This is a genomic window from Blastococcus sp. SYSU D00813, from assembly GCF_054050735.1.
On the sequence record NZ_JBJGZX010000010.1, the window covers coordinates 1 to 55,987 of the forward strand.

At 75.6% G+C, this 55,987-nt stretch carries 53 protein-coding genes (1 of these 53 cut by a window edge); 18 read left to right on the top strand and 35 right to left on the bottom strand.

The genetic code is table 11. The annotated features are described in order from the left end of the window. Positions 1–392: 392 nt before the first annotated feature. Genes ACI8AX_RS09005 through ACI8AX_RS09015 form a run of 3 tightly spaced genes read left to right on the top strand, consistent with a single transcriptional unit; the run spans position 393 to position 3,260 of the window. Complete coding sequence (locus ACI8AX_RS09005) at positions 393–716, top strand: TraR/DksA family transcriptional regulator (RefSeq protein WP_456549464.1); 324 nt, start codon at positions 393–395, stop codon at positions 714–716. 38 nt (positions 717–754) lie between these two features. Continuing rightward, the gene (locus ACI8AX_RS09010; protein ID WP_456549465.1) at positions 755–2,017 is read left to right on the top strand and encodes an NAD(P)/FAD-dependent oxidoreductase; all 1,263 of its coding nucleotides are present in this window, start codon (positions 755–757) and stop codon (positions 2,015–2,017) included. Between the two features lie 49 nt (positions 2,018–2,066). After that, the gene (locus ACI8AX_RS09015; RefSeq protein WP_456549466.1) at positions 2,067–3,260 is read left to right on the top strand and encodes a PucR family transcriptional regulator; all 1,194 of its coding nucleotides are present in this window, start codon (positions 2,067–2,069) and stop codon (positions 3,258–3,260) included. 110 nt (positions 3,261–3,370) lie between these two features. On the opposite strand, the gene ACI8AX_RS09020 is transcribed toward ACI8AX_RS09015, so the two are convergent. From ACI8AX_RS09020 to ACI8AX_RS09035, 4 genes are all read right to left on the bottom strand, one after another. Further along, positions 3,371–4,393, bottom strand: a complete 1,023-nt coding sequence (locus ACI8AX_RS09020) for a glycosyltransferase (protein ID WP_456549467.1) — start codon at positions 4,391–4,393, stop codon at positions 3,371–3,373. 128 nt (positions 4,394–4,521) lie between these two features. Next, a complete protein-coding gene (locus ACI8AX_RS09025) occupies positions 4,522–6,216 on the bottom strand; it encodes an NAD(P)/FAD-dependent oxidoreductase (RefSeq protein ID WP_456549468.1) in 1,695 nt (564 codons plus the stop codon). Next, positions 6,213–7,103: a hypothetical protein gene (locus ACI8AX_RS09030; RefSeq protein ID WP_456549469.1), complete on the bottom strand. Its 891-nt coding sequence runs from the start codon at positions 7,101–7,103 to the stop codon at positions 6,213–6,215. Before ACI8AX_RS09030 ends, ACI8AX_RS09025 begins: the two co-directional genes overlap by 4 nt. Before the next feature lie 103 nt (positions 7,104–7,206). After that, complete coding sequence (locus ACI8AX_RS09035) at positions 7,207–7,917, bottom strand: phosphodiesterase (protein WP_456549470.1); 711 nt, start codon at positions 7,915–7,917, stop codon at positions 7,207–7,209. A 197-nt stretch (positions 7,918–8,114) separates the two neighbouring features. Here ACI8AX_RS09035 and ACI8AX_RS09040 point away from each other — a divergent pair, with 197 nt between their 5' ends. Beyond that, positions 8,115–8,321 (top strand): hypothetical protein, encoded by a 207-nt coding sequence (locus ACI8AX_RS09040; protein WP_456549471.1) that lies wholly within the window; start codon positions 8,115–8,117, stop codon positions 8,319–8,321. A 171-nt stretch (positions 8,322–8,492) separates the two neighbouring features. Further along, positions 8,493–10,568, top strand: coding sequence for a transglycosylase domain-containing protein (locus ACI8AX_RS09045; protein ID WP_456549472.1), 2,076 nt, complete (start codon positions 8,493–8,495; stop codon positions 10,566–10,568). Between the two features lie 3 nt (positions 10,569–10,571). On the opposite strand, the gene mftG is transcribed toward ACI8AX_RS09045, so the two are convergent. From mftG to ACI8AX_RS09060, 3 genes are read right to left on the bottom strand one after another with little or no spacing between them, the layout of a single operon-like run. After that, positions 10,572–12,089 (bottom strand): mycofactocin dehydrogenase MftG, encoded by a 1,518-nt coding sequence (mftG, locus tag ACI8AX_RS09050; RefSeq protein ID WP_456549473.1) that lies wholly within the window; start codon positions 12,087–12,089, stop codon positions 10,572–10,574. Next, positions 12,082–13,410 (bottom strand): class I adenylate-forming enzyme family protein, encoded by a 1,329-nt coding sequence (locus ACI8AX_RS09055; RefSeq protein WP_456549474.1) that lies wholly within the window; start codon positions 13,408–13,410, stop codon positions 12,082–12,084. The genes mftG and ACI8AX_RS09055 overlap by 8 nt, the downstream gene beginning before the upstream one ends. Next, complete coding sequence (locus ACI8AX_RS09060; RefSeq protein WP_456549475.1) at positions 13,407–14,273, bottom strand: MBL fold metallo-hydrolase; 867 nt, start codon at positions 14,271–14,273, stop codon at positions 13,407–13,409. The genes ACI8AX_RS09055 and ACI8AX_RS09060 overlap by 4 nt, the downstream gene beginning before the upstream one ends. Before the next feature lie 60 nt (positions 14,274–14,333). On the opposite strand from ACI8AX_RS09060, the gene ACI8AX_RS09065 reads away from it, so the two are divergent. Continuing rightward, positions 14,334–14,852, top strand: a complete 519-nt coding sequence (locus ACI8AX_RS09065) for a hypothetical protein (protein WP_456549476.1) — start codon at positions 14,334–14,336, stop codon at positions 14,850–14,852. 74 nt (positions 14,853–14,926) lie between these two features. On the opposite strand, the gene ACI8AX_RS09070 is transcribed toward ACI8AX_RS09065, so the two are convergent. Further along, positions 14,927–16,261: a M23 family metallopeptidase gene (locus ACI8AX_RS09070; RefSeq protein WP_456549477.1), complete on the bottom strand. Its 1,335-nt coding sequence runs from the start codon at positions 16,259–16,261 to the stop codon at positions 14,927–14,929. Positions 16,262–16,509: 248 nt separating this feature from the next. On the opposite strand from ACI8AX_RS09070, the gene ACI8AX_RS09075 reads away from it, so the two are divergent. Beyond that, the gene (locus ACI8AX_RS09075) at positions 16,510–17,574 is read left to right on the top strand and encodes a Glu/Leu/Phe/Val family dehydrogenase (protein WP_456549478.1); all 1,065 of its coding nucleotides are present in this window, start codon (positions 16,510–16,512) and stop codon (positions 17,572–17,574) included. Positions 17,575–17,759: 185 nt separating this feature from the next. Then, entirely contained in the window at positions 17,760–17,978 is a 219-nt protein-coding gene (locus tag ACI8AX_RS09080; protein ID WP_456549479.1) for a DUF3073 domain-containing protein, read from the top strand. Positions 17,979–18,156: 178 nt separating this feature from the next. Here the strand turns inward: ACI8AX_RS09080 and purM are convergent, their stop codons facing one another. The 6 genes from purM to ACI8AX_RS09110 form a co-directional block, all read right to left on the bottom strand. Beyond that, on the bottom strand, positions 18,157–19,233 hold the full coding sequence (purM, locus tag ACI8AX_RS09085) for a phosphoribosylformylglycinamidine cyclo-ligase (protein WP_456549480.1): 1,077 nt from the start codon (positions 19,231–19,233) through the stop codon (positions 18,157–18,159). Next, positions 19,230–20,795, bottom strand: coding sequence for an amidophosphoribosyltransferase (gene purF / locus ACI8AX_RS09090; protein ID WP_456549481.1), 1,566 nt, complete (start codon positions 20,793–20,795; stop codon positions 19,230–19,232). Before purF ends, purM begins: the two co-directional genes overlap by 4 nt. A 105-nt stretch (positions 20,796–20,900) precedes the next feature. After that, positions 20,901–21,398: a hypothetical protein gene (locus tag ACI8AX_RS09095; protein ID WP_456549482.1), complete on the bottom strand. Its 498-nt coding sequence runs from the start codon at positions 21,396–21,398 to the stop codon at positions 20,901–20,903. Between the two features lie 173 nt (positions 21,399–21,571). After that, the gene (locus ACI8AX_RS09100) at positions 21,572–22,192 is read right to left on the bottom strand and encodes an MBL fold metallo-hydrolase (RefSeq protein WP_456549483.1); all 621 of its coding nucleotides are present in this window, start codon (positions 22,190–22,192) and stop codon (positions 21,572–21,574) included. Continuing rightward, the gene (locus ACI8AX_RS09105) at positions 22,192–23,277 is read right to left on the bottom strand and encodes an S-(hydroxymethyl)mycothiol dehydrogenase (RefSeq protein WP_456549484.1); all 1,086 of its coding nucleotides are present in this window, start codon (positions 23,275–23,277) and stop codon (positions 22,192–22,194) included. Before ACI8AX_RS09105 ends, ACI8AX_RS09100 begins: the two co-directional genes overlap by 1 nt. Positions 23,278–23,320: 43 nt before the next feature. Then, positions 23,321–24,103: an acyl-CoA thioesterase domain-containing protein gene (locus ACI8AX_RS09110; RefSeq protein ID WP_456549485.1), complete on the bottom strand. Its 783-nt coding sequence runs from the start codon at positions 24,101–24,103 to the stop codon at positions 23,321–23,323. Between the two features lie 167 nt (positions 24,104–24,270). Between ACI8AX_RS09110 and ACI8AX_RS09115 the strand changes: the two genes are divergently transcribed. Next, positions 24,271–25,689 (top strand): L-lactate MFS transporter, encoded by a 1,419-nt coding sequence (locus ACI8AX_RS09115; RefSeq protein ID WP_456549486.1) that lies wholly within the window; start codon positions 24,271–24,273, stop codon positions 25,687–25,689. Then, positions 25,686–25,835, top strand: a complete 150-nt coding sequence (locus ACI8AX_RS09120; protein WP_456549487.1) for an MFS transporter small subunit — start codon at positions 25,686–25,688, stop codon at positions 25,833–25,835. Before ACI8AX_RS09115 ends, ACI8AX_RS09120 begins: the two co-directional genes overlap by 4 nt. 14 nt (positions 25,836–25,849) lie before the next feature. Here the strand turns inward: ACI8AX_RS09120 and ACI8AX_RS09125 are convergent, their stop codons facing one another. The 7 genes from ACI8AX_RS09125 to purB all read right to left on the bottom strand — a co-directional run bounded on the left by ACI8AX_RS09125 (position 25,850) and on the right by purB (position 32,781). After that, positions 25,850–26,230, bottom strand: a complete 381-nt coding sequence (locus ACI8AX_RS09125) for a sterol carrier family protein (RefSeq protein WP_456549488.1) — start codon at positions 26,228–26,230, stop codon at positions 25,850–25,852. Continuing rightward, positions 26,230–28,575, bottom strand: coding sequence for a phosphoribosylformylglycinamidine synthase subunit PurL (purL, locus tag ACI8AX_RS09130; protein ID WP_456549489.1), 2,346 nt, complete (start codon positions 28,573–28,575; stop codon positions 26,230–26,232). The genes ACI8AX_RS09125 and purL overlap by 1 nt, the downstream gene beginning before the upstream one ends. Next, positions 28,572–29,243 (bottom strand): phosphoribosylformylglycinamidine synthase subunit PurQ, encoded by a 672-nt coding sequence (purQ, locus tag ACI8AX_RS09135; RefSeq protein WP_456549490.1) that lies wholly within the window; start codon positions 29,241–29,243, stop codon positions 28,572–28,574. The genes purL and purQ overlap by 4 nt, the downstream gene beginning before the upstream one ends. Positions 29,244–29,253: 10 nt before the next feature. After that, entirely contained in the window at positions 29,254–29,493 is a 240-nt protein-coding gene (gene purS, locus ACI8AX_RS09140) for a phosphoribosylformylglycinamidine synthase subunit PurS (protein WP_409328527.1), read from the bottom strand. A gap of 124 nt (positions 29,494–29,617) precedes the next feature. Then, positions 29,618–30,475: a DUF559 domain-containing protein gene (locus tag ACI8AX_RS09145; RefSeq protein WP_456549491.1), complete on the bottom strand. Its 858-nt coding sequence runs from the start codon at positions 30,473–30,475 to the stop codon at positions 29,618–29,620. Positions 30,476–30,613: 138 nt separating this feature from the next. Continuing rightward, the gene (locus ACI8AX_RS09150; RefSeq protein WP_456549492.1) at positions 30,614–31,474 is read right to left on the bottom strand and encodes a phosphoribosylaminoimidazolesuccinocarboxamide synthase; all 861 of its coding nucleotides are present in this window, start codon (positions 31,472–31,474) and stop codon (positions 30,614–30,616) included. Continuing rightward, on the bottom strand, positions 31,474–32,781 hold the full coding sequence (gene purB / locus ACI8AX_RS09155; protein ID WP_456549493.1) for an adenylosuccinate lyase: 1,308 nt from the start codon (positions 32,779–32,781) through the stop codon (positions 31,474–31,476). The genes ACI8AX_RS09150 and purB overlap by 1 nt, the downstream gene beginning before the upstream one ends. A 106-nt stretch (positions 32,782–32,887) precedes the next feature. Here purB and ACI8AX_RS09160 point away from each other — a divergent pair, with 106 nt between their 5' ends. Then, entirely contained in the window at positions 32,888–34,297 is a 1,410-nt protein-coding gene (locus ACI8AX_RS09160; protein ID WP_456549494.1) for an AI-2E family transporter, read from the top strand. Between the two features lie 7 nt (positions 34,298–34,304). Here ACI8AX_RS09160 and purD read toward each other — a convergent pair whose 3' ends face one another. Beyond that, positions 34,305–35,588, bottom strand: a complete 1,284-nt coding sequence (gene purD, locus ACI8AX_RS09165; protein ID WP_456549495.1) for a phosphoribosylamine--glycine ligase — start codon at positions 35,586–35,588, stop codon at positions 34,305–34,307. A gap of 75 nt (positions 35,589–35,663) precedes the next feature. Then, on the bottom strand, positions 35,664–36,698 hold the full coding sequence (gene rsgA / locus ACI8AX_RS09170) for a ribosome small subunit-dependent GTPase A (RefSeq protein WP_456549496.1): 1,035 nt from the start codon (positions 36,696–36,698) through the stop codon (positions 35,664–35,666). Between the two features lie 264 nt (positions 36,699–36,962). Between rsgA and ACI8AX_RS09175 the strand changes: the two genes are divergently transcribed. Next, complete coding sequence (locus ACI8AX_RS09175) at positions 36,963–37,961, top strand: glycerophosphodiester phosphodiesterase family protein (RefSeq protein ID WP_456549497.1); 999 nt, start codon at positions 36,963–36,965, stop codon at positions 37,959–37,961. A gap of 63 nt (positions 37,962–38,024) precedes the next feature. Here ACI8AX_RS09175 and ACI8AX_RS09180 read toward each other — a convergent pair whose 3' ends face one another. Then, positions 38,025–39,314, bottom strand: coding sequence for an adenylosuccinate synthase (locus tag ACI8AX_RS09180; protein ID WP_456549498.1), 1,290 nt, complete (start codon positions 39,312–39,314; stop codon positions 38,025–38,027). A 66-nt stretch (positions 39,315–39,380) separates the two neighbouring features. Between ACI8AX_RS09180 and ACI8AX_RS09185 the strand changes: the two genes are divergently transcribed. From ACI8AX_RS09185 to ACI8AX_RS09200, 4 genes are all read left to right on the top strand, one after another. Further along, a complete protein-coding gene (locus ACI8AX_RS09185; RefSeq protein WP_456549499.1) occupies positions 39,381–40,016 on the top strand; it encodes a hypothetical protein in 636 nt (211 codons plus the stop codon). 150 nt (positions 40,017–40,166) lie between these two features. Next, positions 40,167–41,189, top strand: a complete 1,023-nt coding sequence (locus ACI8AX_RS09190) for an ABC transporter permease (RefSeq protein ID WP_456549500.1) — start codon at positions 40,167–40,169, stop codon at positions 41,187–41,189. Continuing rightward, complete coding sequence (locus tag ACI8AX_RS09195; protein ID WP_456549501.1) at positions 41,186–42,013, top strand: ATP-binding cassette domain-containing protein; 828 nt, start codon at positions 41,186–41,188, stop codon at positions 42,011–42,013. Before ACI8AX_RS09190 ends, ACI8AX_RS09195 begins: the two co-directional genes overlap by 4 nt. A 172-nt stretch (positions 42,014–42,185) precedes the next feature. After that, positions 42,186–42,827: a maleylpyruvate isomerase family mycothiol-dependent enzyme gene (locus tag ACI8AX_RS09200; RefSeq protein ID WP_456549502.1), complete on the top strand. Its 642-nt coding sequence runs from the start codon at positions 42,186–42,188 to the stop codon at positions 42,825–42,827. 143 nt (positions 42,828–42,970) lie between these two features. Here ACI8AX_RS09200 and ACI8AX_RS09205 read toward each other — a convergent pair whose 3' ends face one another. The 10 genes from ACI8AX_RS09205 to clpB form a co-directional block, all read right to left on the bottom strand. Beyond that, positions 42,971–43,117, bottom strand: coding sequence for a GPGG-motif small membrane protein (locus ACI8AX_RS09205; protein WP_456544138.1), 147 nt, complete (start codon positions 43,115–43,117; stop codon positions 42,971–42,973). Between the two features lie 100 nt (positions 43,118–43,217). Next, positions 43,218–43,625 (bottom strand): DUF3151 domain-containing protein, encoded by a 408-nt coding sequence (locus ACI8AX_RS09210; protein ID WP_456549503.1) that lies wholly within the window; start codon positions 43,623–43,625, stop codon positions 43,218–43,220. Then, positions 43,622–44,656, bottom strand: coding sequence for a class II fructose-bisphosphate aldolase (gene fbaA / locus ACI8AX_RS09215; RefSeq protein ID WP_456549504.1), 1,035 nt, complete (start codon positions 44,654–44,656; stop codon positions 43,622–43,624). The genes ACI8AX_RS09210 and fbaA overlap by 4 nt, the downstream gene beginning before the upstream one ends. Positions 44,657–44,774: 118 nt before the next feature. Continuing rightward, positions 44,775–46,121, bottom strand: a complete 1,347-nt coding sequence (locus tag ACI8AX_RS09220) for an FAD-dependent oxidoreductase (RefSeq protein ID WP_456549505.1) — start codon at positions 46,119–46,121, stop codon at positions 44,775–44,777. 5 nt (positions 46,122–46,126) lie between these two features. Then, positions 46,127–47,524: an FAD-binding oxidoreductase gene (locus ACI8AX_RS09225; protein ID WP_456549506.1), complete on the bottom strand. Its 1,398-nt coding sequence runs from the start codon at positions 47,522–47,524 to the stop codon at positions 46,127–46,129. A 92-nt stretch (positions 47,525–47,616) separates the two neighbouring features. Continuing rightward, positions 47,617–48,171 carry an orotate phosphoribosyltransferase gene (gene pyrE / locus ACI8AX_RS09230; RefSeq protein WP_456549507.1) on the bottom strand — a complete coding sequence of 185 codons (555 nt, stop codon included), beginning with the start codon at positions 48,169–48,171 and terminating at the stop codon, positions 47,617–47,619. 63 nt (positions 48,172–48,234) lie between these two features. Further along, the gene (locus tag ACI8AX_RS09235; protein WP_456549508.1) at positions 48,235–48,909 is read right to left on the bottom strand and encodes a fasciclin domain-containing protein; all 675 of its coding nucleotides are present in this window, start codon (positions 48,907–48,909) and stop codon (positions 48,235–48,237) included. A gap of 149 nt (positions 48,910–49,058) precedes the next feature. Then, a complete protein-coding gene (locus ACI8AX_RS09240; protein WP_456549509.1) occupies positions 49,059–50,759 on the bottom strand; it encodes a molybdopterin-dependent oxidoreductase in 1,701 nt (566 codons plus the stop codon). Between the two features lie 81 nt (positions 50,760–50,840). After that, positions 50,841–51,458: a hypothetical protein gene (locus ACI8AX_RS09245; protein WP_456549510.1), complete on the bottom strand. Its 618-nt coding sequence runs from the start codon at positions 51,456–51,458 to the stop codon at positions 50,841–50,843. Positions 51,459–51,554: 96 nt separating this feature from the next. Continuing rightward, positions 51,555–54,143: an ATP-dependent chaperone ClpB gene (clpB, locus tag ACI8AX_RS09250; RefSeq protein WP_456549511.1), complete on the bottom strand. Its 2,589-nt coding sequence runs from the start codon at positions 54,141–54,143 to the stop codon at positions 51,555–51,557. Between the two features lie 215 nt (positions 54,144–54,358). On the opposite strand from clpB, the gene ACI8AX_RS09255 reads away from it, so the two are divergent. Together ACI8AX_RS09255 and ACI8AX_RS09260 are read left to right on the top strand one after the other, a co-directional pair. Continuing rightward, positions 54,359–54,817, top strand: coding sequence for a MarR family winged helix-turn-helix transcriptional regulator (locus ACI8AX_RS09255; RefSeq protein WP_456549512.1), 459 nt, complete (start codon positions 54,359–54,361; stop codon positions 54,815–54,817). A gap of 83 nt (positions 54,818–54,900) precedes the next feature. After that, positions 54,901–55,338 (top strand): OsmC family peroxiredoxin, encoded by a 438-nt coding sequence (locus ACI8AX_RS09260; RefSeq protein ID WP_456549513.1) that lies wholly within the window; start codon positions 54,901–54,903, stop codon positions 55,336–55,338. 67 nt (positions 55,339–55,405) lie between these two features. Here the strand turns inward: ACI8AX_RS09260 and ACI8AX_RS09265 are convergent, their stop codons facing one another. Then, positions 55,406–55,987 carry the 3' portion of an MFS transporter gene (locus ACI8AX_RS09265; protein WP_456549514.1) on the bottom strand. The gene runs 1,014 nt beyond the window's last position, so only the last 582 of its 1,596 coding nucleotides appear in the window; the start codon falls outside the window, past its right edge; the stop codon is at positions 55,406–55,408.

Sequence of the window (55,987 nt, forward strand, 5' to 3'; positions counted from 1 at the left end):
CGACACCTCCCCGGGCGACCGGCCCGCCGCCGGGCACGCCCCCTCGTCCTGCCTGCACGGACCTCGTTGCCGGTCACCGGCAACCACGGACGGGCCGAAGTCGCCGGTCGTTGCCGTTCCCCCACCCCTCCGGTCGCCCCCATGCTGGAGACGCGCCCTCCGGTCCCGGAGGGCGCGCCAGTCGTTCCGGCGGGAGGAGGGGACATGACGAGCACGGCTCCGCCGTCCCCCGCCCGCCACCGTCCGCCGGGCAGCTGAGCGCCGGGCCCACGCCCCGCTCCCCCGCAGCACCCCCGAGGCGCCGCCGGGTCCCGCGCGTCCGTGCCTCCCCCGAGGCGTCTGGCGTCGCACCCGTCCCGGTCCACCGGGGCCCGTCACACCAGGAGGAACCCATGACCGCGGTCACCACCCCCACCTCGACCGGCTCGGACCGGTGGGCCCCGTTCCGGGCGGTCCTGGAGACCCAGCGCGCCGACTGCGTCCGGCAGCGGGAGGCGGCGCTGGCCGAGACCGTCGCCTCGCTGCCCGACCCGGTGGCCGTCACGCGCAGTGCGACCCTCCTGCGGACCATCGAGGAGATCGACGCGGCCCTGGAGCGGATCGCCGCCGGCACCTACGGCGTCTGCGTGCAGTGCGGCACGGCGGTCCCCGAGGCGCGGCTGGAGTTCCGGCCGTTCGCCGCCACCTGCGTCTCCTGCCAGACGCCCGCCCGCTGACGGCGACGCCCACACCCCCACCCGCCCCGGGAGGAAGAGTGCCCGCCACGTCCGCAGCCCGCCCGCCGCGGCAGGTCGCCGTGGTCGGCGCCGGCATGGTCGGCCTGGCCACGGCCTGGTTCCTGCAGGAGGGCGGGGCCCAGGTCACCGTCTACGAGCGCGACCACGTGGCCGCCGGCGCCTCGTGGGGCAACGCCGGGTGGCTCACCCCCGGCCTGACGGCGCCGCTGCCCGAGCCCGCGGTGCTGCGGTACGGCCTGCGGGCGGTGCTCAGCCCGCGGTCGCCGGTCTACGTCCCGCTGCGCGCCGACCCGGCCCTGCTGCGCTTCCTCGGCTCCTTCGTGCGGCACAGCACCGGCCGCAGCTGGCGGCGGGGCCTGGCTGCCCTCACTCCGCTCAGCGGGCGGGCCCTGGACGCCTTCGACGCCCTCGCCGCCGGCGGGGTGGCCACCCCGACCCGGGAGGCTGCGCCGTTGCTGGCGTGCTTCCGGCACGAGCGGGAGGCCGGCGGCCTGCTCGCCGAGCTCGAACACGTCCGCGACGCCGGCCTGGACACCGCGTTCGGGCCGGTGACGGGGTGGCGGGCGCGCGCGGTCGAGCGCTCGCTGACCGCCGAGGTCGGTGCGGCCGTCGAGGTCCGCGGCCAGCGCTACCTGGACCCACCCGCCTACCTGCGGGCGCTGGCCGACGCGGTTCGGGCCCGTGGCGGCGAGCTGGTCGAGGGGGTCGCGGTCGACGACGTGGTCGAGCGGCCCGGGAGCGCCGTCGTCGTCACCGCCGCCGGGGAGCGGCAGCGGCACGACGCCGTCGTCCTCGCCACGGGCGCCTGGCTGGGCGCGCTGGCGGGCCGGTTCGGCGTCCGGCAGCCGGTGCAGGCCGGCCGGGGGTACAGCTTCAGCGTCCCGGTCGAGCGGATGCCCCGCGGCCCGCTGTACTTCCCGCGGCAGCGGGTCGCCTGCACGCCGCTGGGCGACCGGCTGCGGGTGGCCGGGATGATGGAGTTCCGCCGTCCCGACGAGCCACCGGACCCGCGCCGGGTGCGCGCGATCGCCGACGCCGTCCGCCCCTTCCTGCAGGGCGTCGACCTCGACGACCGGCGCGACGAGTGGGTCGGCTCCCGGCCGTGCACCCCCGACGGGCTGCCGCTGCTGGGCCCGACCTCCGCCGAGCGGGTGGTCGTGGCCGGCGGCCACGGGATGTGGGGCATCGCCCTCGGCCCGGTCACCGGCATGCTGGTGGCCCAGACGGTGCTCAAGGGGGAGGCCCCGCCGGAGCTGGCCCCCTTCGACCCGCTCCGCTGACCGGCCCTCGCCCCGGGCCGGCCGGCGCCGGAGCGGCACGGGAGGGGACATGACCGACAGCGGGACGCCGGACCCGCCGGAGGACTGGCTGACCGCCGTGGGCACGTCGGCGGCCGCCTCCTGCCGGGTGCCGGCCGAGCTGCTGGGCGGGTACCTGCCGATGCTGGCCGAGGCCGCCATCACCGGCCGCCGCCCGCTGCCCCAGGACCTGGAGGCGGTCCGGGAGCTGGGCCGGCAGGCCGCCGCGCGGGGCGTCGCCGCCGGCGCCGCGGTCGACCTCTACCTGTCCGCCGCCTGGCGGCTGTGGCGGCAGCTGCCCGCGGTCGCCCGTTCCGCCGACCCGGAGAAGGTGCGGACGGCGGCGGAGGCGGTGCTCCGGGTGCTCGACGACGCCGTCGGGGTGCTCGTCGACGGCCACCAGGCCGAGCGGCGGGCGCTCATCCGCCACGAGGAGTCGCTGCGGCGCGAGTTCGTCGACGACCTGCTGCGCGGAGACGCCGACGTCTCGCGCATGGTGCAGCGGGCGGAGCCGTTCGGCATCGACCTCGGCGCGCCGCACCACGTGGCCCTCGCCCAGCCCGGGGACGGCGACGTCGCCGTCGACCGCGCGGCGATCGCCCTCGAGCGGCGGGTCGTCGACCGCTTCGGCGACCGCGACGTGCTCGTCGCCACCAAGGACGGGCGGGTGGTCGTCGTCGTCCCGGGCGCGCCCGGCGGACCGTCGTCCGGCTCCGGCCTCGCCCTCGGGGTCGCGCTGCACGAGGAGCTGGGCCGCACCCGTCGTTTCTGGCGGGTGGCGGCCGGCCGGGCGTTCCCCGGGGCGTACGGCGTCGCCCGGTCCTACGAGGAGGCGCGCGAGGCGCTGGCGCTGGCCGACCGGCTGGACCTCGACACCGAGGTGGTGGACCCGCGCGACCTGCTGGTGCACCGGGTCCTCGGCCGCGACCAGGCGGCGATGGTCGACCTGGTCCGCGACGTCCTCGGCCCGCTGGAGCGCGCCCGCGGGGGCGCCGCGCCGCTCCTGGAGACCCTGCTGGCCTACTTCGCCGCCGGGGACGTCGCCACCGAAGCCGCCCGGCGGCTGCACGTCTCCGTCCGCACGGTGACCTACCGGCTCGCGCGGGTCGCCGAGCTGACCGGGCACGGCGTCGCCGACCCCGACCAGCGGTTCGCCCTCCACACGGCGGCGATGGGAGCGCGGCTGCTCGACTGGCCGGCGCGGCCGCTGCCCGCCGAGCCCTGAGGGTGCGCGGCGGAGGCCGGTGGGTGCGAGGCCGGTGGGTGCGAGGCCGGTGGGTGCGAGGCCGGTGGGTGCGACGCCGGTGGGTGCGACGCCCACGGGTCCCGCCGCGGTCAGCCCGGGACGCGGTCCCCGACGACCTGGGCGTACACCTGCGCGTGGACGTCGCGCACCGCCGCCCGCTGCTGCTCCCGCCACGCCCGGTCGGCCGGACGCGGCGCCGGACGGGTGAGCGCCGCGGCGACGGCGCCGTTCAGCGACACCGGGTCGAAGCCGCGCTCCTCGTCGTTGCCGTAGGTCACGACGTCCGACCACTGGTCGGCGAACCAGCCGCAGCTGGGCGCGACCACGCGGGTGCCCACGTCGCGGCAGACCTCCAGCTCCGAGGAGTGCGTGCCGCAGCACTCCGGCAGCACCGCGACGTGCAGCTCCTGGAGCTGGGCCGGCCAGCGGTCCTCGTCGAGCACGACCAGTTCCAGGGCCGCGCTGTCGGCCAGGTTCCCCAGGTCGGGCAGCCGGTACCCGGGCTCGACGAACACCCGCAGCCGCCCGCCGCCGTTGAGGGCCCCGTGCAGGGCGGCGCGGACGACGCCGGCGGGGTCGGGCACGGAGGCGCCCGAGCGCAGGGCCAGCCCCACCAGGCCGCGCTCGCCGCCGACCCCGGGGTCGGGCGCGGCGAGGGACGGGTGCGCCACGACGATCGCCGTCCGCCCGTAGCGCTCGGCGATCTCGTCGGCGGCACCGGGGGTCAGCGTGAAGACGACCTCCGCGGTGTCCAGGAGGGCGCGCAGGTGCGCCTCGTGCCGCGCCGGCCGCGTCTGGGCGGGGTCGCGCAGCTGGTGCACGGTGACCACCAGCGGGACGCCGGTGCGGCGGACCGCCTCGGTGAAGCAGACGACCTCGTCCTCGGGCAGGTGCCCGAACCCGGTGTGCACGTGCACCACGTCGACCTCGCCGGCGTGCGCCGTCAGGTACGCGGGGTCCAGCCAGGGGCTCGGCCGGTGGTCGGGGCCGACGCGGACGACGCCGTCGGGCAGCACGGCGTCCACGTACGGGTCGCGGTGCGGGACCGAGGCCACCCGGATCGCGGGCAGCCCGGTCGTGCCTGCTGCCCGCGGTGGTCGTTCGGGGTCCACTCGGACGGCACTCCTCCTGACGCCGAGCACGCGACGGCAGGGGCGGTGCTCTCGATGGGACTTCGGTCCCTGTCCGGCTACCCAGCATCCACCCCGGCAACCGCCCGTGGTCACCCGGGTGGCCTGCGTCACCCCAAGGGGGGAGCGGCGGCCGCGCGCAGCCCGGCCAGGTGAGCGTGGATCTGCGTCACGACCAGAGCGCCCTCCCCCACTGCCGACGCGCACCGCTTGACCGACCCGGACCGCACGTCCCCGGCGGCGAACACCCCCGGGACGCTCGTCTCGAGCAGGGCCGGCGGCCGGTCGAGGGGCCAGGAGTCCCGGTCCAGCGCGGGCCCGGTGAGCACGAAGCCCCAGCGGTCGCGGGCGACGGTCCCCTCCAGCCAGCCGGTGTGCGGCTCGCTGCCGATGAGCAGGAACAGGGCGCCGGAGTCCACGGTCTCCTCGCCGGTGTCGAGGTCACGCAGGACGATCGTCTCCAGGAAGGCGGAGCCGGTCCCACCGACGACCTGGGCGCGGCCGCGGACGATGACGTTGGGCAGCGCCTCGAGCTCCTTGAGCAGGTAGTCCGACATCGTCTCGGCGAGGCCCGGGCGCCGCACGACCACGGTGACCCGCTCGGCGTAGCGGGACAGGTGCACCGCCGCCTGGCCGGCCGAGTTGCCGCCGCCGACGACGAAGACCGACCGCCCGCGCATCGCCGGCGCCTCGCTCACCGCCGCGCCGTAGAAGACGCCGCGCCCGACGAGCGCCTCGAGCTCCGGCACGCCGAGCCGCCGCCAGCTGGCCCCGGTGGCCAGGACGACCGTCCGCGCCGCCACGGAGGTGCCGTCGGAGAGGTCGAGGTGGTGCAGCCCCTCGTCGCCGCGGAGGCCGACGGCCCCGCGCATGAAGTGGAACGTGCTGCCGAACGACCAGGCCTGCTGGTAGGCGTTGAAGGCCAGCCGGCTGCCGCTGACGCCCATCGGGAAGCCGGCGTAGTTGCGGATCAGCGAGCTGGTGCCGGCCTGGCCGCCGATGGCCTCCGGCTCCACGACGAGCGTCGCCAGTCCCTCGGAGGCGGCGTACACGCTGGCGCCCAGCCCGGCCGGCCCGGCGCCCACGACGACGACGTCCCAGACGGTGTCCGGGTCCAGCGGGGTGAACAGCCCGAAGGCCTCGGCGATCTCGAGGTCCGACGGGTCCTCCAGGACCGTGCGCTCGGGCTTGAACCGCAGGACGACGACCGGCAGCCGCGGACGGGTCAGCCCCAGGCCGGCCAGCAGCGCCCGCCCCTCCTCCGACGACGAGTCGTAGAAGCCCAGCGGGATGCGGTTGCGGGTCAGCGTGTCGCGCAGGCCCTGCGTGCGCTCCGACCACCGCTCCCCGATCACCCGCACCGCCTCGAAGCCGCCACCGCGCCGCGTCGACCACTCCTCGAGGAACTCGCTGACCAGCCGGTGGAACTCGGGGTCCCCGGCCTCCTCCGGCGCGGCGACCCACCGGTCGATCTGCCCCAGGGTGATCGCCTCGAAGATCGGCCGGGCGGTGTCCCAGGCGCCCCAGCGCACGAGGGCGACGGCCACGCTCGCCGGCCGGCCCGCGTGCAGTCTGCGGAGCACCGCCAGCCCGTCGGGGTCCGCGTCGCCCAGGCCGGCGAAGACGACGGCGACGTCCGGCTCGCCGCGGGCGGCCAGCTCGGCCGGGACCGCCGCGGCATCGGGACAGGACACGACCACGAACTCCCGCCCGTAGCGGCGGTCGAGCTCCGCGCAGATCCGCCCGCGGACGTCGTCGTCCCGGGTGACCACGAGCAGCGCCGCCCGGGGCGGCACCCCGGTCACCGGCCGTCCCCGTGCGCCGCGGCGAGCCGCCAGCCCGTGGCGCCGGTGGCGACGACCGCCACCGTCGCCGCCGCGAACACCCAGGCCGCCGGGTCGCCCCACGCCACCGTGTCGGCGAAGCGGGCCACCGCGACCGCGACCAGCACCCCGAACACCGTGTAGGCGACCGCCGCCGTGCGCAGCCGCTGCAGGTCCCCCGCCACCGCCGCCAGCGCGGTGGCCAGCCCGAAGGCGACGAGCCAGGCCGCCACGACCCGCGCGGTCAGCGGCGTGAGCGGCCAGGGCCACAGCGCCGTCGCCGTCCCCGGCGCCGCGAACAGCGCCGCGCCGACGGCCGTGAGGACGACGGACTCGGCCGCCAGCGCCACGCGCAGCACCCGCGGCAGCGGCGCGCGGGCCGGGGGATCGGCCCCCGGGGCCCGCTCCTGCGGCCACAGCGTGGCGACCATCCCCACCGGCACGGTCACGTAGACGGCCAGCCAGAACCACCCGGCGGCCACGGCCACGGCTCCCGAGGTGTCCGGGTCGAGGTGGAACCGGTCCAGGTGGAGCAGCGTGGCCGCCAGGGTGAGGACGACGAAGACGAGCACGGTCCCCACCGGCACCCGGACGTCGGCCCACGCGGAGCGCCGCAGCGAGAGGACCACCAGCACGCAGCCGGCGGCGTACCCGGCGCCGAGGAACGCCGCGGTGAGGGGTGGCTGGATCGTCCAGGCGAACGTCTCGTCGGTCTGCTCGGCGAGGACGAACAGGGCGACGACCGCGAGGGCGGTCAGGGCGCTGAACACCCCGAGCAGGACACGCATCGCCGGCAGCACCCGGCGGGTGGCGCCGGCCGTCCCAGGGGCGCGGGCTCCGGCGCGGGCGGGGGCAGAGACCGTGCGCATGCAGGCTCCCAGCAGGTGCGGCCCCCGTGCTGCGGTCGGACGGGAGGATCGAACCACCGGCCCCTGCCGCTGTCACCCGCCTTTCCGCCCTCCCGGACGACGGTCAGGAGCCGGGCGACCGCGCCTCCTCCGCTGCGGCGCGTTCCTGCTGCGCCCGGGCGTAGGCCGGCGCGCGGAACCGCGCCATCGGCCCGTCGGCGGTCAGCTGCGGCGGCGGGTGCCGGACGGCGTCGAAGCGCAGGTCCGGGTCGGGCTCCTCCACCGGGTGGCCGAGGGTCAGCGTGGCGAAGGGCTGCCAGGTGCCGAGCCCGCGGGCGACGGCGAGGGCGTACCGCAGCGGCCGGTCGCGCAGCGCGGCGAGCAGCGGCTCCGGGTCGGAGGGCACCGGCCCGACGCCGTCGGCCGCCTCCGCCGCGAACCGCAGGGTCCCGGCCGGCGAGCGGTAGCCCATGATCGAGCAGAAGGAGCGGCCGGCGTCGGAACGGAACGCCGGCACCAGCCGGGTCAGCGCCCCGCGTCCGGTCGACGAGAGCAGCAGGTCCACCGGCCCGCCGGCGTCGGGCACGCGGACGGCGAGCCCGAGGAGGTCCGGCCACGGCGCGGGGAACCCGATGCCCCGGCTGAGCCGCACCACGACCTCGTCGCGGGCCGGCCGGTCGAGCCACGCGACGCCGGTGCCCGGGCCGCCGGTCCGCTCGAGGACGCCGGTCACCACCACCCCGCGCGGGTGCATCGGCTTGCCGCGCCGCCGGCGGGCGAGGGCGCCCAGCGGCGCGGCGACGGCCCTGCCGGCCAGGTCGGGGACGGTGCTCACCAGCGGCCTCCTGTCGTGGGACGCCGCTCCCCTACCCAGCCGGCCGGTCCGGCTCCCGTCGCACACCGGTCGCCAGCCCGCCACCGGTCCGCCACCTGGTCGACTGGCAGGACCTGCACAACACGGGCGGGATGTCCGTGCGGATCTGCCACCCCGGAGCCGGTGACACGGACCGGTCACCCCCTTACGTTCGGTACATGTTCACGACGCTCCTGGTCATCGGTGGGATCCTCGTCGGGCTGCTGGTGCTGCTCGCGCTCATCGTCGCCCTGAGCGCCCGGCCGGCCACCCGCAAGGGCGCGGCGCCCGCCGCCGCGTGGGCCGCCCAGACCGGCCGGCCCCACCCCGACGCCTGGTCCCCGCTGACCGAGACCGGCACCTCGGAGATCACCGCCATCCGCTGATCTCCCCCAGACCCGGCGTCCCGGCGGCTGCGGCACAGCGCCGCCGGGACGCTCCGGACGATCCCGTCCGGCTCCGGCTTGTCGCCGGCCCGCGCCGTGGAGATGATCGCTGCTCGAGGGGGATGCCCGGGCGGACCGGGCACGGGCCCACGGGACGGGCAGGGTCCAGACATGGCCAGGCGCCGCCATCCGCGCCTCCGCGCGGCGGCTCTGCTGTTCGTCGCGATCCCGCTGGCCGGAGCGCTCGTGGCCGCCTCGCTGGCGCCCTGGGTCGTCGGCTCCGGGCTGGCCGCCCAGTCCTCGGCCGACCTGCTGGCCCCGCTGCCGGTGGAGCTCACCGACCAGACCTTCCCCGGGCCCAGCGTCGTCCTGGCGGCCGACGGCTCGGTGATCACGTACTTCTACGAGCGGAACCGGCAGCCCGTGCCGGGGGACCGGATCGCCGGCGTCATGCGCCAGGCGCTCGTGGCGATCGAGGACCGCCGCTTCTACGAGCACCAGGGCCTCGACGTCGAGGGCACGCTGCGCGCCCTGGCCCGCAACGTCCTGGCCGGGTCGGTGCAGGAGGGGGGTTCCACGATCACCCAGCAGCTGGTCAAGCAGACCCTGCTGCAGACGGCGACCGAGGCCGAGGAGCGGCAGGCCGCCACGGAGGAGAGCGTCGGCCGCAAGCTGCGGGAGGCGCGGCTGGCCCTGAGCCTCGAGGAGACCTACTCCAAGGACGAGATCCTCACCCGCTACCTCAACACGGTGTACTTCGGCGAGGGCGCGTACGGGGTGCAGGCCGCGGCCCGCCGGTACTTCTCCGTCGACGCCGCCGACCTCACGCTGGCCCAGGCCGCGATGCTCGCCGGCCTGGTGCGCACGCCGACGGCCGACAACCCGCTCGCCGACCCCGCGCGGGCCGTCGTGCGCCGCGACCAGGTGCTCGAGCGGATGCTGGAGGTCGGCGACATCACCCGGGTCCAGTTCGACGAGCTCGCCGGGCGGCCGGTCGAGGTGCTGCCCGAACCGCCGCCGCGCAACGGCTGCATCGACGCGGTCGTCGGCGGCTTCTTCTGCGACTACGTCCAGCAGTACCTGACCCAGACGCTGGGCATCCCGCAGGAGACCATCGACGCCGGCGGGCTGGTGGTGCAGACGACGCTGCGGCCGGACCTGCAGCGGTCCGGCGACGCCGCCGTGCTGGCCGAGCTGCCCATGGGCCACCCGCTGGCCATCATGTTCACCGCCGTCGAGCCGGGCACCGGGCACGTCCTGGCGATGAGCGTCAACCGGGTCTTCGGCTACGACGTGGCCGACCCCGCGCAGGAGTCGGTCAACCTCAACGTGGCGGCCAGCCAGGGCGCGGGCTCGACCTACAAGACGTTCGTGGCGGCCGCGGCCCTGGAGGCCGGCTTCCCGCCGTACCACGTGATCACCACACCCAGCCCCTACGTGTCGTCGGTCTACCGCAACGGGACCGCCCCCTACACCGTGGCCAACGTCGGCAACTACCCGCCGACGCTGACCATGGCCGAGGCACTGGTCCGCAGCTCCAACACCTACTTCGTGGCGCTGGAGGACCAGCTGGGCAGCGTCGAGCGGCCGGTCCGGGCGGCCCAGCGGATGGGCCTGTTCTCCCTCGACCCCATCGCCGACCAGGTCGTCGCCGAGAACCGCGGGTCCTTCACCCTCGGCGCGGAGGCCACCAGCCCCCTGGCGCTGGCCAGCGCCTACTCGACGCTGGCGGCCAACGGCACCCGCTGCGCGCCGGTGCCGGTCGTGGCCCTGTCCGACGCCGCCGGCGGGCCCTTCTCCCTGGAGCCGGGGGGTCCGCCGGTCGTCCCGACCACGGACTGCACGCCGGAGGCCATCCCGCCGGCGGTGGCGACCACCCTCAACCAGGTGCTGGTCGGCGACACCGAGGCGCCGTACGGGACCGGGCTCGAGGCGCGGATCCCAGGCCACCGGGTGGCGGGCAAGACCGGCACCAGCCAGAACCGCTTCTCGGTCGCCTTCGTGGGCTACACGCCCCGGTACGCGGCGAGCGTGATGGCGCTCAACCCGAAGCGGAACCAGGACGTCGGCAGCTTCGGCGGCGGCCGCGGCGCCCGGGTCTGGCACGACGCGATGCTGCCGGTGCTGTCGGCCGAGCCGGCCGTGCCCTTCCCGCCGGCCGGGTTGCCGCTGGCGCCCCCGGCGCCCACGTCCCCGGGCCCGGGACCGCAGGGCCCCGGCCCGCAGGGCGGACCACCCGGCCCGTGACGCTCAGGCGGTCGCGGGAACCAGCTCGGCCGCCCGCTCGCCGACCATGACCGCGGTCGCCGCCGTCCCCCGCGAGGGCACGGTCGGCAGCACCGAGGTGTCGGCCACGCGCAGCCCGTCCACCCCGCGCACCCGCAGCCGCCCGTCCACGACCGCGCCGGGGTCGCCGTCGGGCCCCATCCGCGCGCTGCCGCACAGGTGCACCGCCGTCCCCAGGTGCCGGCCGACCCACCCGTCGAGCGCGGCGTCGTCGGCGAGGACGTCGTCCGACAGCGCGTCGCCGGGCGGGCCGTCGGGTACGCCGAGGGCGGCCAGCGGCGCGGTGCGCAGCAGCTCCACGGCGAACCGGACGCCGGCCCGCATCCCGGCCCGGTCGTCCGCGGAGGACAGGTAGCCGTACGCCAGGCGGGGCGCCCGCCCCGGGTCGGCCGAGCGCAGGGTCAGCCGGCCGCGGCTCGCCGGCCGCAGCAGCGAGACGCCGAGGGACAGGACGCCGTCGTCGGCCGGCGCCGCCCGCCACGGCGGCAGCAGCGCGGCGAAGGAGCGGAACCACGGCAGCACCTCGATCCCGCCGGGCGCGCCGTCCGGGGCCGCGTGCAGCACCTGCTGCAGGGCGAGCCCGGGCGGCGCGGGGAACCCCGCAGCCGGGCGCCACGGCACCTGGACCATGGGGTGGTCGCTCAGCCCCTCGCCCACCCCCGGGACGTCGGCCGTGACGGGCAGGCCGAGCGCCCGCAGCGCGTCCGCCGGGCCGATGCCCGAGCGCAGCAGGAGCTCCGGGGAGCCGACCGCCCCCGCGGCCAGCACCACCTCGGCGGCGCGCACCGGACCGGCGTCGGTGACCACGCCGGCCGCCCGCCCGCCCTCGACCAGCACGCGGGTCACCCGCACCCCGCCGCGCACCGTCAGCCCCGGCTGCCCGCGCAGGTACGCCGTCGCGGCGCTGACCCGCAGCCCGTCGACGGCGTTCGACGGCAGCGGCCCGCACCCGGGGGCGCCGCCCCCGTTCTTGTCCGGCTCGGCCGGCACGCCCAGCGCCGCCGCCGCGGCGGCGAAGGCGGCGGCGGGCCCGTACCCGGGCGCGGGCCGGGTCACCGGCACCGGGCCGTCGGCACCGTGCAGCGGCGAGCCGCCGTACTCCCGGTCGGCCTCCAGCCGCCGGAAGGCCGGGAGCACCGCCTCCCAGGACCACTCCGGCACACCCCAGCCGTCGCAGTCGGCCGGCGTGGCGCGGACGAAGTAGCACCCGTTGACGGCGCTCGACCCGCCGGCGCCGCGGCCGCGCACGACCGACCGGGTCACCGCGGGCGTCAGCTCGGTGGGCACCTCCACCGCGGCCGGCGAGCCGGGGACGGCCGCGCGCATCGTCGTGGCGTCCCGTGTCTCCGGCGGCGGCTCTGCCGGGCCCGCCTCGAGCAGCAGCACCGCGCGGCCGGCCTCCGCCAGCCGGGCGGCCAGCGCGCAGCCGGAGGTCCCCGCGCCGACCACGACGACGTCGGCCTCCCGGGGCAGGTCAGCCACCCGCGAGACCCAGCACGCCCGGGAGGTCGAGCCGGCGCACCTTGCCGGTGGAGGTGCGGGGCAGCTCCGCGACCGGGTGCAGGCTCTTGGGCCGCTTCGCCGGCGAGAGCCGCTCCCGCGCCCAGGCCGCGAGCTCGGCCGGGTCGGCGTCCCCCACGAAGGCGGCCACGACGCGCTGCCCCCACTCGGCGTCGGGGACGCCGACCACGGCGCTCTCCACCACCCCGGGGTGCGCGTCGAGCACCGCCTCGACCTCGGCCGGGTAGACGTTGACGCCGCCGGAGATGACCAGGTCCTCGCGCCGGCCGTCGAGCCAGACGACGCCGTCGTCGTCCACCCGGCCGAGGTCCCCGACGGTGACCCGGTCCCCCCGCCAGGCCGCGGCGGTCTTGTCCGGCGCCCGCCAGTACTCGAAGCGCGCCCAGCGCGGCACCGCGCACCACAGCTGGCCGCGCTCGTCGGTCTCCAGCGCCCGGCCCGGCCGTGCCCGCCCCACGCTCCCGGGGTGCGCCAGCCAGTCGTCGGGGGAGCAGACGGTGAACTGCGCCTCCGTCGAGCCGTAGAACTCCCACACGCTGCCCGCCGGGGCCGCGGCGAGCACCGCGCGCTTGACCGGCTCGGGGCAGGGCGCGCCCGCGTGCACCAGGCGCCGGAACGAGGACCAGTCCACGGGGTCGGCGGGGGACGACAGCGCCAGCAGCCGCTGCAGGTGGGTGGGCACGCAGAAGGTGGTCGTGGGGCGCTCGCGGGCGATGACGGCGGCCGCCCGCGCGGCGTCGAAGGGGCCGGGCAGCAGCACCTCGCCGCCGGCGAGCAGCGTGTGGACCGAGAACCGCAGCGGCGCGGAGTGGTGCAGCGGGGAGAGGACGAGGTGCCGGTCGCCGGGCCCGAAGCCCCAGAGCCCGATCTCCTCGGCCGCCAGCGCGCGGGCGTCGTCCTCGGCGAGCACGCCGGACCACACGCCCTTGCGCCGGCCGGTGGTGCCGGACGTGTAGTGCATCGGCCGGGCGAGCGGGACGTCGGCCAGCTCGGCCTCCGCGGTGTCCTCGAGCAGCCGCCCGGGCTCGGCGCCCACGTCCAGCGCCGGGTCGGCGTCGGCGGCCAGCTCCGCCCGCTCGCCGGCCGGCAGCGCCGGGTCCAGCACCACGGGGACGACGCCGGTGCGCAGCGCGCCCAGGACGACGGCGAGCAGCGCCGGCGACGCGGCCGCCGAGACGAGCAGCCGGTCCCCCCGCCGCACGCCGGCCGCCGCGAGGGCCGCCGCCGCGCGCCGCTGGTCGCGCTCGCTCTCGGCGGCCCGCACGACCGGCACCGGGGTCATGCCGGACGGACCTCGTCGCCGGTCACCACGAGCCGGCCCTCGGCCGCCAGCTTGTCGAGCATGGAGCGGGTGGAGGAACGGGCGGCCGGCCACACCTCCCGCGGGTAGGCCGCGTAGATGGTGGCGACCAGGTCCTCGACGCTGCCGGCGCCGGCCTCGACGGCGGCGAGCACCTGCGCCTCCCGGAACGCGCGGTGGGCCAGGTAGAAGTCGAGCACCGCGAGCGGGTCCTCGGTGAGCTCGGGCCCGTGGCCGCAGTAGAGGGCGCTGGGGCCCAGGTCGTACACCCGGCGCAGCGACTCCAGGTAGGCGGCGACGTCCCCCTCGGGGTGGGTGACGACGGACGTGCCGCGGCCGAGCACGTGGTCGCCGACGAGCACCGCGCCGGAGTCGACGCGGAAGGCCAGGTGGTCGGCGCAGTGGCCGGGGGTGGCGACGACGTCCAGCGTGGTCCCGGCCAGCCGCAGCCGCTCGCCGGCCTCGAGCACCCGGCCGCCGGGACCGGCCACGCGCGGGTCCGCGGCGGCGACCCGGGCCCCGAACCGGGCGCCCCACGGCTGCGCGGCGTCGGCGTGGTCGCCGTGGTGGTGGGTGACGAGGACGGCGACGCAGCGGGCGTCGCGGGCGGCCAGCGCCTCCTCCACCGCGGCCAGGTGCGCGGCGTCGTCGGGGCCGGGGTCCACGAGCACCGCCTGGCCGCTGCCCGGCTCACCGACCACGTAGGTGTTGGTGCCGTCGAGCGTCATCCCCGACGGGTTGGGCGCCAGCACGCGGGTGACCAGCGGCTCCAGCTGCGCCGTGCGCGGCATGGCGCCGGGGGCGGGTAGGTCCCAGGTGACCCGTGGGTCCAGGGGTGCGTCCACGTCCCGGACGCTAGCGGGGCGGCCTGCGACCCGTCTGCCGGGCGGTTAACGTCCCTGCTCATGCGCGCACTCCGACGCCTGGCCCGCCCCGCGGTCGCCACGGCCGCCGCCGTCCTGCTGCTCTCCGGCTGCGGGGGCGACGACGACAGCGACAGCTCGTCGTCGTCCTCCTCGTCGTCGTCCTCGTCGTCCTCGTCGTCCTCGTCCTCCTCGTCCGGCGGCTCCTCTGAGTCGGCCGGGGCCTCCGGCGACGGCGACGTCGCCGCGTTCTGCGCCCAGGCCGAGGAGTTCGTCACGGCCCTCAGCGCCGTCGACCCCTCCGCTCCCGACAGCATCCCGCCGGCGCTGAACGAGGCCTCGGCCGCCTTCGACGCCGCCGAGCCGCCGGCCGAGATCGCCGAGGACTGGGGCGTCCTCGGTGACGCGCTCCGCTCGTTCGCCGACACCGCCAACTCGGTCGACCTGGCGACGCCCGAGGGGGCCCAGCAGCTGGCGGACGCGGCCACCGAGTTCCAGAACGTCTTCACCGGGCCCTCCGGGACCGCCGTGGACGAGTACGGCACCGCGAACTGCACCTGACGTCCTCCCGCCCGGCGCACAGCGGCCCGCCACCCCTGAGGGGTGGCGGGCCGCTCCGTCGTCGGGGGTGCGGGTCAGCAGCCGCTGATGGCGACCCCGCGGGCACGCAGCCACGGCGCCGGGTTGACCGCGCCCGAGTACATGGCGCCGCTCGGGTGCACCTCGAAGTGCAGGTGCGGGCCGGTGGACTGGCCGCGGTTGCCGACCTCGGCGATCTGCTCGCCGGCGGTCACCCGCTCGCCCGCGGAGACGAAGTACCGGTTGACGTGCCCGTAGACGGTCACCGCGCCGTCGTCGCCCTTGATGTAGACGGCGAGGCCGAAGCCGGTGGCCGTGCCGGCCCGGGCGACCACGCCGCTGTGGGCGGCGTAGATCGGGGTGCCGATCGGGGCGGCGATGTCCATGCCGTTGTGGCTGGTGCCCCAGCGGGCGCCGAAGCAGCTGGTCGTGCGGCCCGAGGTCGGCTTGACGTAGGGGCCGGTCCCGCCTGAGCCGCCCGCGGAGGAGCCGCCGCCGGACTGCGCCCGGTCCTGCGCGGCGGCGGCCGCGGCCGCGGCCTCGCGGGCCCCCCGCTCGGCGGCCGCGGCGGCCGCGGCCTCCTCGGCGGCCTTCTGCTGCTGCCACTGCTGGTAGGCGTCGCGGGCACCCTGCAGCTGCAGGAGCCGGATCTCCGCGGCCTGCAGCTGCTGCTGGTAGGCGTCGCGCTGGGCGGAGACCTCGCTGTAGGCGGCCTGCGCCGCGGCGGCCTGCTCGTCGGCGGCCTGCTTGGCGGCGGCGGCCTGCGCCTCGGCGGCGGCCATCTGGTCGCGGGCGGCGCGGGCGGCGGACTCGGCGTTGGCCTGCTCCACCCGGGCGACCTCGAGGGAGTCGAGGACGTCGACCTGGGTGTCGCCGACGTACTCCAGCAGGGCGGCGCGCTGCACGAGCTCGGCCGGGCCCTCGGCGTCGAGCAGGGCGCGGGTCGTGGTCAGCTGGCTGCCGTTCATGTAGCTGTCGCGGGCGAAGGTCCCGATGCGGGCGCGGGCGGCGGCGACGGCGTCCGCGGCGGCCTGCAGCTGCGCGGCGGCCTCGTCGGCCGCGGCCTGGGCGAGCTGCAGGGCCTCCTCGGCGGCCATGTAGGCGGTGCCGGCGGCCTCGGCCTGCACGGTCATCCGCTCGAGCTCGGCCTCGGCGCCGGCCACCAGGGCGGCGATGCGGCCGACCTCGGCCGCGGCGGCGTCCTGCGCGGCCCGGGCGTCGGCGATCTGCTCGTCGGTGGGGTTGACGGGCACGGCCAGCGCGGGGCCGGCGGTGACGAGGAGCGCGACCGCGGCCAGCGCGCCGGCGAGGGCGACGCGCAGGCCGCGCGGACGGCGGCCGGCGCTGGTCCGGGTCGCCGGCGTCCGGCGACGGGCGTGGCCGTGCAGCATGCTGTCGCTCCCTGGGGAAGAGGGTCGGCTGGAGCCGAGTGCGGCATCGATCCGGTGACGTCCCGTCACAGGAGCCGCACCCGAGCACTCCTGTCCCTTCTCCTTTCGTCACCCGACCGGGGGACCTTGAGGGCTTCCGGCCGGATTTCTCCCGGAACGTGCGCCGCGGCACACCGGCCCCGCCGCCGGGGCCCGGCGCGGGCTCGCGGGAGACGGGGGCGACGGGGTCCCTTCTCTAGGCTGGGCCCGTGGACGTCTTCGGCTCCGGTCACGAACAGGTGGTCTTCTGCTCCGACCCGGCGTCGGGACTGCGCGCGGTCATCGCGGTCTACTCCACGGCGCTGGGCCCGGCGCTCGGCGGCACGCGGTTCCACCCGTATCCCAGCGAGGAGGCCGCGGTCGCCGACGCGCTCGCGCTGTCGAAGGCGATGGCCTACAAGAACAGCCTCGCCGGCCTCGACCTCGGCGGCGGCAAGGCCGTCATCATCGGGGACCCGCGCACCGACAAGACCGAGGCCCTGCTGCGCGCCTACGGCCGGTTCGTGGAGGCCCTGGGCGGCCGCTACCTGACCGCCTGCGATGTCGGCACCTACAACGCCGACCTCGACGTCGTCGCCCGGGAGACCCGGTTCGCCCACGGCCGGTCGCTGGCCGTCGGCGGCTGCGGGGACTCCTCGGTGCTCACGGCCTACGGCGTCTTCCAGGGGATGCGGGCGGCGGCGCAGCACCGCTGGGGCAAGCCGACGCTGGCCGGCCGCCGCGTCGCGGTCGCCGGCGTGGGCAAGGTCGGCAGCTGGCTGGTCGACCGGCTGGTCGAGGACGGCGCCGACGTCGTCGTGACCGACGTGGACGCCCGCGCGGTCCAGCGGACGCAGGCCCGTCACCCCGGCGTCGCGGCCGTCGCCGACACCGCCGCCCTCGTGCGCACCCCCGCCGACGTCTACGCGCCCTGCGCGCTCGGCGGCGCCCTGGACGACGAGACCGTCGCGGTGCTCGAGGCCGAGATCGTGTGCGGCGGGGCGAACAACCAGCTGGCCCACGAGGGGACGGCGGACCTCCTCCTGCGGCGCGGCGTCCTCTACGCCCCCGACTACCTGGTCAACGCCGGCGGCGTCATCCAGGTCGAGGACGAGCGGCACGGCTTCGACTTCGCGCGGGCCGAGGCCCGGGCGGCGGGCATCTTCGACACCACGCTCCGGGTGCTCCAGGCGGCCGACGCCGAGGGCGTCTCCCCCGCCGTCGCGGCCGACCGGCTCGCCGAGGAGCGCATGCGCTCGGTCGGCCGGCTGGCCACCATCCGGCTCCCGCGCTGACCCTCCCGGGCTGAGGCGCTCGTCACACCCTCCCCCCGGACGGGCGACCAGGAGGGGACGACGTGTGCTCGCCGTCGTCCGGTGTCGTAAGCTCGGTCGAGACACAGTCACTCAGTCGGGGTCGCCACGCGGGCCGCTCAGCCCGGAGCTGGGCTCCCGTACTCCGTAACGAGGGGGTCGAGCCGATGGGGCGCGGCCGAGCGAAGGCCAAGCAGACACGCGTGGCCCGTGAGCTCAAGTACAGCTCACCGAACACCGACCTCTCCGCGCTGCAGCGCGAGCTGGCCGGTTCTCCGTCGACCTACACGCCGCCCGCGGCGAAGGACGACGACGAGGACGACGACGAGTACGCCGACCGCTGGGCGGACGACGACTCGGACGACGACTGGGCCGCCACCCGCTGACCGGCGGGCCGGCCTGACGCAGCACCGCCGTCCCTCCGCGGGGCGGCGGTGCCGTCGTGCCCGGCGGGGGGCTCCCCACGGCACGGCGGCGTCCTCCGACCGCACCGCGTCCTCCCTCGCCGTCCACGGTGCGGGAGGAGGCGTCACGACCGGCTGGGCCGGTCGTGGTCGGCGGGCCTCAGCGGTAGGTGCCCACCAGCCGGGCCGCCGCGGCGCTCCCGGGGGTCTCCTCCACGGTGCCGGCCACCCACGCCGGCACGCCGCGCTGCTCCAGCAGGGCGACGGCGCGGCCGGCGACCTCGGCGGCGACGACGGCGACCATGCCGACGCCGCAGTTGAACGCCCGCTCGGACTCCTCGCGCGGCACGCCGTGCTCCTCGAGCAGGCGCACGGCGGCCGGCAGCGCCCAGGTGCCGCGGTCGAGCACGGCCTCGGCGCCGTCGGGGACGACCCGCACCGTGTTGCCGGCCAGCCCGCCGCCGGTGATGTGCGCGAGCGCGTGCACGCCGTCGGTGCCGAGCTCCCCGACCAGGGCGAGGCAGTCGAGGGCGTAGATCCGGGTCGGCTCCAGCAGCACCTCGCCCAGCGGCCGGTCGAGGCCCGCGGGGGTGCCGGCGAGGTCGAGCCCGGCCTCGGCGACGACGCGGCGGACGAGCGAGTAGCCGTTGGAGTGGAAGCCGGAGGAGGCCATGGCGACGACGACGTCGCCGCCGCGCACCCGCTCCGGGCCGAGTACGGCGTCGGCCTCGACCACGCCCACGGCGGTGGCCGCGAGGTCGTAGTCGTCGGGCGCCATGAGGTCGCCGTGCTCGGCGGTCTCCCCGCCGACCAGCGCCGCGCCGGAGCGGGTGCAGCCCTCGGCGATGCCGGTGACGATCGCGGCGATGCGCTCGGGCACCACGCGGCCGCAGGCGACGTAGTCCTGCAGGAACAGGGGCTCGGCGCCGCAGGCCACCAGGTCGTCGACGACCATCGCGACCAGGTCGATGCCGACGGTGTCGTGCCGGTCCAGCTGCCGGGCGAGGGCGATCTTGGTGCCCACGCCGTCGGTGGACGACGCCAGCAGCGGCCGCCGGTACCTCGCGACGTCGAGCGCGAACAGGCCGGCGAACCCGCCGAGCCCGCCGACGACCTCGGGCCGGTTGGTGCGCTCGACCGCGGAGCGCATCAGCGTGACCGCGCGCTCCCCGGCGTCGATGTCGACGCCGCTGGCGGCGTAGGTGAAGCGCCCGGGGCTGCCGGCCGGCTCCGTCACGGGCGGCGGAGGGCGTCGTCCGCGCCGCCGGGCACGGTGGCGCTGCCGGCCTGCTGACCGGTCCAGCCGGTCACCGCGCGCTGGCCGTCCGGGCGGGGCATCGGCGTCCGGCCGATCCCCTCGAGGACGTGCTTGCCGAGCACCTCGGACTCGCCCAGCGCGATCGGGTACTGGCCGGTGAAGCAGGCGGTGCACAGCCGGGTGGCCGGCTGCTCGGTCGCCGCGATCAGCCCCTGCTCGGAGACGTAGCCCAGCGAGTCGGCGTTGATCGAGGCCCGCACGCCGTCGACGTCCAGGCCGTTGGCGATCAGCTCGGCGCGGCTGGCGAAGTCGATGCCGTAGAAGCACGGCCACTTCACCGGCGGCGAGGAGATCCGCACGTGCACCTCGACCGCCCCGGCCTCGCGCAGCATGCGGATCAGCGCCCGCTGCGTGTTGCCCCGCACGATCGAGTCGTCGACGACGACCAGCCGCTTGCCGCGGATGACGTCGCGCAGCGGGTTGAGCTTCAGCCGGATGCCCAGCTGGCGGATGGTCTGGGAGGGCTGGATGAAGGTCCGGCCCACGTAGGAGTTCTTGACCAGGCCCAGGCCGTAGGGGATGCCGCTGGCCTCGGCGTACCCGACGGCGGCCGGGGTGCCCGACTCCGGCACGGGGATGACCAGGTCGGCGTCGGCCGGGTGCTCCTTGGCCAGCCGGCGGCCGATCTCCACGCGGGCGGCGTGCACGCCGCGACCGCCGATCGTGGTGTCGGGGCGGGCGAGGTAGACGTACTCGAAGACGCAGCCCTTGGGCTCGGCCGGGGCGAAGTGCTGGCTGCGCAGGCCGTTCTCGTCGATGGCGATCAGCTCGCCGGGCTCGACCTCGCGGACCACGGAGGCGCCGACGATGTCCAGCGCCGCCGTCTCGCTGGCGACGACCCAGCCGCGCTCCAGCCGGCCGAGGACCAGCGGCCGCACGCCCTGCGGGTCGCGTGCGGCGTAGAGGGTGTCCTCGTCCATGAACGTGAGGCTGAAGGCCCCGCGCAGCTGCGGCAGCACCTCCATGGCCGCCCCCTCCACCGACAGGTCGGGGCGGGCGGCGATGAGCGCGGTGACCAGGTCGGAGTCGGTGCTCGCGCTGAACGCGCCCGGCACACCGGCGTCGGCGGCCCGGCTGGCCAGCTCGGCGGTGTTGACCAGGTTCCCGTTGTGGCACAGCGCCAGGCCGGTGCCGGCGTCGGTGGTGCGGAACGTGGGCTGGGCGTTCTCCCACGTCGAGGAGCCGGTGGTCGAGTACCTGGTGTGGCCGACGGCCAGGTGCCCGCGCAGGCTGCCCAGCGTGGCCTCGTCGAAGACCTGGCTGACCAGCCCGAGGTCCTTGTAGACGACGACCGAGGCGCCGTCGGAGACCGCGATGCCGGCCGCCTCCTGCCCGCGGTGCTGGAGGGCGTACAGGCCGAAGTAGGCGAGCTTCGCGACCTCCTCACCCGGCGCCCAGACGCCGAAGACGCCGCACGCGTCCTGGGGTCCGGGAGCGTGGGGGTCGAGGTCGTGCGTCAGCCGTCCGTCACCGCGAGGCACTCGTGCGAGAGTACCGGGGCCGCGCCCGTACCGGGTGCCCGGCGGGGGGATCCACACCACATCGACACCTCCCGCACGGCGCGTCGCAGACCCGCGCGTCCCCGGTTAGCCGCAGGTCACGGTGCCGCCCGCGGGGGCGGCGCCGTCGTCCAGCCGCTTGGCGTAGGCGTCGGGCGGGCCGGCCGGGCAGGAGGCCAGCGCCGCCTCCGCCGTCGGGAACGGGCCCAGGTAGACGGTGTGGATCAGCGTGCCGTCGTCGGACCGGCCGCGCAGCGACCCGCACGTCCCCTCGGTGGTGAACCAGCGGGCGCCGGGGGTCGCCTCCAGCAGCCGGACGACCGCCTCCTGGTAGCCGACCGGCGTGGTCACGCTGCCGACGACGAGCACGAAGGAGCCGTCGCACGGGGGGACGACGGGGGCCGGCAGGTCCTGCCCGGGCGGCGTGCTCTCCCGCGCCGACGGCGACGGGGCCGTGGCCGCGCCGCCGCTCCCGTCGCCGGGAGCGGCGGCGTCCCCGCCGAGCGAGACGTAGCCGGCGACCAGCCCGCCGCCGACGACCACGAAGCCCGCGAGCATCCACGCCAGCCAGCGGCCGGGTCGCACGGGACCGGCGGGCTCCACGCCGGCCGGGAGGGGCCGCCCGGCAGCTCCGGCCCGGACCGCCGGACCCACCGGCTCCGGCGGTTCGGGCGCACGGTGCCGTCCGGACCGCGGACGGCCACCGCCGTCCGCCGCACCGTCTCCCCCGTGGACCACCACCCGCGTTCCCCGTGCGCCTAGTGGACCGTGCGCAGCTCCGCGGCGATGGTCGTGTCGTCGCCGTGGCCGGTGCGGACGACGGTGTCGCCGTGCAGGGTCAGCAGCTTCGAGCGGATCGAGTTCACGATCGTCGGGTGGTCGCTGAACGACCGGCCGGTGGCGCCGGGGCCGCCGCAGAACAGCGTGTCGCCGGTGAAGACGGTGTTCAGGTCCGCCGAGTGCAGGCACGTGCTGCCCGGCGAGTGGCCGGGGGTGTGCAGCGCGACCAGCGTCGAGCCGGCGACGGTGAACGTCGTCCCCTCGGTGAGGTCGCGGTCGGGGTCGGCGGCCGGCTGGCTCTGGCCGTAGACCATGTCCCACAGCATGCGGTCGGCGGCGGGGAACCAGATCGGCGCGTCGACGGCCTCGCGCAGCGCGACCGCGGCGGTGATGTGGTCGTTGTGCCCGTGGGTGAGCACGATCCCGGCCACCTTCCGCCCGCCGACGGCCGCCACGATCGGCTCCGGGCGGTGCGGGGCGTCGATGACCAGCACCTGGTCGTCGTCGCCGACCAGCCAGACGTTGTTGTCGACGTCGAAGTCCTGCCCGTCGAGGGAGAAGACGCCGCTGACGACGGTCTTGTCGATGCGGGCCGCCATCAGAAGGTGACCACCGAGCGCAGCACGTCGCCGGAGTGCATCTTCTCGAAGGCCTGCTCGACGGCGTCCAGGCCGATGGTCTCGGAGACGAAGTCGTCGAGCGGGAAGCGGCCCTGCAGGTACAGGTCGACCAGCATCGGGAAGTCCCGGCTGGGCAGGCAATCGCCGTACCAGCTGGACTTGAGCGCCCCGCCGCGGCCGAACAGCTCGATCATCGGCAGCTCGATCTTCATGTCCGGGGTCGGGACGCCGACCAGCACGACCCGGCCGGCCAGGTCGCGGGCGTAGAAGGCCTGCTCGAACACCGCGGGGTGGCCGACCGCGTCGATCGCGACGTCGACCCCGAACCCGCCGGTGGCGGCCTTGATCGCCTCGACCGCGTCGGTCTCCTTCGAGTTCACCGTGTGGGTGGCGCCGAACTGCCGCGCCCACTCCAGCTTCCGGTCGTCGATGTCGACCGCGACGATCGTGGACGCCCCGGCCAGCTTGGCCCCGGCGATGGCGGCGTCCCCGACGCCGCCGCAGCCGAACACCGCGACCGACTCGCCGCGGCGCACGCCGCCGGTGTTGATCGCCGCGCCCACGCCGGCCATCACCCCGCAGCCCAGCAGGCCGGCGGCGGTGGCCGGCGCCTGCGGGTCGACCTTGGTGCACTGACCGGAGTGGACCAGCGTCTTCTCCACGAACGCGCCGATGCCCAGCGCCGGGGACAGCTCGGTGCCGTCGGTCAGCGTCATCTTCTGCGCGGCGTTGTGCGTGTTGAAGCAGTACTGCAGCTCGCCCTTGAGGCAGGCGCGGCACTGCCCGCACACCGCCCGCCAGTTCAGGACGACGAAGTCGCCGACCTCGACGTTGGTGACGCCCTCGCCGACCGCGGCGACCGTGCCGGCGGCCTCGTGGCCGAGCAGGAACGGGAAGTCGTCGTTGATCCCGCCCTCGCGGTAGTGCAGGTCGGTGTGGCAGACCCCGCAGGCCTGCACGTCGACGACCGCCTCGCCGGGGCCCGGGTCGGGCACCACGATCGTCTCGATGCTGACGGGGGCACCCTTGCTGCGGGCGACGACGCCCTTCACCTCGTAGGCCATGCCGCGAGCCTAGGGGGCGCCCGCCGGCGCCGCCCCGGCCCCGTCACCCGCCGGCGGAGGGCTGCGCGTACCGGCTGAGGAGGCGCGGGTCGGCGAGGGCGGCGGCCACGCAGGAGCCGATCCGGCCGTCCCTGTCGTACATCCACGCCGTGCCGACCCCGACGCCGCCGGCACCGGCGTGACCGGTGCCCTCCACCCCGATCCACTCCCCCACCGGGTCCCGGGCCAGGTACATCGTCAGATCGGCGTTGATGAACTCCAGCCCGCCCCGGCCGGAGTTGGCCACCGGGTTGGCGAAGTCGGCCATGAGCGCCGCCCGCAGGGCCGGGGTGAGCGGCTCGCCGGCGACGAAGGGCACCCGCTCGCGCAGCCACACCCGGCCCTGCTCGCCGTTCCACCCGCTGACCGGGCGGATCTCGAACGACATCGTCCCGCCGGTGGACCCCTCGACCGCCTCGGGCGGCGGCACGTCCCACGGTCGCGGTGCCCACGGCTCGCCCGGCGGGTGCTCGGACCGGCGCAGCAGGAGGGCCGAGCCGCGCGCCACCTCGACGTCCCCGTCCAGGACGGCGACGTCCACCGCCCGCAGCCGCCGCCCGTCACGGACGCGGCGGGCGGACACCCGCAGCGGGCGCATCGGCACCGGCCGCACCATGTCCACCGTCAGGCGGGACAGCTGCAGGTCCCCGTCGGGGGAGTCCCGCTGCACCCCCCACGCCACCAGGCCGCCCACGTGGTGGCCGTTGACCATGTCGTCCGACCAGGGGCTGCGGGCCCAGGCGGTCGGGACGAGCCGGTCGCCGTCGGGGGTGAACGACGCCTCCATCGCACCTCCACTCGCCGCGGCGGCCTGCCCGTCGCGGTCCCGCGAGCATGCCGGGGGCCGCCGGCCCTCCGGCGCGCGGGCCGCGCCGAGCGGACGTAGCGTCGTCCGGGGCCGTGACGTGACTCACGGCGGGCGAACACCAGCACCGACCGAGAGGGAGACCCGCCGTGGCCTTGCCGAGCTTCCTGGCCCGCGAGCGCATCGTGGCGCGCCCGGGCTTCAACCGGTGGCTGATCCCGCCGGCGGCCCTCGCCGTCCACCTGTGCATCGGGCAGGCCTACGCGACCAGCGTCTACAAGACCGCCCTGGTCGAGGACTTCCAGGTCAGCCAGACCGCGATCGGCATCGTCTTCTCGATCGCCATCGTCATGCTCGGCCTGTCCGCCGCGGTGTTCGGCACGTGGGTCGACAAGAACGGGCCGCGGGCGGCCATGTTCGTCTCCGCCATCTGCTGGTCGACCGGCTTCCTCGTCGGCTCGCTCGGCATCGCCACCGACCAGCTGTGGCTGCTCTACCTGGGCTACGGCGTCATCGGCGGCATCGGCCTGGGGATCGGCTACATCTCGCCGGTCTCGACGCTCATCAAGTGGTTCCCCGACCGGCCGGGCCTGGCCACCGGCATGGCGATCATGGGCTTCGGCGGTGGCGCGCTCATCGCCTCGCCGCTGTCCCGGCAGCTGATGGACCTCTACGACCCCGACTACGACGGGACGGCGGGCACCGTGCCGGACGGGAACGCGGTGGCGCTGCTGTTCCTGACCCTCGGGCTGGTCTACCTGGTCTTCATGCTCTTCGGCGCGACGATCATCCGGGTGCCGGCCGAGGGCTGGCGGCCCGACGGCTGGGACCCGGCGTCGGTGAAGCAGAAGGCGCTGGTCACCACGGAGAGCGTCTCGGCGGCCAACGCGATCAAGACACCGCAGTTCTGGCTGCTGTGGATCGTGCTGTTCTGCAACGTGACCGCGGGGATCGGCATCCTCGAGCAGGCCAGCCCGATGATCCAGGACTTCTTCCGGGACGACGAGGGCGACTCCAGCATCGCCCTGGCAGCCGCGACCGGCTTCGTCGGCGTCCTGTCGCTGTTCAACATGGCCGGCCGGTTCGTGTGGTCCTCGACGTCGGACTTCCTCGGCCGCAAGCCCAACTACATGATCTACCTCGGGGTGGGGCTGCTGCTCTACGTCGGCCTGGCCACCGTCGGCGACCGCGCGACCTGGCTGTTCGTGCTGCTCGCCGCGGTGATCATCTCGTTCTACGGCGGCGGCTTCGCCACGGTCCCGGCGTACCTGCGCGACCTGTTCGGCACCTTCCAGGTCGGCGCCATCCACGGCCGGCTGCTCACCGCCTGGTCGGCCGCGGGGGTCGCGGGTCCGCTCATCGTCAACGGCGTCCTGGACACCCAGGGCGAGCCGGGCACGCTGCAGGCGGCCAACTACCGGCCGGCGCTGTTCATCATGGTCGGCCTGCTCGCGATCGGGTTCGTGGCGAACCTGCTGGTGCGGCCGGTCGCGTCGAAGTGGCACGAGCCCACGTCGTCCACCGGCGCCGCGAGCGCCCCGACCCCCGAGCGGAGCGCCGCCCGATGAGCTCGTCGACCCAGTCGCAGGACGGTCAGCGGCCCACCCACACGCCGACCGGGCTCATCGCCTTCGCGTGGACCCTGGTCGGCATCCCGCTGGCCTACGGGCTCTACCAGACGGTGAAGACGGCGATCGAGCTCTTCACGAACTGACCGCCCCCCTCGCCTCAGCGGAGCGGGCGCAGCGGCAGGTGCTCGGAGAGGTCCGCGCGGTTGCCGCTCGCGCTGACCCGCCCCTCGGCGACGGCGTCGGCCCAGGTGGTCGCGCCCGTGGCCAGCCGCAGCCAGGTCGCGGCGTCGGTCTCGACGACGTTGGGCGGGGTGCCGCGGGTGTGCCGCGGCCCCGGCACGAGCTGGACGGCGACGTGCGGCGGCACCCGCAGCTCCACCGACCGGCCGGGCACCTGCTGGGCCAGCCAGCGGGTGCTCGTCTTCACCGCCGCGCCCAGCACCGACCGCGGCGGCTGCTCGGCCTCGCCGGCCAGCCAGGGCCGGACGGCGTCCACCGCGGCGCGCAGCTCCTCGGCGGGGATCGGCTGCGCGGCCATCAGCTCGTGGGGACCGTCCCCGCGGGGACGGTGCCGACGGCGTCCTCGGGCGAGCCGAACAGCGCAGGCAGGGTCGCGCTCCACGCCGCGCGCAGCTCGGCCAGCGGCAGCTCCGGCAGGCCCTCGACGGCGAGCGCGTCCCCGCCGGTGGTCCCCAGCTCGGTGACCTGCACGCCGGCCCACTGTGCGGTGGCGCGCACCGCCTCGGGGTCGGTCGTGGTGACCACGGCCCGCGCCGCCGACTCGCTGAACAGCGCGACGAACGGGTCGCCGTCCAGGCCCAGCCGGGCGCCGACGCCGTACCGCAGCGCCGACTCGGCGAGGGCCTGCGCCAGACCGCCGTCGGCCAGGTCGTGGGCGGAGGTCACCTGCCCCTCGCGGGACAGCGCGGCCAGCAGCTCGCCGAGGGACCGCTCGGCCTCCAGGTCGACCGCGGGCGGGCGTCCGCCGAGGTGGCCGTGGACGACGCTCGCCCATGCCGAGCCGCCGAGCTCCTCGCGGGTGGTGCCGAGCAGCAGCACGGTCTCGCCGGCGGCGCGCCAGCCGGTGGGCACGCGGCGGCGGACGTCGTCGTGCACGCCCAGCACGCCGATCACCGGCGTCGGGTTGATCGCGACGTCACCGGTCTGGTTGTAGAGGCTGACGTTGCCGCCGGTGACCGGCAGGCCCAGCTCGCGGCAGGCGTCGGCCAGGCCGCGGACGGCCTCGGCGAACTGCCACATCACCTCGGGGTTCTCCGGGGAGCCGAAGTTGAGGCAGTTGGTGACGGCCAGCGGGGTCGCGCCGCTCACCGCGACGTTGCGGTAGGCCTCGGCGAGGTTGAGCTGCGCACCGGTGTAGGGGTCGAGCCGGGCGAAGCGGGCGTTGCCGTCGAGCGCCAGGGCGATGCCGCGGTGCGACTCCTCGTCGATGCGGACGACGCCGGCGTCCTCGGGCTGCGCGAGCACGGTGTTGCCGCGCACGTAGCGGTCGTACTGCTCGGTGACCCAAGACTTGTCGGCGCCGTCGGGGCTGGCGACGACCGCCAGCCAGTGCGCCTGCAGCTCCTCGGGCGTGCCCGGGCGGGCGAGCCGGGCGGCGTCGTCGGCCTGCAGCGCGTCGAGGTCGGCCGGGCGGGCCATCGGCCGCTCGTAGACCGGGCCCTCGTGGGCGACCGTCCGCGGCGGGACGTCGACGATCCGCTCGCCGTGCCAGTCCACGGTCAGCCGGTCGCCGTCGGTGACCTCACCGATGACGGCGGCCAGCACGTCCCACTTGCGGCAGACGGCGAGGAAGGCGTCGACCTTGTCCGGCTCGACGATCGCGCACATGCGCTCCTGCGACTCGCTCATCAGGATCTCGGCCGGGGTCAGCGTCGAGTCGCGCAGCGGCACCCGGTCGAGGTCGACGTGCATGCCGCCGGTGCCGGCGCTGGCCAGCTCGCTGGTCGCGCAGGAGAGGCCGGCGCCGCCGAGGTCCTGGATGCCGGTGACCAGGTCGGCGGCGAAGATCTCCAGGCACGCCTCGATGAGCAGCTTCTCGGTGAACGGGTCGCCGACCTGGACGCTGGGGCGCTTGGCCGGGCCCTCGGCGTCGAAGGTCTCGCTGGCGAGCACGCTCACGCCGCCGATGCCGTCGCCGCCGGTGCGGGCGCCGAAGAGGATCACTTTGTTGCCGACGCCCTCGGCCTTGGCCAGGTGCACGTCCTCGTGCCGCATGACCCCGACGCACAGCGCGTTGACCAGCGGATTGCCGGCGTAGCACTCGTCGAACAGCAGCTCGCCGCCGATGTTGGGCAGGCCCAGGCAGTTGCCGTAGCCGCCCACGCCGGCCACGACGCCGGGCAGCACCCGGGCGGTGTCGGCGGCGTCGGCGCGGCCGAAGCGCAGCGAGTCCATGACGGCGACCGGGCGGGCGCCCATCGTGAGGATGTCGCGGACGATGCCGCCGACCCCGGTCGCCGCGCCCTGGTAGGGCTCGACGTAGCTCGGGTGGTTGTGCGACTCGACCTTGAAGGTCACCGCGTAGCCGTCGCCGACGTCGACCACGCCGGCGTTCTCGCCGATGCCGACCAGCAGCGCCTCGCTGCGGGGGAGGTCGCCGAAGCGGCGCAGGTGCACCTTCGAGCTCTTGTAGGAGCAGTGCTCGCTCCACATCACCGAGTACATGGCCAGCTCGGCGGTGGTGGGCCGGCGGCCGAGGATCTCGCGGATGCGGGCGTACTCGTCGGCCTCGAGCCCCAGCTCGGAGTAGGGCTGCTCGGCGTCCGGGGTGCTCGCCGCGAGCTCGACGGTGTCGAGCCGGTTCGCGAGCCGGCCGGGGCCGGTGTCGAGGTCGGAGAGCCCGGCGGTGGCCGACTCGCTCATGCGCTGACGACCGCCTTCAGGACGCTGGTGAAGAACCCGAGGCCGTCGGTGCTCGGGCCGGTGAGCTCCTCGACGGCGTGCTCCGGGTGCGGCATGAGACCGACGACGCGGCCGTCCTCGCTGGTCACCCCGGCGATGTCGTTGAGGCTGCCGTTGGGGTTGCCGCCGACGTAGCGGACGGCGACCCGGCCCTCACCCTCGAGCCGCTCGAGGTCGGCCGGGGCGGCCACGTACCGGCCCTCGCCGTTCTTGACCGGGACGACGATCGTCTGGCCGGTCGCGTAGTCCGACGTCCACGCGGTGTCGGCGCGCTCGATCCGCAGCTGCTGGTCGCGGTTGCGGAAGTGCAGGTGGGCGTTGCGGTGCAGGGCGCCGGGCAGCAGGCCGGCCTCGCAGAGCACCTGGAAGCCGTTGCAGATGCCGAGGACGGGCAGGCCGGTGCGCGCGGCCGCGACGACGTCCTGCATCAGCGGCGAACGGGCGGCGATGGCGCCGGCGCGTAGGTAGTCGCCGTAGGAGAAGCCCCCGGGGAGGACGACGGCGTCGACGTCCTTCAGGTCGTGGTCGCCGTGCCACAGCGCGACGGGCTCGCCGCCGGCCAGGCGGACCGCGCGGGCGGCGTCGACGTCGTCCAGGGAGCCCGGGAAGGTGATGACACCGATGCGCAAGGGGTCTTCCTCAGTCGGTCGGGAGGTGCAGCTCGACGTCCTCGATGACGGGGTTGGCGAGCAGGTTCTCGGCGATCTCGCGGAGCTCCGCCTCGTCGGGCGTGCCCTCGACCTCGAGGACGAAGTGCTTGCCCTGGCGGACGCCGGTCACCCCGCTGTGCCCCAGCCGGCCGAGGGCGCCGAGCACCGCCTGCCCCTGGGGGTCGGAGATCTCCGGCTTGAGGACGACGTCGACGACCACCCGCGGCACGGTTCCCGAGCCTACCCGGCACCGTCGCACACCCCGGAGGCCGGTGACGTGCACCGCGGGTACCCGCGAGATCTGCACACTCGGGGCTCTCAGGGAGCTGAAGGCCCCGAGTGTGCAGATCTCGTCAGCGGAGAGCGGCCCGGATCGCGGCGACGACGGCCTCCGGACGGCCGAGGACGTCGGCGGAGCTGAACCGCAGGATCGTCCAGCCCGCCAGCACCAGCCCGTTCTGCCGCCTCAGGTCCCGCACGAAGACGTCGCGCTCCCGGTGGACCTCGCCGTCGAACTCCACGAGCACCCGTCGGTCCGGCCATGCCATGTCGACCTGCCCGACGAACCCCCGGTCGTCGTGCACGACGTGCTGCAGGACCGGAGCAGGTAGCCGCGCGGCGTGCAGCAGCCACCGCAGCACCGACTCCATGGGCGAACCGGCCCGCTGATCGGCCAGCGGGAGCACCGCACGCGCCCGGGCCGCGCCGCGGCCGGAGGGGCGGAGCTCGAGCTGCCGGCGCAGGTCGTCGGCCGTGCCGTGCCGCTGGAGCATCTGGTCGGCGACCGCGAGCAGCGGCGCCTCGGCGAGGACCGCGGCGAGGTCCCGCCAGGTCCGCGCGGGAGTCGTGACGCGGAAGCGCCGCCGGCTCGTCACCTCGCCGGCGGTCAGGGGGCTGCGGTGGATCGCGCGGTCGGCTCGGCCGCGGACCGCCGACCCGGTGGAGACGGTGATGTGGATGCGGACGTCGGTCGGCTGCAGGGGGATCTCGACGTCCCACAGCACCGCGGCCGTCCCGTGGCTGACGACAGCCCCGGGAGGGGCTGTCATGACGACGGCCTCGATGCGGGCGCCGAGATCGGCTGCCGTCGCCTTCGGGAGGTAGGTGTCCCGGGACATCCGGACGACGTCCCGTCGGCGGAGCTCGTCGTCGCCGATCCCGGCTTCACGCGCCCTCGCACGGGTCGCCGGGCCGGTCAGTCGGGTGGGCACGCGTCTCCTCGGCACCGGGGCAGGGTGGTCCGAAGGGCGCCTCACCCGCTCGCGCCGTCCACAGCCCTGCGCGAGATCTGCACACTCGGGGCTTTCACATAGCGGAAAGCCCCGAGTGTGCAGATCTCGCGGAAGGGGTCAGGCGAAGGAGCGGCCGGTCAGCTTCTCGTAGGCGGTCACGTAGCGCTCGCGGGTCGCGGCGACGACGTCGTCCGGGAGCTCCGGTGGCGGGGAGACGCGGTCCCAGCCCGACGAGGTCAGCCAGTCGCGCACGAACTGCTTGTCGAACGACGGCTGCGCGGCGCCCGGCGACCAGGTGATCGCCGGCCAGAAGCGCGAGGAGTCGGGTGTCAGCACCTCGTCGCCGAGGGTCAGCCGGCCGTCCGACGACGTCCCGAACTCGAACTTCGTGTCGGCCAGCACGATCCCGGCCTCGAGGGCGATCTCCGCACCGCGCCGGTAGAGCGCCAGCGTCAGCTCGCGCAGCTCCGCCGCCCGCGCGGACCCCACCAGCGACTCCACGGTCGCGAAGTCGATCGCCTCGTCGTGCTCGCCGAGCTCGGCCTTGGTCGACGGCGTGAACACCGGCTCGGGCAGCTGCGAGCCCTCGACCAGCCCGGCCGGCAGCGGGACGTCGCGGATCGAGCCGGTCCGCTGGTACTCGGCCGTGCCGGAGCCGGAGAGGTACCCGCGGGCCACGCACTCGACCGGGAGCATCGACAGCCGCCGCACGAGCATGGCCCGCCCCGCCACCGACTCCGGCACGTCGGTCGCCGACACCAGGTGGTGGGTCGCGCCGAACGAGTCCAGCACCGGCGCCAGCTGCTCGAACCACCACACCGACAGCGCCGTCAGCACCCGGCCCTTGTCCGGGATCGGCGTGGGCAGCACGTGGTCGTAGGCGGAGATGCGGTCCGACGCCACGAGCAACAGGCGGTCGGCGCCGGCGTCGTAGACCTCGCGCACCTTGCCCCGGGCGACGAGCGGCAGGTCGAGCATCAGGTCAGCGCCGCGACGCGCTCGAACAGCGGGTCGAGCTGGGTGACGTACCGCTCGGGCCGGCAGATCTCGTCCAGCCGCGCCTCGTCGAGGGTGACCCCGGCGGCCTCCGCGCGGGCGCGCAGGGTGGCGCGGAACGGCGTCCCGGTGTTCCACGTCTCCATCGCCGCGCCCTGCACCAGCGCGTAGGCGTCCTCCCGGGACAGCCCGCTCTCCACCACCTCGAGCAGCACCGAGGAGGTGTAGATCAGCCCGCCGGTGAGGTCGAGGTTGTCGCGCATCCGCTGCACGTCGACGACGAGGTTCTCCACCAGCCCGGTGGTCAGGTGCAGCAGGTAGTCGGTGGTGATCGCCGCGTCGGGCAGGAAGACCCGCTCGGTCGAGGAGTGCGAGATGTCCCGCTCGTGCCAGAGCGGGATGCCCTCCATGACGGGGACGACGGCGGCGCGCACCACCCGTGCGAGCCCGGCGATGCGCTCCGAGCGGATCGGGTTCTTCTTGTGCGGCATCGCGCTGGAGCCCTTCTGGCCCGAGCCGAACGCCTCCGACAGCTCCCGCACCTCCGTGCGCTGACCGTGCCGCACCTCCAGCGCCACCGTCTCGCAGACGGTCGCGACGATCGCCAGCGCGGCGACCCACTCGCTGATCGAGTCGCGCAGCACCACCTGGGTGGAGGCGTCGGCCGGCCGCAGCCCGAGGGCCTCGGCCACGGCCACCTCGACGGAGGGGTCGATGAGCGAGTACGTGCCCACCGCCCCGGAGATCGCGACGACGCCGACCCGGTCGCGGGCCGCGCGCAGCCGGTCGCGGGAGCGCGCGGCGGCGAAGGCGATGTCGGCGACCCGGTGGCCCCACACGTCGGGCTCGGCGTGCACGCCGTGGGTGCGGCCCACCTTGATCGTGTGCCGGTGGGCCAGGGCGTGGTCGCGGAGGACGGCGACGAACCGGTCGAGCCGGGCCAGCAGCAGGTCGCTGGCCTCGGTGAGCTGGACGGCGAGCGCGGTGTCCAGCAGGTCCGACGACGTCATGCCGTGGTGCACGTAGGCGGCGGCCGAGCGCGGCTCGGTGTTGTCGGCCCAGGCGGAGAGGAAGGCGATGACGTCGTGCTGCGTCGTCTCCTCGATCTCCGCGACCCGCTCGGGCGTGGGCGGCGGCGCGGTGCGCACCGGCTCCACCACGTCGGCCGGCACCCGCCCGGCGGCCGCGTGCGCCTCCAGGACCAGGGTCTCCACCCGGCACCAGAGCTCGTACTTGTGCTCGTCGCTCCAGACCCGGCCCATCTCGGGGAGCGTGTAGCGGTCGATCATGCGGGTACCGCCCGCGTCCGGTCAGCTCGTCGCAGCACGGGGACAGTCTCCCGCAGCGCTAGCGTGATCATGGACCCCCCTGCCGGCCGGCCGATCGGAGGACGCGATGCTGCGACGGGCCAGCGAGCTGGTCGGGCGGGCACGCGAGCGGATCCGTGCCGCCGCCGAGGCCGATCCGCACGGCTGGCACAGCCGCGACGAGGACCGCTCGATCCTGGTGCAGGACGACGAGGCGCCGGGCCCCGACGGCCCGCTCGACGCCGCTCCCGACGGGGAGCCCACCGGTCCGACGCGGCCGCCGCTGGGCAGCCCCGAGCCCGGCGCCCCGGACCTCGACGGCGCGATCGGCCCGGGCGGCGTCAGCGGACCGCCCAGCCCCGCGGCGCCGCGCCGTCGCCGTCCCGACCCCCGCACGGTGGGCGACGCGAGCGTCCCCAGCGGCCTGCGCACCGCCGCGGCGTGGTCGTGGCGGCTGATCGTCGTCCTGGTCGGGGCGTACGTGCTGCTCTCGGCGGCGGCCTACGTCGCGGTCGTGGTCGTGCCGGTGATCGTGGCCCTGCTGCTGGCGGCGCTGCTGCAGCCGGGCGCGGCCGCGCTGGTGCGGCACGGCTGGCCCCGGGCCCTGGCGGCGTTCGCGATGCTGCTGGTGGGGCTCGGCGTCGTCGCCGGCATCATCACGCTGGTCGTCGAGCGCTTCATCGACGGCTTCGAGGACCTCTCCGAGCAGGTCACCGCCGGCCTCGAGCAGGTGCGCGACTACGTCGTCGAGACCTTCCCGGTCACCGAGCGCCAGCTCGACCAGGCGCTGGAGCAGGCCCGGGAGTTCTTCGCCGGCAACCAGGACGAGATCGCCTCCGGGGCGATCGACACGGCGGCCACGGTCGGCGAGGTGTTCACCGGCATCGTGCTGGCGCTGTTCACGCTGTTCTTCTTCCTCAAGGACGGCCGCTCGATCTGGCTGTGGCTGGTCGGCCTCATGCCGGTCGACGCCCGCGCGTACGTCGACGAGGCCGCCCGCCGCGCGTGGCGCACGCTCATCTCCTACGTGCGCGCCACCGTCGCCGTCGCCCTGGTCGACGCCGTCGGCATCGGCGTCGGGCTGGCGATCCTGCAGGTGCCGCTGGTCATCCCGCTGGCCGCGCTGGTCTTCCTCGGGGCATTCGTCCCGATCATCGGCTCGTTCCTGGCCGGGTCGGTCGCGGTGCTGGTGGCCCTGGTCGCGGTCGGGCCGATCAAGGCGCTGATCGCGCTGGCGATCGTCGTCCTGGTCATGCAGCTGGAGGGGCACGTGCTGCAGCCGCTGCTGCTCGGCCGCGCGGTGCACGTGCACCCGCTGGCCGTCGTGCTCGCGATCGCCTCGGGCCTGCTGGTCGCGGGCATCTTCGGCGCGCTGATCGCGGTGCCGATCGTCGCCTGCGCCAACGTGGCCGGCACCTACCTGGCCCGCCGGCACGACGGGCCGCGGCCGCCCGAGCCGCGGCCCGAGCGCGCGCGGCCGGCGGTCGGCGTGCGCTAGGCGTCCCTCACGCCTGGGCCGGCGGGACGGCGATGCGGCCCTCGACGGCAGCCAGGGCGATGTCGCTGCGCCAGTGCGCGCCGGCCAGCCGCACGGCCGCGACCCGCTCGTAGGCGGCCTGGCGGGCGGCGGCGAGGTCGGGCCCGGTCGCGGTGACGGCGAGGACCCGGCCGCCGGCCGAGCGCACGGTCCCGTCGGCGTCGGCCGTGGTGCCGGCGTGCAGGACGCCCGCGCCGTCGGCCCCGCTGATCGGGTCCCCGGTCCGCGGCCGCTCCGGATAGCCCTCGGCGGCGACGACGACGGTCACCGCGGCGCCCTCCCGCCAGCGCAGCGACGGGTGCTCGGCGAGGGTGCCGGTGGCCGCCGCGTGCAGCAGCCCACCCAGGGGCGACTCCAGCAGCGGCAGCACGACCTGCGTCTCCGGGTCGCCGAAGCGCGCGTTGAACTCGACCACCCGCACCCCGCGGGAGGTCAGCGCCAGCCCGGCGTAGAGCAGCCCGGAGAAGGGCTCCCCGCGGCGGGCCATCTCGTCGACGGTCGGCTGCAGCACGGTGGCCAGCACCTCGTCGACCAGGCCGGGCGGCGCCCAGGGCAGCGGGGCGTAGGCGCCCATGCCGCCGGTGTTGGGGCCGGCGTCGCCGTCGTCGCGCCGCTTGTGGTCCTGCGCCGGCAGCAGCGGGAGCACCGTCGTCCCGTCGGTGACGGCGAACAGCGACACCTCCGGGCCGTCGAGGTACTCCTCGACGAGCACCGCGCCGCCGGCCTCCAGCACCGCGCGCCCGTGGGCGAGGGCGGCGTCGCGGTCGGTGGTGACGACGACGCCCTTGCCGGCGGCCAGGCCGTCGTCCTTGACCACGTACGGGGCGCCGGGCGACAGCGCGCCGGCCTCGTCGAGCGCGGTCCGGAGCTCCGCCGGCCCGCCGACCGGCCACGACCGGGCGGTGGGCACGCCGGCGGCGGCCATGACGTGCTTGGCGAAGGACTTGCTGCCCTCCAGCTGCGCGGCCTGCGCCGACGGGCCGAAGCACGCGATCCCGGCTTCGCGGACGGCGTCGGCGGCGCCGGCCACCAGCGGCACCTCGGGCCCGACGACGACCAGGTCGGCGCCCCACCCGGTGGCGAGCGCGGCCACGGCGACCGGGTCGGCGACGTCCAGCGGCGCCGCCTCGGCGATCGCCCGCGTGCCGGCGTTCCCCGGCGCGCAGGCCAGCGCGGTCACCGCGGGGTCGGACTGCAGAGCCACGCACAGGGCGTGCTCCCGGGCACCGGAGCCGATCACGAGCACGCGCACGGAGCGCGACCCTACCGTTGGAGGACCCCGTCCTCCCCACCCCTCGCGAGCTCGGGGCGGTGCCCTGGACGGGGCCTAGCGCAGCCGGTTCGGCTGGGCGCGGTAGGCCCGGAACGCGGCACGGACCCGGGCGTTCTCCTCGGCGCGGGCGCGGGCGTCGGACCGCAGCGCCTGGCGGTGCGCCTCGGCCTGCAGCTTGCGCCACCCGGCGAGGCGGGCGAGGTCCAGCGCGCCGCTCTCGACCGCCGCGAGGACGGCGCAGCCCGGTTCGGTCCGGTGCCGGCAGTCGCGGAAGCGGCAGGACACGGCCAGGTCGGCGACGTCGGCGTAGGTGGTGTCGATGCCCTCGACGTCGGCCATGCCTCCGACGAGGGCGAGCTCGCGCATGCCGGGGGTGTCGACGAGCAGACCCCCGCCGGGCAGCCGGTGCAGCTCCCGCGCGGTGGTGGTGTGCCGGCCCCGGCGGTCGGCCGAGCGCACCTCGCCGGTGGCCACGAGCTCCTCCCCGACCAGGGCGTTCACCAGGCTGGACTTCCCGACGCCGGAGGGGCCCACCATGGCCGCCGTCCGGCCCGGGCCCAGCAGGGCGCGCAGCGCGTCGAGCCCCTCGCCGGTCACCGCGCTGACGGCGAGGACGTCGACCCCGGGCAGCGCCGCGGCGATGTCGGCGACGTCGCCGGCCGGGTCGTCGGACAGGTCGGCCTTGGTCAGGACGACGACGGGCGTGGCCCCGCTGCCCCAGGCGACGGCCAGGTAGCGCTCGATCCGGCGCATGCGGGCCGGTCCGCCCAGCGCGTCGACGACGAGGACGGTGTCGAGGTCGGCCGCGACCACCTGCGGCGTGGAGGTGCGGCCGGCGGAGGTGCGCACGAACGCCGTCCGCCGCGGCAGCACGGCCACGGCCAGCTCGCCGCGGAGGGCGACCCAGTCGCCGACGGCCGGGCCCGTCCCCTCCCACACGGCCGGGGACGGGTGCACGCGGCGTTCCCCCGCGGCGGTCCAGACGGTGAGCAGGCCGCGGTCGACGCGCGCCACCCGCGCCGGGTCCGTGCCGGCGGGCAGCTCGGCCGCGCGGTCGTCGTCCCACCCGAGGGATGCGAGGTCGTCCACGCCGGAGATGGTGGGCCGGGCGGCCGGTGGTGTCGCGTGGATTTCCTGGTCCCCGCGGGGTCAAGGTCCGGCCCGGGCGCGCCGACACAGGGGTATGACCCGGTCGTCGACACGCGACTTTCGTCACACGCGCCCCGCTGGTGGGTCCGTGACCTGCGCGTCTGCCGAATCGTGCGGGAAACGCCGCACGGCGTTCGCCATGCGTCCACCTGGGTGGGGTGTTCTAGGGACATGCACGCGACCGTGTCGCAGGCAATCAGTCCTGTGACCCGCTTCCCCCGTCCCGTGATCGTCGGCCACCGAGGCGCCCCGGCCTACCGCCCGGAGCACACCGCCGCCAGCTACGAGCTCGCGATCGACCTCGGCGCCGACCTGATCGAGCCCGACGTCGTGGTGAGCAAGGACGGCGCCCTCGTCGTCCGCCACGAGAACGAGCTCTCCCGGACCACCGACATCTCGGTGCGACCGGAGTTCGCCGACCGCCGCACGACCCGCGTGGTGGGCGACAAGGAGCGCACCGGCTGGTTCGCCGAGGACCTCACCCTCGCCGAGCTGCGGACGCTGCGGGCCATGGAGCGCATGCCGGACATGCGGCCGCTGAACACCGCCTACGACCGGCAGTTCGGCATCCTCACCCTGGCCGAGGTCGTGGAGATCGCCCGCCGCCGGTCGACCCCGCTGCGCCCGATCCGCGTGCTGGCCGAGCTGAAGAAGCCGACCTGGTCGGCCGAGCAGGGGCTGCCGATGAACGAGCTCGTCGCCGCGGAGCTGCGCCGCCTCGACGCCGTCTCCCCCGACGGCACGGTCGTCGTGCAGACCTTCGACGCCGCGGGCCTGCGGGAGCTGCGCGGCATGCTCGGCGACGACGGCCCGACGATGTACCAGCTCGTCGACGACGCCCCCGAGGGCGACCAGCTGCTGACCAACGCCGGACTGCGCGGCATCTCGACGTACGCACAGGGCATCGCGCCCAGCCGGCACCGGATCCTGCCCCGCGACGCCGAGGGCTACCTGACCGGCGTGACCGACCTCGTCGCCCGGGCGCACCAGGCCGGTCTCGCGGTGGTCCCCTGGACGCTGCGCGCGGAGAACCTCTTCCTCCCCCGGCACCTGCAGCTGGGCGACGACCCGGCCGCCACCGGCGACGCGGCCGGCGAGGCCCGGCTGCTGCTCGGCCTGGGCGTCGACGGCCTGATCACCGACTCCCCCGAGGTCGCCGTCGCCGTCCGCGAGGAGCTCGCGCCCGTCGCCACCGCCGCCTGAGGGAGGACCCCGTACTCCGCCCGCCTCGCGCGCCCCTGGACGGGGCCGCGAGGCGGGGGGTCCTCAGTCGACGAGGTCGTGCAGGACGACGTTCTCGTCGCGGCCGGGGCCGACGCCGATGACGCTCACCCGGGCCCCGGACAGCTCCTCCACCCGGCGCACGTAGGCCTGCGCGTTCGCGGGCAGCTCGTCGAAGCTGCGGCAGTGCCGGATGTCCTCGAACCAGCCCGGCATCTCCTCGTACACCGGCTTCGCGTGGTGGAAGTCGGTCTGCGTCATCGGCATCTCGTCGTGCCGGACGCCGTCGACCTCGTAGGCGACGCAGATCGGCACCGTCTCCAGCCCGGAGAGGACGTCGAGCTTGGTGAGGAAGTAGTCGGTGATCCCGTTGACCCGGCTGGCGTACCGGGCGATGACGGCGTCGAACCAGCCGCAGCGGCGGTCCCGCCCGGTGGTCACGCCGACCTCCCCGCCGTGCTTGCGCAGGTACTCGCCGTTGGCGTCGAACAGCTCCGTGGGGAACGGGCCCGAGCCCACGCGGGTCGTGTAGGCCTTGAGGATGCCCACCACCCGCGAGATGCGGGTGGGGCCGATGCCGCTGCCGACGGCGGCGCCGCCGGCGGTCGGGTTGGACGACGTCACGAACGGGTACGTGCCGTGGTCGACGTCGAGCAGCGTGCCCTGCGAGCCCTCCAGCAGCACCCACTCGCCGGCGTCCAGGGCCCTGCCGAGCATCAGCCGGGTGTCGGTGATCCGGTCGCGCAGCTGCTCGGCGTACCCCGCGTACTCCTCCACGACCTCGTCGACGTCGATCGCCTTGCGGTTGTAGACCTTGACCAGGACCTGGTTCTTCTCCTGGAGCGTGCCCTCGAGCTTCTGCCGCAGGATCGACAGGTCGAGCAGGTCGGCCACGCGGATGCCGGTGCGGGCCACCTTGTCGCCGTAGGCGGGGCCGATGCCGCGGCCGGTGGTGCCGATCTTGCGCTTGCCCAGGAACCGCTCGGTCACCTTGTCGAGGGCACGGTGGTGGGGCATGATCAAGTGCGCGTCGGCGGAGATGACCAGCCGCGAGGTGTCCACCCCGCGCTCCTCCAGCCCCGTCAGCTCCCGGATCAGGACCTCGGGGTCCACCACGACGCCGTTGCCGATGACCGGCGTGCAGCCGGGGGTGAGGATCCCCGACGGGATCAGGTGCAGCGCGTAGCGCTCCCCGTCGGGCGTGATCACCGTGTGGCCGGCGTTGTTGCCGCCCTGGTAGCGGACCACGTACGGCACGCGGCCACCGAGCAGGTCGGTCGCCTTGCCCTTGCCCTCGTCGCCCCACTGGGCACCGATCAGCACGACAGCCGGCATCGCTCGTCAGATCCCCTCACAGTGCGGAACCGGTGATGACCGGCCTGGCAGTGGCAGGGTAATCGCATGCCTCTGCTCGAGTTGGACCTGCGCGGTCTCGCCCCGGACGAGGCCCCCGCCAAGGACGCCGTGGCCGGGGCCGTGGCGGGGCCGGCGGTGCTCGTCCGCGGCCCGGTGCCCGCCCTGGCGGGGGTGCTGGCCGCGCTGAACGCCGCCTCCCGCACCGCCGACGTCGTCGTCTCCTGGGAGCCGGCCGACGACAAGCTCTCCCGGGGCCTGGCGCGCGACCTGGGCATCGGGACCGGCGGCCCCGAGCGGGAGATGACGCTGGTCCGCGACGACCACGGCGGCGTCCTGCTGCACACCGGGCGGGTCGACCCCGACGAGGAGGCCGGCGACCCCCGCCCCGGACGGCTGTTCCGCCGCCACCGGTTCGGCGCGCAGGCCCACCACGACGACGCCAAGGTGGCCGACGGCGTGATCACCCGGATCACCGCCCGTCCCGACTGGCGGGCCGTGGACACCATGCGGGTCGTGGTCACGGTGCTGCCGATGCGCCCGGCGAACCTCAGCCGTGGCCGCGCGCTGCAGATCGCCTGCGACCCGGCCCGTGTGACGCGCGACGGCGTCGTCCACCCGCGCCCGGTCACCCGGTGGACCTGGTTCTCCGACGACCGCGTCCGCTGGCGGCTCCAGCCCTAGGCGGGGGCGGGCGGGCCGGGCAGCTCGGTCCGCGCCCCGCCGGTCGTGGACACTGGGTGCCAACTCCCAGCAGTCGAGGAGGCCCCCACTGCCGTCGTCCCAGCCCCGGCGCCCGTGACCGCCGGCCCGCTCCCCGGCTTCGGTCCCGCCGTGGGCAGCACGGCACCGCGCCGGCGCCTGCTCGACCGGACGCTGGCCCGGCCCAGCACGGCTGCCTGGATCGGCCTGGTCGCCGCCACCGCCTTCTTCGCGCTACAGGCGCCGAGCCTGGTGAGCGCGGCGGGCCTGGCCGGCGTGCTGGACGGCGCGGCCCCGCTGGGCATCGGCGCCCTCGCCGTCGGGCTGCTCCTGGTGGCCGGCCACTTCGACCTCTCGATCGCCATGGTCGCGGGCGCCAGCGCCCTGGGCACCGGCCTGCTGGTGAGCGAGGCGGGGTGGGGCATCTGGCCGGCGCTGGCCGCCTCTCTCGCCGGCGCGCTGCTCGTGGGCGCGGTCAACGGCTGGCTGGTGGTCCGTACGGGGCTGCCCAGCTTCCTGGTCACCCTCGCCGCCCACCTGGTGCTGCAGGGCACCGCGCTGGCCCTGACCCGCGCCATCGCCGGGACGACGGTGCTGCAGGGCCTGGACCAGGCGCCGGGCTGGTCCTCGGCACGCACGGTCTTCGACGCCACGTGGGAGTGGGACCGGGCCGCCTTCTCCGTGTCCGTCGTGTGGTGGCTGACCCTCACCGCGCTGGCGGCCTGGGTGCTGTGGCGGACCCGCTTCGGCAACGCCGTCTTCGCCGTCGGCGGGGCCCGGCGCACCGCCCGTGAGCTGGGCGTCCCGGTGCGGCGGACGACGGTGACCCTCTTCTGCTGCACCGCCGCGGCCGGCTGGCTGGTCGGCACGCTCGGCCTGGTGCGGATCGGCAGCGCCGAGGCCGGCGCCTCGCTGATGCCGGCGATCGAGTTCGTCGTGGTCGCCGTGATCGGCGGCTGCCTGCTCACCGGCGGCTACGGCTCCGTCGTCGGCACCGCGGTGGGCGCGCTGCTCTACGCCGTCGTCCGGTTCGGCGTCACGCTCGCCGGCTGGGACCCGCTGTGGTTCCAGGCCTTCCTCGGTGTGCTGCTGCTGGTGGCGCTGCTCGCCAGCGGGGCGGTGCGCAGCCGGCTGCGGGCGGTGCCCCGGTCGTGAGCGCCCCGGATCCCGCCGGCCCGGAGGGCCCCGCACCGGCGCTGGAGCTGCGCCGGGTCACGGTGCGGCACGGCAGCGTGGCCGCGTTGTCCCGGGTGAGCGCGACGTTCGCCCCCGGCACGATCACCTGCGTCCTCGGGGAGAACGGCTCGGGCAAGTCGACGCTGGTCTCGGTGCTCTCCGGGCTCACCCGGCCCGAGGAGGGCGAGCTGCTGCTCGACGGCCGGCCGGCGCGGTTCCGCTCCCCCCGCGACGCCCGCGCGGCCGGCGTCGCGACGGTCTGGAACGACCTCGCCGTCGCCCCGCTGCTGTCGGTGTGGCGCAACCTCACCCTGGGCGCCGAGCCCACGGTCGGCGTCTGGCCGCTGCGCCGGCTCGACGTCGCCGCGGCGCGGGACACCGCCGTCCGCGCGCTGGAGCGGGTCGGCCTGGGCGGCGTGGACCCCGACCGGCCGGCCAGCACCCTGCGGCCCGGGGAGCGGCAGGGGCTGGCGATCGCGCGCGCCCTGCACTTCGGCACGCGCGCCCTCGTCGTCGACGAGCCCACCGCGCCGCGCAGCGTCGCCGGGGCCACCCAGGCGGGGCAGGCGCTACTCGCCGCCCGGGCCCGCGGGCTGGCCGTCGTCGTCGTGACCGCCAACCCGCGCTACGCCCACCTGATCGGCGACAGCTTCCTGCTGCTGGCCAGCGGCCAGGTGGCCGGTCACCTGACCCGGGAGGACGTCGACGCCGACAGCCTGACCCGGCTCATGGCCGGCGACGACGAGCTGACGTCGCTGACGGCGACGATCCGGCGGACCCACCCCGAGCTCGGCGACCGCTGAGTTCGGCAGCGAGGTGTGCCAGGTGTGCGTGGGTCCGCGCGCGCCGGGCCGGTCGGAGCCCCTGTACGGGTGGGACTCGCCGCCAGCGACGAGTTCCGGCACCGCTGGCCGTCCTCCCACTGGGCGGCGGGACTCGGCGTCCGCTGGCCGGCAGGACGACGAGAGGAACCCGATGACCGAGATCGGGCAGGACGTCGACGCGCGCGTCCACACCGAGCGCACCCGACTGCTCCACGTGCTCGACGGGCTGGACGAGGAGCAGTGGGACACCCCCAGCCTGTGTGCCGGCTGGTCGGTGCGAGACCTGGTCGTGCACGTGCTCATGCCGTACGAGGTCTCGACGCCCCGGTTCCTGCGGATGATGCTGCGCGCGAGGTTCGACTTCGACCGCGCCGCCGACCGTTGGGCGACCACGGACACCCGGACACCGGCCGAGGTGGTCGCGGGCCTTCGGGAGACCGCGCACCGCACCTTCACCGTGCCCGGCGCACCGGTCGAGGCGCCGTTGAGTCATCTGGTCATCCACGCCCAGGACGTCTACCGGCCGCTCGGGGTGCCCTCCCCGACCGACCCGGAGAACGCCCGGGTCGCCCTCGAGCAACTGACCAGCCCGCGCGCCCGTCGCTCGCTTCCGCCGGGCATCCTCGACGGGCTGGCCTTCTCGGCCACCGACACCGACACCGACTGGCGCTACGGCAAGGGGGCCCCGGTCTCCGGACCGGCCACCGCGCTGCTCACCACGCTCTCGGGCCGGACCGCCGCCCTGCCTGAGCTCGCCGGTGCGGGCGTGACAGATGTGCGAGCGCGCCTGTAGCCGCCGAGCGCGAGAACGCCGACGCGCAGCACACCGCTCACATCGGGCAGCCGGACTTCCGCACAGGAGATCAGACCCTGCTGCGAAACCAGCGACCGCTGACACGCCGCCGGGCCGGGGGGACCTCCGGCCCGGCGGCACGCTCAGACGTCGAAGACGCTCACCCCACCGGGGCCGACGAGCAGCCCGACGACGATGAGCACGATCCCCCACAGGAGCTGGCGGCGGACGATCGCCACGATGCCGGCGATGACGAGGACGACGGCGAGGATCCAGAGCAGTGTTGCCATGACCCACCCACTTCGCGTCGAGGCGCCGGGACGGCACCTGGGACACAGAGTGTGAGGGCGGACCAGGCGTTCCGCCTGCCGGGATGACGGAGGGTGAGGTCTAGGGGGCGAGGCTGGGGTCGCAGTCGCGCAGCAGCTGGGTGCAGCGGTCGTGCTCGCCGGTCTCCCCGATCGCCTCCGCCGCCCGCGCCAGCACCGTGACGCAGCGCAGGAAGCCCCGGTTGGGTTCGTGCGCCCACGGCACGGGGCCGAAGCCCTTCCAGCCGTTGCGGCGCAGCGCGTCCAGCCCGCGGTGGTAGCCGGTGCGCGCGTAGGCGTAGGCCTCGATCACCCGGCCGGCCTCGATGGCCTCCTCCGCCAGCGCCGCCCACGCCGCGCTGTACGTCGGGTGGTGCGCCGCGACCTCCGCGGCCGGGAGGCCCTCGGCCAGCTCGCGCTCGGCCCCGGGGTCGCCCGGCAGCAGCGTCGCCGGCGGCTCGCCCAGCAGGTTGTGGTGGGAGTGCGTCATGCGCTCTGGGACTGGCCGGCCGACAGCAGGTCCTCGCAGGCCTGCACGACGCGGGCGGCCATGTTCGTCTCGGCCGCCTTGAGGTAGCTGCGCGGGTCGTAGGTCTTCTTGTTGCCGACCTCGCCGTCGACCTTCAGCACGCCGTCGTAGTTGGTGAACATGTGCCCGGCGATCGGCCGGGTGAAGGCGTACTGGGTGTCGGTATCGACGTTCATCTTCACGACGCCGTAGGACAGCGCCTCGCGGATCTCCTCCTGCAGCGAGCCGGAGCCGCCGTGGAAGACGAAGTTGAACGGCTTGCTGCCCTCGGGCAGGCCCAGCTCGGCGGTGACGACCTCCTGGCCCTGCTTGAGGATCTCCGGCCGCAGCTTGACGTTCCCCGGCTTGTAGACGCCGTGCACGTTGCCGAAGGTGGCGGCCAGCAGGTAGACGCCCTTCTCGCCGAGGCCGAGCGCCTTCGCGGTGGCGACGTAGTCGCCGGGGGCGGTGTAGAGCTTGTCGTTGATGTCGTGGCTGACGCCGTCCTCCTCGCCGCCGACGACGCCGATCTCGATCTCCAGCACGATCTTGGCCGAGGCGCACTTGGCGATGAGCTCCTCGGCGATCGACAGGTTCTCGTCGAGGTCGACCGCGGAGCCGTCCCACATGTGCGACTGGAACAGCGGCGCCTGGCCGGCGTCGACGCGGTCCTGCGACAGCGCGATCAGCGGGCGGACGTAGGAGTCCAGCTTGTCCTTGGGGCAGTGGTCGGTGTGCAGCGCGACGTTGACCGGGTACTTCTCGGCGACCACGTGCGCGAACTCGGCCAGCGCGACGGCACCGGTGACCATGTCCTTGACCTTGGTGCCCGAGCCGAACTCGGCGCCGCCGGTGGAGAACTGGATGATCCCGTCGCTGCCGGCGTCGGCGAACCCGCGCAGCGCCGCGTTGATCGTCTCCGAGCTGGTGCAGTTGATCGCCGGGTAGGCGAAGCCGCCCTCCTTCGCCCGGCTGATCATGTCGGCGTAGACCTCAGGGGTCGCGATGGGCATCCGGGGCACTCCTGTCGTCGGCGACTGCGCACTCGTCGCGGCCAGTATCCCGGACCCCCCGGCCCCGCTGTAGGGGCCCGCGGCGTCGGCCCCGTCCCGAGGAGGACGGGGTCCTCCATCAGCCCTGCTCGATGCGGCTGGCCACCCGCGCCGCCACCAGCACCGGGTCGTAGGTCGGCGAGAACGGCGGCGCGTAGGACAGGTCGGAGCCGGCCAGCTCCTCGGCGGTGAGGCCGGCCCAGATCGCCGTCGCGAGGACGTCGATCCGCTTGCCGCTGCCCGGCCCCCCGACGATCTGCGCGCCGAGCAGCAGCCCGGAGCCGCGCTCGCTGACCAGCTTGACCGTGATGTCCTCGGCGCCGGGGTAGTAGCCGGCGCGCGTGGTGCCGTGGACGGTCTCGGTGCGGTGGTCGTACCCGGCCTGCTCGGCCTGCGTCGTGCACAGCCCCGTGCGGGCCACCTCGGTGTCGCCGACCTTGGTCAGCGCCGTCCCGAGCACGCCGGGGAAGCGGGCGGGCCTGCCCGCGATCACCGAGCCGGCCACCCGCCCCTGCTTGTTGGCGTGCGTGCCGAGCGGGATGTGCAGCGCCTCGCCGGTGATCCGCGAGAACGTCTGCGAGCAGTCGCCGGCGGCCGACACCTCCGGGTGGGAGACGCTGCGCTGCGTGCGGTCGACCTCGATGGCGCCGGTGCTGCCCAGCTGCAGGCCGGCGTCCCGGGCGAGGGAGACCTCCGGGCCCATGCCTAGGCCGAGGACGACGAGGTCGGCCTCGTAGGCGCCGGCGTCGGTGCGGACCGCGCGGGCGACGCCGTCGGCGTCGGTCTCCACCTCGCGCACCGGCTCGTTCGGCCGGACGTCGATGCCCATCGCCCCCATCGCGGCGCAGACCCGCTCCCCCATGTCGTCGTCGAGCTGCGCCATGGGCAGCGGGTCGGCGAGGACGACGGTCACGGCCAGCCCGCGCGCGTGGAGCACCTCGGCCATCTCCAGCCCGATGTAGCCGCCGCCGAGCACGACGGCACGCGTGGCCCCGGCGGCGACGGCGGCGCGGACGTCGGCTCCGTCGGCCAGCCGGTGGACGCCGTGCACGCCCTCGGCGTCCAGCCCGGGGACCGGCGGCCGGGCCGGCCGGCCGCCGGTGGCGACCAGCAGCCGGTCGTAGCCGAGGACGTCGCCCGCGGAGGTGCGCACGGTGCCGGCGGCGAGGTCGACGGCCTCGGCGCGGGTGCCGATCCGCACGTCGACGTCCTGGGCGGCGAACTCGTGCGGCGTGCGCGCGATCAGCCGGTCCCGGTCGCTGACCACGTCCCCGACCCAGTACGGGATCCCGCAGGCCGAGTAGGAGACGTCGGGGCCCTGCTCGAGGACGGTGATGCGCAGGTCCGGGCGCAGGCGACGGGCCTGCGCCGCGGCGGACATGCCGGCGGCGTCCCCACCGATGACGAGCAGCCGTTCCGGGCTCATGCTCCTCAGCGTGTCAGGCGGCGCAGCACCTTGCCCGGGTTCAGCAGCCCGGACGGGTCCAGCGCGTCCTTGATCGAGCGGTGCACCTCCAGGGACACCGGGCCGATCTCGCGCTCCAGCCAGTCGACCTTGAGCGAGCCGATGCCGTGCTCGCCGGTGACCGTGCCGCCCAGCGAGAGCCCCAGCTCCAGGATGTCGTCGAACGCCGCGAAGGCCCGCTCGCGCTGGCCGGGGTCGGTCGGGTCGAAGCAGATCGTCGGGTGCATGTTGCCGTCGCCGGCGTGCCCGACGACGCCGATGGTCAGCTCCCGCCGGGCGGCGATGGCGTCGCACCCGTCGAGGAAGGTGGCGATGGCCGAGCGGGGGACGGCGACGTCGTCGATGAGCGTGCTGCCCAGCTGCTCCAGCGCGGGCAGCGCCATCCGCCGGGCGGCCAGCAGCAGGTCGCCCTCGGCCGGGTCGTCGGTGGTGTGCACCAGGTCCGCGCCGGCCTCGCGGCACAGGGCCGCCAGCGCCTCGATCTCGGCCAGTGCCGCCGTCCCGCCGGTGTCGGACTGGGCGACCAGCAGCGCGTGGGCGCCGCGGTCGAGGTCGGCGCGCAGCAGGTCGTCGACGGCGCAGATGCACGTGTTGTCCATGACCTCGAGCAGGCTGGGCACCAGCCCGGTGGTCACCACGCGCTCCACCACCTGACCGGTCTGCGCGGTGGTGGCGAACGTGGCCGCGAGGGTGACCGGCCGCTGCGGCGCGGGGCGCAGCGCCAGGGTGGCCTCGGTGATGACGCCGAGCGTGCCCTCCGAGCCGACGAACAGCCGAGCCAGGTCGTAGCCGGCCACGCCCTTGACCGTGCGGCGCCCGGTGCGCAGCACCCGGCCGTCGGCGAGGACGACTTCCAGGCCGAGCACGTAGTCGGTCGTGACGCCGTACTTGACGCAGCAGAGGCCGCCGGAGTTGGTGGAGAGGTTCCCGCCGATCGTGCACCAGTCGTAGCTGGAGGGGTCCGGCGGGTAGAAGAGCCCGTGCCCGGCGACGGCGTCACGCAGCTGCTTGTTCACCACGCCGGGCTGGACGACGGCGAGGCGGTCGGCCGGCGACACCTCGAGGACGGCGTCCATCCGGGTCATGACGAGCGTGACGGCGCCGTCGACGGCGTTGCTCGCCCCGGCCAGCCCGGAGCCCGCCCCGCGCGGGACGACGGGGACGCCGTGCCGGTGGGCGATTCGCAGGACGGCGGCGACGTCGTCGGTGCAGCGCGGGAAGGCCACGGCCGCGGGCGTGCCGGCCTCGGCGAGCATCGCCTGGTCGCGGGCGTAGGAGGCGGTGACGTCGGGGTCGGTGAGCACGCTGTCGGCGCCCAGCGCGTCGACCAGCTCGGCGACCCACGCCGTCGTCACTGTGGTCACGGACACACGGTACGGCGGCCCCCCGCTCCGATCGGCCGGCCTGACCGTGGCGCGTCCTCCCTCGCGGTGCGCGGTGCGGGGGGACGCCGCGACTACTCCAGGCCGAGGTCGGCGAGGGTGAACGCGGCGCGGTACTCCAGCCCGGCCGCCTCGACCGCCGCCCGCCCGCCGCGGTCGACGACCACCGCCACGGCGATCGGCTCGGCGCCGGCCTCGCGCAGCGCCTCGACGGCGGTCAGCGGGCTGCCGCCGGTGGTCGAGACGTCCTCGACGACGAGCACCGAGCGCCCGGCGACGTCGGGCCCCTCGATCCGCCGCTGGAGCCCGTGCGCCTTGCCGGCCTTGCGGACGACGCACGCGTCGAGGAAGCCCTCGCCCTGCGCGGCTGCGTGCAGCATCGCCGTCGCCACGGGGTCGGCGCCCAGGGTCAGCCCGCCGACGACGTCGTAGCGCAGGTCGCCGGTCAGCTGGCGCATGACGCGGCCGACCAGCGGGGCACCCTCGTGGTGCAGGGTCAGCCGGCGCATGTCGATGTACCAGTCGGCCTCGCGGCCGGAGGAGAGCGTGACCCTCCCGTGGACGACGGCGAGCTCGACGATCAGCTCGAGCAGGCGGTCGCGGTCGGGGTGACTGGCGGGGGCCGGCATGGATCCGACCCTACGCAGCACGACGGCCCGGCCCCCGGGGGGAGCCGGGCCGTCGTGCCGGGCTCAGCCGGCGACGGGCGCCAGCACCTGGTCGATGATGTAGACGGTGGCGTTGGCCGTCTGCACGTTCCCGCAGATCACCGAGGCCTGCATCTGGGTGACGGTGCCGTCGATCGTGAACGACTCACCGGAGCCGGCGATCGTCACCTCGTCGCCGGCCAGCGTGGTGTGCGTGCCGGCCAGCGCGTCGGGGGCCAGCCGGCCCTCGATGACGTGGTGGGTCAGGATCTGCGTCAGCTGGGCGTTGTCGGCCAGGACGGCGTTGAGCGCGTCGGCCGGGACGGCCTCGAACGCCGGGTTGGCCGGGGCCAGCACGGTGATGTCCTGCGCGCTGTTGAGCGTGTCGACGAGGTTGGCCTGGGTGACGGCCTGGACCAGCGTGGACAGGGCCGGGTTGTTGCTGGCCGCGGTCGCCACCGGGTCGTCTGTCATGCCGGTGAAGCTGCCCTCGCCCTCGGTCGGGACCGCGCTGCAGCCGGCGCCGAAGGGCTCCTCGGACATCGAGTCGGAGGAGGGGGCGCTGCTCGACATGCTGTCGTCGGCCGAGCTGCTGCTGCTCGAGGACGAGCCGCTGTCCGAGGCCGTGTCGTCGGTGTCGTCGGACCCGCACGCGGCCATGCCGAGCGCGAGGGTCGAGGCGGCCGCCAGCATCACGCCGCGGGTCAGGGTGCGCTTCACGAGGTGCTCCATCTCTTCCGGTGCGACGCCGGGGTCAGGGGCGCCGCTGGGCGGGTGGTGCTCTCCCGGCCCGTCGGACGGGTCGGGAAGTACGCCTGCGGCCGGGTGGCCGAGACGGGTCTGGGGGGGTGGCGCGGGGCGGGCGACGGCTAGGTCGCGATCACCCGTATCGAGTGCAGGCCGGTCGCGCCCGCGGGGAACGGCGCGGCCCGGTCGGCGGTCTGGACCTCGCCGTCGGCCGTGGTGGCCCGGACGGTGAGCTGGTAGCTGCCGGGGGCGAAGTCGTGGGGCAGCACCCACTGCCGCCAGACGTCGGCGTCGACCTCGGGGGCGAGTTCGGCCTCCAGCCAGTCCCCCTCGTCGACGCGGACCTCCACCCGGGCGATGCCGCGGGTCTGCGCCCAGGCGACGCCGGCGATCGCCCGGCGGCCGGCGGGGAAGCGCCGCAGCGGCGCGGGGGTGTCGATGCGGGAGGCCACCCTGATCGGCCCCTCCTGCGCCCAGTCGCGCTCGACCCAGTAGGCGTCGAAGGCGTCGAACGTCGTCGCCTCGATGCCGACCAGCCACTTGCAGGCCGACACGTAGCCGTAGAGCCCGGGGATGATCATGCGGACCGGGAAGCCGTGCTCGACCGGCAGCGGCTCGCCGTTCATGCCGATCGCGAGCATCGCGTCCTCGACCTCGAGGGCCGAGCGGGTCGGCGCCCCGATCGTCATGCCGTCGCTGGAACGGCACACCAGCTGGGTGGAGTCGTCGGAGACGCCGTTCTCGCGCAGGAACGCGCCGAGGGGGACGCCGATCCACCGGGCAGTGCCGGCGAGCCCGCCGCCGACCTCGTTCGAGACGCAGGTCAGCGTGATGTCGCGCTCGATGAGGTCGTCGCGGCCGTAGAGGTCGTCGAGGGAGAACGACGACGGCGAGTCGAAGGAGCCGGTCAGCTCGAGCCGGTAGTCCGCGGGCTTGATCTGCGGGACGGTGATCGCGGTGTCGACGCGGTAGAAGTCGCCGTTGCGGGTGACCAGCGGGGTCAGGCCGTCGACGGTCTCGGCGAGGTCGGCTCCGGCGGGCAGGGGCGGGGCCGGGGAGGCGGGGGTCGGCAGCGTCAGGTCGGCGCGCTCGGCGCTGACGTCGAACCGGCGCTGCAGCAGGTACCCGCCGCCCCCGGTGACCGCGGCGACGCCCAGGGCGACGCCGCTGCTGAGGAAGAAGCCGCGGCGGTCCAGGCCCTTGCGGTCGCCGGCGGTGCCGAGCACCTCGCGGAGCCGGTCGACGGCGGTCTCGTCGACGTGCCGGTCGGCGTGCCGCTCCACGGCTGCCGACGCGTCGGCCGGCGGGAGCTCGCGCGGGAGGACCGGCCGGCCGGTGAGCGGGCGCAGCAGGAACAGCAGCGCGAGGACGCCCGCCGCCGCGCCGACCACCGAGGGCAGCCAGGCGAGGGTCTCGGCCGCCGGGCGGCTGGCCGCGGCCCAGGCACCGAGGACGCCGAAAACCGCGACCCCGACCACCCCGACCGGGCGCCACCGCAGCGACAGCACCCCGATCACCAGGGCGTACAGCGCGACGACCACGAGCGTGCCGGCGACGAGCGCGATCTTGTCGTTCTCGCCGAACGTCCGGATGGCGAACTGCTTCACCGACTCGGGCACCAGCGTGATCACGGTGTCCCCGACGGCGACCACGGGGGCGGTCGAGGGCCCGGTGGCCGCCGACACCAGCTGGGCGACGCCGAGGGCCACCGCGGCGGCCAGGAGGCCGGCCAGCGCCGCGAGCAGGCGGCGCAGCCACCGGCCGCGACGGCCCGCGGGGGCGGCGTCGGCGGCGGGCGCGGGGGCCTGCTCGAGGGTGGTCACGTGGGGTCTTCGGCTCGAGGGGGTCGTCTGGTTCATCACGGTTGGGTCACGATGCCCGGGCGGGCTCCTCCCGGCCAGGCCTCAGCGCGCGACCCGCCGGCGCCGGCCCTCGTGCCGGTACCAGTCCGAGGACGGCTTCAGCGCCAGGGCGACGACGCCCACCAGCGTCAGGAGCCAGGAGAAGACCGCCATGGAGGTGAGGAAGCCGTCGGCACCGGTCGCGGTGCCGCCGCTGAGGCCGGCCAGCCCGAACACGACCGTGATGCCGCCGAGCACGAACAGGACGATGCGCGCCCAGTTGCGGCCCTTCCAGGCGAACCAGATGAACAGCGCCTGCAGGGCGACGATGAGCAGCCCGAAGACGATGCCGATGGTCAGGGCCGTCCGGGCGAGGTCCTCGGTGACCGTGGGGTCCTGGGCCTGGAGCTGGTCGATGAGCGCGTCGGGGTCGGAGAACTGCACGCCCGCGGAGACGAGGCCGAGGACCAGGGTCGCCACGAAGGCGCCGATCCCGATGCGGACCGTCGTCGGCTGCTCCCGCGGCTCCGGCGGCGGCCCGCCCCAGCCGGGCGCCGACGGCGCGGGCACGTAGCCGTACGGCGGCGGCTGCTGGCCCGGGTACGGCGGCGGCTGCTGGCCGGGGTACGGCGGCGGCTGCTGCCCTCCCTGCTGGTCGGGACCGTCCTGCCCTGCCGCCATGTTCGCTCCCTGCCGTGCCGGTGTGTCCCCCCGATCATCGACGACGGCCGGCCGGGACGGCGGGTTCCACCGTCCCGGCCGGCCGGGGTGTCGCGCTCAGCCGCGGCGGACGACGAGCCCGTCGACGGAGAGGTCGTCCGGGGCGTCGACGACGACCTGGTCGCCGTCCCGGATGTCACCGGCGAGCAGCGCCCGGGCGAGCTGGTCGCCGATCGCCGACTGCACCAGCCGGCGCAGCGGCCGGGCCCCGTACACCGGGTCGAACCCGTTGAGGGCCAGCCACTCGCGGGCGGCGTCGGTGACCGTGAGCGTCAGCCGGCGCGCCGCCAGCCGCCGGGCGAGTACGCCGACCTGGATGTCGACGATCCCGGTCAGCTCCTCGCTGCCCAGCGCCCGGAACACCACGACGTCGTCGAGCCGGTTGAGGAACTCCGGCTTGAAGTGCCCGCGGACCACGCCCATCACCGCCTCGCGGCGACTGGCCTCGGGCACCGACTGGTCGGCGATGAGCTGCGACCCGAGGTTCGACGTCAGGATCAGGATGGTGTTCCGGAAGTCGACCGTGCGGCCCTGGCCGTCGGTGAGCCGGCCGTCGTCGAGCACCTGGAGCAGCACGTCGAAGACGTCCGGGTGGGCCTTCTCCACCTCGTCCAGCAGGACGACGGTGTAGGGCCGCCGCCGCACCGCCTCGGTGAGCTGCCCGCCGGCCTCGTAGCCGACGTAGCCGGGCGGGGCGCCGACCAGCCGCGCGACCGAGTGCTTCTCGGAGTACTCGCTCATGTCGACGCGGACCATCGCCCGCTCGTCGTCGAACAGGAACTCCGCCAGCGCCTTGGCCAGCTCGGTCTTGCCGACGCCGGTCGGGCCGAGGAACAGGAACGACCCGGTCGGGCGGTCGGGGTCGGCGACGCCGGAGCGCGCCCGGCGCACCGCGTCGGAGACGGCGCGGACGGCGTCGGGCTGGCCGACGACCCGCCGGCCGAGCTCGTCCTCCATCCGCAGCAGCTTCTGGGTCTCGCCCTCGAGCAGCCGGCCGGCGGGGATGCCGGTCCACGCCTGCACGACCTCGGCGATGTCGTCGGGGCCGACCTCCTCCTTGAGCATGGAGTCGCCCGTCTCGACCGACGCCTCGGCCTCGGTCAGCGCCTTCTGCAGCTGCGGGATGCGCCCGTAGCGCAGCTCGGCGACGTGGGCCAGGTCGCCGTCGCGCTCGGCGCGCTCGGCCTCCTGGCGCACCCGCTCCAGCTCCTCCTTGATCTGCTGGATGCGCACGATCGCGCTCTTGTCCTGCTGCCAGCGGGCGGTGAGCTCGTCGAGCTCCTGCCGCCGGTCGGCGAGGTCCTCGCGCAGCGCCGCGAGCCGCTCGACCGAGGAGGGGTCGTCCTCCTTGGCCAGCGCCATCTCCTCGATCTCCAGCCGGCGCACGGCGCGCTCGACCTCGTCGACCTCCACCGGCCGGCTGTCGATCTCCATGCGCAGCCGGCTGGCGGCCTCGTCGACCAGGTCGATGGCCTTGTCCGGGAGGAAGCGGGCCGTGACGTACCGGTCCGACAGGGTGGCGGCGGCGACGATCGCGGCGTCGGTGATGCGCACGCCGTGGTGCACCTCGTAGCGCTCCTTGAGGCCGCGGAGGATGCCGATCGTGTCCTCGACGGAGGGCTCGCCGACCAGCACCTGCTGGAAGCGCCGCTCCAGCGCCGGGTCCTTCTCGATGTGCTCGCGGTACTCGTCGAGCGTGGTCGCGCCGACCATCCGCAGCTCGCCGCGGGCGAGCATGGGCTTGATCATGTTCCCGGCGTCCATCGCGGACTCACCGCTCGCGCCGGCGCCCACGATGGTGTGCAGCTCGTCGATGAAGGTGACGACCTGCCCCTCGGCCTCGGTGATCTCCTGCAGGACGGCCTTGAGCCGCTCCTCGAACTCGCCGCGGTACTTGGCGCCGGCCACCATCGCCCCCAGGTCGAGCGCCATCAGCCGCTTGCCCTTGAGGCTCTCGGGGACGTCGCCGGCGACGATCCGCTGCGCCAGGCCCTCGACGATCGCCGTCTTGCCGACGCCGGGCTCGCCGATGAGGACGGGGTTGTTCTTGGTGCGCCGGGACAGCACCTGCACGACGCGGCGGATCTCGGTGTCCCGGCCGATGACCGGGTCGATCTTCCCCTCGCGGGCCCGCTCGGTGAGGTCGACGGCGAACTTCTCCAGCGCCTGGAAGGTGTTCTCCGGGTCGGCGGTCGTGACCTTCCGGTTGCCGCGGACGGTGCGGAAGGCGGCCAGCAGCGCCTCGCGGGTGGCGCCGGCGCTGGTGAGGACGGCAGCCGCCTCGCCCTCGGAGCCGGCGAGGCCGACGAGCAGGTGCTCGGTGGAGATGAACTCGTCGCCCAGGGCGCTCGCCTGCTCGCCGGCGGCGTTCAGGACGCGCAGGAGGTCGCGGGACGGCGACGGGGCGGGGACCGTGGCGCCGCTGACGCTGGGCAGGCGCCGGACCGCGGCCTCGGCCTTGGCACGCACGTCGGCGGGGTCGGCGCCGGTGGCCTTCAGGAGCGGACCCGCGATGCCGTCGGTCTGCTCGAGGAGGGCGACCAGCAGGTGCAGGGGCTCCAGCGCGGCCTGGCCGCGGTCGACGGCCAGCCGCTGCGCGGCGGCGACGGCCTCCTGCGAACGGGTGGTGAGCTTGCTCTGCGCCATCGGTGGCGGGGGTTCCTCTCGCGTTCGGGGCCGGGGTGCCCGGCCGGTTCGATCGCTCCAACGCACTCAGGGTTGAGTCTGTTCCGCTCAACCCTGCTGCGTCCAGTCGCCGCACCTCCTCCACGGACCGCGGGTGTGACGTACGACTCACTCCCGGGTGCATCCGCGGGCACGCCGAGAAAGGAAGAGTGCAATTCGGCCGTAGACTCGCGGTCATGACGCGCCTGCCGAGCCCCAGCGTCCTCCTCGAGGACCAGCTGTGCTTCGCCCTCTACGCCGCGTCTCGCGCCCTCACGGCGCGGTACCGGCCCCAGCTCGACGAGATCGGCCTGACCTATCCCCAGTACCTCGTGATGATGCTGCTGTGGGAAGAGGACAACCAGACCGTCGGCCAGCTCGGCACGCGGCTGAACCTCGACAGCGGCACGCTGTCCCCGCTGCTGAAGAGGCTGACGGCGGCCGGCCTGGTCACCCGTCACCGGCGGGTCGAGGACGAGCGGTCGGTGGCGATCGCGCTCACCGAGAAGGGCCGGTCGCTGCGCGAGCGGGGCCTGGCCATCAACAAGGACATGCTCTGTGCGCTCGAGCTGGACGTCGACAGCTTCCAGGGGCTGAAGTCCCAGCTGGAGACGCTCATCGAGCGGGTGGGCACGGCCGAGCGCACGGGCGTCTGACCTCTCCGGTTGTGCCCCACCCGGCCGGGTAGGGCCCGGGTCAGCGCCGTCCGGACCGGGCGGCCCGACCCAGGAGGAGAGCCATGCCCTCTCGTAGCGCCCGTACGGCCTGGAACGGCACCCTGCAGGAGGGGTCCGGGCAGGTCGAGCTGTCGAGCTCGAAGGCCGGGACCTTCGACGTCAGCTTCCCCAAGCGCGCAGCCGAGGAGGCCGGTGGCACCACCAGCCCCGAGGAGCTCATCGCCGCCGCGCACTCGTCCTGCTTCGCCATGGCGCTGTCCAGCGAGATCGGCAAGGCCGGGGGGACGCCGCAGGGGCTCGAGATCAGCGCCGAGGTGACACTGGGGCAGAAAGACGGCGCACCGACCATCACGAAGATCCACCTCACGGTGCACGGCGAGGTGGAGGGCCTGGACGCCGCCGGCTTCGAGCAGGCCGCCCAGGCGGCCAAGGCCGGGTGCCCGGTGAGCAAGGCCCTCGCCGGCGTCGGCGAGATCACCCTCGACGCCTCGCTGGACTGACCTCCCGCACGACGACGGCCCGCACCCCGGCTGGGGTGCGGGCCGTCGTCGTGCGAGGCGTCCTCGGTCAGCGGGCGAGCGCGTGCTCCGCCTCACCGGCGGCCGGGACCTCGGAGCGCAGCCGCTCCTCGCCGCTCTCCGTCCGCAGGGCGACCTCGCGGATGAACGCGATGGCCAGGACGGCGACCACGGCCACCAGTCCCGAGACCAGGAAGATCCGGCCGGTCGCGTCGCCGTAGGAGACGGTGATCAGCTCGCGGATGGCCGGCGGCGCGTCGGCCAGGTCGGCCAGCCCGACGCTCCCCGACCCGCCGGACGCCGCCCCCTCGGGCAGGCCCGCGGTGATGAGCGTGCCGACACGGGCGCTGAGGACCGCACCCAGGACCGAGACGCCGATCGTGCCGCCGAGGCTGCGGAAGAAGGCCACGGCCGAGCTCGCCGCGCCCAGGTCCTGGGCGGCGACGGTGTTCTGCACCGCCAGCACCAGGTTCTGCATCGTCATGCCGATGCCGGTGCCGAGCACGAAGAGGAAGACGCCCAGCAGGGGCATCGCCGTCTCGTGGTCGATCGTGCCCAGCAGCCCGAAGCCGGCGACGACGGTGAGCGAGCCGGCCACCAGGAACCGCTTCCACCGGCCGTGGCGGGTGAT

Bases quoted from the DNA above. Each gene is read 5' to 3' on its own strand.
- ACI8AX_RS09245 (WP_456549510.1), bottom strand. From the start codon at position 51,458: ATGGCGGCAGGGCAGGACGGTCCCGACCAGCAGGGAGGGCAGCAGCCG.
- ACI8AX_RS09220 (WP_456549505.1), bottom strand. From the start codon at position 46,121: ATGAGCCCGGAACGGCTGCTCGTCATCGGTGGGGACGCCGCCGGCATG.
- purB (WP_456549493.1), bottom strand. From the start codon at position 32,781: ATGATCGACCGCTACACGCTCCCCGAGATGGGCCGGGTCTGGAGCGAC.
- ACI8AX_RS09015 (WP_456549466.1), top strand. From the start codon at position 2,067: ATGACCGACAGCGGGACGCCGGACCCGCCGGAGGACTGGCTGACCGCC.
- ACI8AX_RS09105 (WP_456549484.1), bottom strand. From the start codon at position 23,277: ATGGCCTACGAGGTGAAGGGCGTCGTCGCCCGCAGCAAGGGTGCCCCC.
- ACI8AX_RS09200 (WP_456549502.1), top strand. From the start codon at position 42,186: ATGACCGAGATCGGGCAGGACGTCGACGCGCGCGTCCACACCGAGCGC.
- ACI8AX_RS09080 (WP_456549479.1), top strand. From the start codon at position 17,760: ATGGGGCGCGGCCGAGCGAAGGCCAAGCAGACACGCGTGGCCCGTGAG.
- ACI8AX_RS09070 (WP_456549477.1), bottom strand. From the start codon at position 16,261: ATGCTGCACGGCCACGCCCGTCGCCGGACGCCGGCGACCCGGACCAGC.
- ACI8AX_RS09100 (WP_456549483.1), bottom strand. From the start codon at position 22,192: ATGGCGGCCCGCATCGACAAGACCGTCGTCAGCGGCGTCTTCTCCCTC.
- ACI8AX_RS09180 (WP_456549498.1), bottom strand. From the start codon at position 39,314: ATGCCGGCTGTCGTGCTGATCGGTGCCCAGTGGGGCGACGAGGGCAAG.
- ACI8AX_RS09125 (WP_456549488.1), bottom strand. From the start codon at position 26,230: ATGGCCGCGCAGCCGATCCCCGCCGAGGAGCTGCGCGCCGCGGTGGAC.
- ACI8AX_RS09055 (WP_456549474.1), bottom strand. From the start codon at position 13,410: ATGACCCCGGTGCCGGTCGTGCGGGCCGCCGAGAGCGAGCGCGACCAG.
- ACI8AX_RS09005 (WP_456549464.1), top strand. From the start codon at position 393: ATGACCGCGGTCACCACCCCCACCTCGACCGGCTCGGACCGGTGGGCC.
- ACI8AX_RS09040 (WP_456549471.1), top strand. From the start codon at position 8,115: ATGTTCACGACGCTCCTGGTCATCGGTGGGATCCTCGTCGGGCTGCTG.
- ACI8AX_RS09030 (WP_456549469.1), bottom strand. From the start codon at position 7,103: ATGCGCACGGTCTCTGCCCCCGCCCGCGCCGGAGCCCGCGCCCCTGGG.
- ACI8AX_RS09210 (WP_456549503.1), bottom strand. From the start codon at position 43,625: ATGACGCACTCCCACCACAACCTGCTGGGCGAGCCGCCGGCGACGCTG.
- pyrE (WP_456549507.1), bottom strand. From the start codon at position 48,171: ATGCCGGCCCCCGCCAGTCACCCCGACCGCGACCGCCTGCTCGAGCTG.
- ACI8AX_RS09260 (WP_456549513.1), top strand. From the start codon at position 54,901: ATGCCCTCTCGTAGCGCCCGTACGGCCTGGAACGGCACCCTGCAGGAG.
- clpB (WP_456549511.1), bottom strand. From the start codon at position 54,143: ATGGCGCAGAGCAAGCTCACCACCCGTTCGCAGGAGGCCGTCGCCGCC.
- ACI8AX_RS09255 (WP_456549512.1), top strand. From the start codon at position 54,359: ATGACGCGCCTGCCGAGCCCCAGCGTCCTCCTCGAGGACCAGCTGTGC.
- ACI8AX_RS09205 (WP_456544138.1), bottom strand. From the start codon at position 43,117: ATGGCAACACTGCTCTGGATCCTCGCCGTCGTCCTCGTCATCGCCGGC.
- ACI8AX_RS09120 (WP_456549487.1), top strand. From the start codon at position 25,686: ATGAGCTCGTCGACCCAGTCGCAGGACGGTCAGCGGCCCACCCACACG.
- purL (WP_456549489.1), bottom strand. From the start codon at position 28,575: ATGAGCGAGTCGGCCACCGCCGGGCTCTCCGACCTCGACACCGGCCCC.
- ACI8AX_RS09110 (WP_456549485.1), bottom strand. From the start codon at position 24,103: ATGGAGGCGTCGTTCACCCCCGACGGCGACCGGCTCGTCCCGACCGCC.
- ACI8AX_RS09150 (WP_456549492.1), bottom strand. From the start codon at position 31,474: ATGCTCGACCTGCCGCTCGTCGCCCGGGGCAAGGTGCGCGAGGTCTAC.
- ACI8AX_RS09045 (WP_456549472.1), top strand. From the start codon at position 8,493: ATGGCCAGGCGCCGCCATCCGCGCCTCCGCGCGGCGGCTCTGCTGTTC.
- ACI8AX_RS09160 (WP_456549494.1), top strand. From the start codon at position 32,888: ATGCTGCGACGGGCCAGCGAGCTGGTCGGGCGGGCACGCGAGCGGATC.
- fbaA (WP_456549504.1), bottom strand. From the start codon at position 44,656: ATGCCCATCGCGACCCCTGAGGTCTACGCCGACATGATCAGCCGGGCG.
- ACI8AX_RS09065 (WP_456549476.1), top strand. From the start codon at position 14,334: ATGCGCGCACTCCGACGCCTGGCCCGCCCCGCGGTCGCCACGGCCGCC.
- ACI8AX_RS09185 (WP_456549499.1), top strand. From the start codon at position 39,381: ATGCCTCTGCTCGAGTTGGACCTGCGCGGTCTCGCCCCGGACGAGGCC.